This window comes from Chryseobacterium sp. HMWF035 (assembly GCF_003094695.1).
Taxonomy (GTDB): domain Bacteria; phylum Bacteroidota; class Bacteroidia; order Flavobacteriales; family Weeksellaceae; genus Chryseobacterium; species Chryseobacterium gambrini.
The window spans coordinates 1-41,336 of sequence record NZ_QEHP01000122.1; the positions used below are offsets into that span (position 1 = coordinate 1).

Annotated in this window: 34 protein-coding genes, 1 tRNA gene, 1 other RNA gene and 1 pseudogene; 32 read left to right on the top strand and 5 right to left on the bottom strand. The window is 35.0% G+C overall.

Features of this window, described 5'->3' with window-relative positions; all coding sequences use genetic code 11:
* Positions 1-279: 279 nt before the first annotated feature.
* The 28 genes and pseudogenes from DD829_RS24220 to DD829_RS18310 form a co-directional block, all read left to right on the top strand.
* A pseudogene (locus DD829_RS24220) lies at positions 280-626 on the top strand (transposase); the annotation flags it as partial.
* Between the two features lie 343 nt (positions 627-969).
* Complete coding sequence (locus tag DD829_RS18180; protein ID WP_108408600.1) at positions 970-1,764, top strand: hypothetical protein; 795 nt, start codon at positions 970-972, stop codon at positions 1,762-1,764.
* 64 nt (positions 1,765-1,828) lie between these two features.
* Positions 1,829-2,185 (top strand): hypothetical protein, encoded by a 357-nt coding sequence (locus tag DD829_RS18185; protein ID WP_108408599.1) that lies wholly within the window; start codon positions 1,829-1,831, stop codon positions 2,183-2,185.
* Positions 2,175-3,647, top strand: a complete 1,473-nt coding sequence (locus DD829_RS18190) for a relaxase/mobilization nuclease domain-containing protein (RefSeq protein ID WP_108408598.1) — start codon at positions 2,175-2,177, stop codon at positions 3,645-3,647. Before DD829_RS18185 ends, DD829_RS18190 begins: the two co-directional genes overlap by 11 nt.
* 65 nt (positions 3,648-3,712) lie before the next feature.
* Positions 3,713-4,420, top strand: coding sequence for a ParA family protein (locus DD829_RS18195; protein WP_108408597.1), 708 nt, complete (start codon positions 3,713-3,715; stop codon positions 4,418-4,420).
* A gap of 22 nt (positions 4,421-4,442) precedes the next feature.
* Positions 4,443-5,036 (top strand): hypothetical protein, encoded by a 594-nt coding sequence (locus tag DD829_RS18200; protein ID WP_108408596.1) that lies wholly within the window; start codon positions 4,443-4,445, stop codon positions 5,034-5,036.
* Between the two features lie 135 nt (positions 5,037-5,171).
* A complete protein-coding gene (locus tag DD829_RS18205) occupies positions 5,172-5,492 on the top strand; it encodes a DUF4134 domain-containing protein (protein WP_410493824.1) in 321 nt (106 codons plus the stop codon).
* Position 5,493: 1 nt separating this feature from the next.
* A complete protein-coding gene (locus DD829_RS18210; RefSeq protein WP_108408594.1) occupies positions 5,494-5,808 on the top strand; it encodes a DUF4133 domain-containing protein in 315 nt (104 codons plus the stop codon).
* Complete coding sequence (locus DD829_RS18215; protein ID WP_108408593.1) at positions 5,780-8,854, top strand: TraG family conjugative transposon ATPase; 3,075 nt, start codon at positions 5,780-5,782, stop codon at positions 8,852-8,854. Before DD829_RS18210 ends, DD829_RS18215 begins: the two co-directional genes overlap by 29 nt.
* A complete protein-coding gene (locus tag DD829_RS18220; protein WP_108408603.1) occupies positions 8,841-9,494 on the top strand; it encodes a hypothetical protein in 654 nt (217 codons plus the stop codon). The genes DD829_RS18215 and DD829_RS18220 overlap by 14 nt, the downstream gene beginning before the upstream one ends.
* Before the next feature lie 9 nt (positions 9,495-9,503).
* Positions 9,504-10,190 (top strand): hypothetical protein, encoded by a 687-nt coding sequence (locus DD829_RS18225; RefSeq protein WP_108408592.1) that lies wholly within the window; start codon positions 9,504-9,506, stop codon positions 10,188-10,190.
* 2 nt (positions 10,191-10,192) lie between these two features.
* On the top strand, positions 10,193-10,858 hold the full coding sequence (locus DD829_RS18230) for a hypothetical protein (RefSeq protein ID WP_108408591.1): 666 nt from the start codon (positions 10,193-10,195) through the stop codon (positions 10,856-10,858).
* Positions 10,859-10,864: 6 nt separating this feature from the next.
* Positions 10,865-11,695: a hypothetical protein gene (locus DD829_RS18235; RefSeq protein WP_108408590.1), complete on the top strand. Its 831-nt coding sequence runs from the start codon at positions 10,865-10,867 to the stop codon at positions 11,693-11,695.
* 1 nt (position 11,696) lies between these two features.
* Complete coding sequence (locus DD829_RS18240) at positions 11,697-12,944, top strand: hypothetical protein (RefSeq protein ID WP_108408589.1); 1,248 nt, start codon at positions 11,697-11,699, stop codon at positions 12,942-12,944.
* Positions 12,945-12,967: 23 nt separating this feature from the next.
* Positions 12,968-13,582 carry a conjugative transposon protein TraK gene (gene traK, locus DD829_RS18245; protein WP_108408588.1) on the top strand — a complete coding sequence of 205 codons (615 nt, stop codon included), beginning with the start codon at positions 12,968-12,970 and terminating at the stop codon, positions 13,580-13,582.
* Positions 13,583-13,584: 2 nt separating this feature from the next.
* The gene (locus tag DD829_RS18250; RefSeq protein WP_108408587.1) at positions 13,585-13,938 is read left to right on the top strand and encodes a hypothetical protein; all 354 of its coding nucleotides are present in this window, start codon (positions 13,585-13,587) and stop codon (positions 13,936-13,938) included.
* A 33-nt stretch (positions 13,939-13,971) separates the two neighbouring features.
* Positions 13,972-15,180: a conjugative transposon protein TraM gene (gene traM, locus DD829_RS18255; protein ID WP_108408586.1), complete on the top strand. Its 1,209-nt coding sequence runs from the start codon at positions 13,972-13,974 to the stop codon at positions 15,178-15,180.
* Between the two features lie 6 nt (positions 15,181-15,186).
* Positions 15,187-16,056, top strand: a complete 870-nt coding sequence (locus DD829_RS18260; RefSeq protein ID WP_108408585.1) for a DUF4138 domain-containing protein — start codon at positions 15,187-15,189, stop codon at positions 16,054-16,056.
* An 11-nt stretch (positions 16,057-16,067) separates the two neighbouring features.
* Positions 16,068-16,424 (top strand): hypothetical protein, encoded by a 357-nt coding sequence (locus tag DD829_RS18265; protein WP_123906922.1) that lies wholly within the window; start codon positions 16,068-16,070, stop codon positions 16,422-16,424.
* The gene (locus DD829_RS18270) at positions 16,424-18,415 is read left to right on the top strand and encodes a type IV secretion system DNA-binding domain-containing protein (protein WP_108408583.1); all 1,992 of its coding nucleotides are present in this window, start codon (positions 16,424-16,426) and stop codon (positions 18,413-18,415) included. The genes DD829_RS18265 and DD829_RS18270 overlap by 1 nt, the downstream gene beginning before the upstream one ends.
* 1 nt (position 18,416) lies before the next feature.
* Positions 18,417-19,298 (top strand): M23 family metallopeptidase, encoded by an 882-nt coding sequence (locus tag DD829_RS18275; protein ID WP_108408602.1) that lies wholly within the window; start codon positions 18,417-18,419, stop codon positions 19,296-19,298.
* Positions 19,288-20,001 (top strand): hypothetical protein, encoded by a 714-nt coding sequence (locus tag DD829_RS18280; protein ID WP_108408582.1) that lies wholly within the window; start codon positions 19,288-19,290, stop codon positions 19,999-20,001. Before DD829_RS18275 ends, DD829_RS18280 begins: the two co-directional genes overlap by 11 nt.
* A 16-nt stretch (positions 20,002-20,017) precedes the next feature.
* A complete protein-coding gene (locus tag DD829_RS24225) occupies positions 20,018-22,405 on the top strand; it encodes a hypothetical protein (RefSeq protein WP_228408241.1) in 2,388 nt (795 codons plus the stop codon).
* Between the two features lie 79 nt (positions 22,406-22,484).
* The gene (locus DD829_RS18290) at positions 22,485-23,165 is read left to right on the top strand and encodes a hypothetical protein (RefSeq protein ID WP_108408581.1); all 681 of its coding nucleotides are present in this window, start codon (positions 22,485-22,487) and stop codon (positions 23,163-23,165) included.
* On the top strand, positions 23,162-28,339 hold the full coding sequence (locus DD829_RS18295) for an Eco57I restriction-modification methylase domain-containing protein (RefSeq protein ID WP_108408580.1): 5,178 nt from the start codon (positions 23,162-23,164) through the stop codon (positions 28,337-28,339). Before DD829_RS18290 ends, DD829_RS18295 begins: the two co-directional genes overlap by 4 nt.
* 219 nt (positions 28,340-28,558) lie before the next feature.
* Complete coding sequence (locus DD829_RS18300; protein WP_108408579.1) at positions 28,559-30,946, top strand: cysteine peptidase family C39 domain-containing protein; 2,388 nt, start codon at positions 28,559-28,561, stop codon at positions 30,944-30,946.
* Positions 30,947-30,953: 7 nt separating this feature from the next.
* Positions 30,954-31,208 (top strand): hypothetical protein, encoded by a 255-nt coding sequence (locus DD829_RS18305; RefSeq protein WP_108408578.1) that lies wholly within the window; start codon positions 30,954-30,956, stop codon positions 31,206-31,208.
* A gap of 2 nt (positions 31,209-31,210) precedes the next feature.
* Positions 31,211-31,459, top strand: coding sequence for a hypothetical protein (locus DD829_RS18310; protein WP_108408577.1), 249 nt, complete (start codon positions 31,211-31,213; stop codon positions 31,457-31,459).
* 253 nt (positions 31,460-31,712) lie between these two features.
* On the opposite strand, the gene DD829_RS18315 is transcribed toward DD829_RS18310, so the two are convergent.
* The 5 genes from DD829_RS18315 to DD829_RS18335 all read right to left on the bottom strand — a co-directional run bounded on the left by DD829_RS18315 (position 31,713) and on the right by DD829_RS18335 (position 39,328).
* On the bottom strand, positions 31,713-32,222 hold the full coding sequence (locus tag DD829_RS18315) for a hypothetical protein (RefSeq protein WP_116548015.1): 510 nt from the start codon (positions 32,220-32,222) through the stop codon (positions 31,713-31,715).
* A gap of 2 nt (positions 32,223-32,224) precedes the next feature.
* Positions 32,225-32,896 (bottom strand): DUF3800 domain-containing protein, encoded by a 672-nt coding sequence (locus tag DD829_RS18320; RefSeq protein WP_116548016.1) that lies wholly within the window; start codon positions 32,894-32,896, stop codon positions 32,225-32,227.
* Between the two features lie 348 nt (positions 32,897-33,244).
* The gene (locus tag DD829_RS18325) at positions 33,245-34,480 is read right to left on the bottom strand and encodes a site-specific integrase (protein ID WP_108411451.1); all 1,236 of its coding nucleotides are present in this window, start codon (positions 34,478-34,480) and stop codon (positions 33,245-33,247) included.
* Positions 34,481-34,727: 247 nt separating this feature from the next.
* Positions 34,728-35,129, bottom strand: a transfer-messenger RNA (tmRNA) gene (ssrA, locus tag DD829_RS18330).
* 371 nt (positions 35,130-35,500) lie between these two features.
* Positions 35,501-39,328, bottom strand: a complete 3,828-nt coding sequence (locus DD829_RS18335; protein ID WP_116548017.1) for a T9SS type B sorting domain-containing protein — start codon at positions 39,326-39,328, stop codon at positions 35,501-35,503.
* A gap of 351 nt (positions 39,329-39,679) precedes the next feature.
* On the opposite strand from DD829_RS18335, the gene rpsU reads away from it, so the two are divergent.
* From rpsU to DD829_RS18355, 4 genes are all read left to right on the top strand, one after another.
* On the top strand, positions 39,680-39,877 hold the full coding sequence (gene rpsU, locus DD829_RS18340; RefSeq protein WP_062697349.1) for a 30S ribosomal protein S21: 198 nt from the start codon (positions 39,680-39,682) through the stop codon (positions 39,875-39,877).
* Between the two features lie 80 nt (positions 39,878-39,957).
* The gene (locus DD829_RS18345; RefSeq protein WP_108410734.1) at positions 39,958-40,845 is read left to right on the top strand and encodes a tyrosine-type recombinase/integrase; all 888 of its coding nucleotides are present in this window, start codon (positions 39,958-39,960) and stop codon (positions 40,843-40,845) included.
* Positions 40,842-41,132, top strand: a complete 291-nt coding sequence (locus tag DD829_RS18350; RefSeq protein ID WP_076390695.1) for an HPF/RaiA family ribosome-associated protein — start codon at positions 40,842-40,844, stop codon at positions 41,130-41,132. The genes DD829_RS18345 and DD829_RS18350 overlap by 4 nt, the downstream gene beginning before the upstream one ends.
* 109 nt (positions 41,133-41,241) lie before the next feature.
* Positions 41,242-41,315, top strand: a tRNA-Thr gene (locus DD829_RS18355).
* Positions 41,316-41,336: the final 21 nt, after the last annotated feature.

Below are 41,336 nucleotides of genomic sequence, written 5' to 3' on the forward strand. Positions count from 1 at the left end.
GGGATGGGATATTTTTTTGGTTTAGCAACTCTAATTTCCTAATCCCTTTTTTTATTTCAAATAAAAAATATAATTTTTGCAAAAGTCAAGATGACTTCATTTTTTAAAATCGGAAGCTACAAGGAATAATTGTAATATTGAAGATTTGGAGCTTAGTGATAATAATGATATGTACGAAATTCAATGGTAGTTATAGTTTTGGATTATTCTTTGGAGGATCAGTGGACGGTTACCATTACCCCTTTCGATTAAAAAGTAAAGTTTACGTTTATGTGGGTTATAAAGCATCAAATGAATAACTGTACTTTAATCGGTGACAGAGGTTATTTATCAACTCAAGTACAAACTGACTTATTCAATTATGCGAATATAAAATTGGATACACCTATGAAATGCAACCAAACTATCAAAAACAAAAATATATTTTTAGAAAATCAAGAAAGCGGATAGAGACTTTATTTTCTCAACTTTGGGATCAATTTAAAATCAGAAATAACTACGCAAAATCATTTATTGCCTTTAAAACAAGGATATTGAGTAAAATAACTGCTCTAACTTTCATCCAGTTTGTAAATGTTTTTGTTTTCAATAAAAAAATGAATAATATTAAAATAGCATTAGTTTAATATTGCACTATGGGTTGTTACAATTATTGAAAAGTGAGATGCCCTTTTTTCGCAGTAACTTTTTGTAATTTAAACCATTCACTTAAAAGCTAATACTAACAATGATTCAGGTGCCGCCTCCTAAATTTTAGATAATAATAGTTTTCAATAAGGATTCTTTTTGCTAAAAACTGCTGCTTGTATTGAAAGTGATATTCCAGATTAGCCCAATTCATTCTTTTTTAATCTTTCAAAAATCCAGACTAATCCAGATTGTTCTTATTTAGCCCAAACCCTTTGAACACTATTGTTTTAGAAGGTTTTAACGCTCAATTTTGTCTCAGAAATTTTAATCAAAATACATATGAGCAAATTGACTTATTTCTTGTTACTCTTAATAACTATTTCAATCGAGGGACAAGTCGGTATCAATACCCAAACTCCGGAGACTACGTTGGAAGTTATAGGAAAACCTAATGATCTCACTCATTATGACGGAATCATTCCTCCCCGCATTACAGGAAACCAGCTTGCAGCAAAAACATATTCTTCAGCGAAGAAGGGAGCAGTAGTCTTTATAACATCTACGCCAACCAATTTATTAGGACAGGTCATTCAGGTTACAGAACCGGGATTATATTGTTTTGACGGTAATCTATGGCAAGGACTTTCAAAAGTAAAACAGCCTGTTGAATACAGAATTTTATTGACGTTTGAGCACAACAGTACTGCGGGTCTTGCTGCAATTTCCACCTGGTCTGCTCCGGTTAATTATTCCGGAAATACCAATGCCTATTTAACAGCTTCTAAATATTATACCATTGGAAGTAAAAATTTTGGTGGATTGAAAGGATTCATATCATTTAGAAAAATTCACGGGATTGTCAATATAAAATTTCAGATCTATAGATCTAATGATTCAGCACCTATTTCTGGTGATGCCTTTATCAATATTCATGATATATACGGTGACATGGGATATATTCCCAATCAAATTTTTTTCCTGCATCCTGAGAATTCAACACTACTTATTCCGGCATTGTTGGAGAATTATGCCATACAAATTCCTCAAGCATCTTTAGGGGCATTGTCCACATTATCCTACACGTACGGAGAGGTTCAAGGCTACTCAAATTGGATTAAACCCTATTTACCGTAGTAATACTTGTCAAAATAAAAGCAAAAAATTAGTGAGCTTATCCTAAAAAATCAAATAAAAAAAGATGGGAAAAGAAAGGCTGATTATCATAAGAATTGGAAAAGATCAAAAAGAGAATTGGAAAAAAATATGTTCCAAAAAACAAATTTCTCTGACAAGTTTAATCATCGACTCTGTTGAGAACAGAATTTTAAATGATGAAAGGAGAAAAATATTAGCGTTCATTGAAAAGCAAGATAACATCTTCGGAAAAATTGAAAACAACATCAATCAGGTTGCAAAAATTGTAAATGGTCAAAAGTTTATCAGCGAAAAAGAACTCAATAATTTTTCAATTCAGCTTAATGAAATAGCAGATTTGAAAAAACAACAAAATGAAGTTTTTATAAAAATCTATTCATTAATCGCCAATGATCATTAAGATTTTAGGTTCTTCAAGTTCAGATTTTCACGGGGTAAAATACAACGATAAAAAAGTAGAGAAAGGAACCGGGGAATTAATGCTGATGAAAAATTTCCCCTCCTTCATCAATGAAACTAGCAACCAGGAACAAGTCAGGGATTATTTAAAATCTGTTTCTAAAAATGAAAAAGTAAAAAAACCTCAATTCCACGCTGTAATTTCTACGAAGTTTCAGGAGCATAGTAAAGAAGAACTGACAAAGGTTGCGGAGAATTTTATGGATGAAATGGGTTATGGCGGACAACCTTTCATTGTGATTTTCCATAAGGATACAGACAATAATCACGTCCATCTGGTTTCTACTCGGGTTGATAAAAAGACAGGGAAAAAGATCAATGACAGTTATGAAAGGCTTAAAGCCCAAAAAGCATTAAGCAATACTTTAGAAAAATTATATGGAATCAAATCGGAAGAGGAATTAAATAAATTATTGAGTTATAAAACAAGTTCTCTTCATCAGCTGGAAACTTTACTCGAAAGAAGCGGCTTTAAGCTGATAAAAAATAAACAAGATGAAAATGCTTTGGATGTTCTGAAAAACGGAGTCATACAGCAAACAATTTCAGGAAATCAGATTGTTTTTGATAATCATAAAAATGACAGCAGGTCGAGACAAATTAAGGCTATTTTGAATAAATACAAGGAAATGTATTCCAACAAGGTTTTCAAAGTGGAAGACAACCGGAAGCAGATTTCAATGTTGCCACAAGATAAATTGCCAGATAAAGAGATTCATTCAAAATTAAAAATTGATTTTGAAAGTGAACTTCAAAAAAAGCTGAAAGATGTTTTCGGGATAGATATCGTGTTTCATCACAAAGAAGGCAATAAACCTTTTGGTTACACTGCGATAGACCATAAAACACAAAAGGTATATAAAGGAAGTGACCTGCTGAAAATGAACGAAGTATTTGACTTCACTTCTGACACACTGGATAAGAAGACTTTTGAAATCCTGAAAGATTATAACATTCCGAATGAGGAATCAAAAAAAATATTACTGAATTTTTTAAATAAAAAATATCCGGAATTAGAGATTAAGGATTTTATGCTGTTCGAAAACCGGGGCAAAAAAGATTTGGAAACCTACCGAAAAGTTCAGATTGAAGTCAAGGATTTCATCAGAAATGCAAACCGAAATAATGATAAAAATATTTCAATAACCAAAGGTGAAGACGGAAAGCTATATGCTGTTCATATGCGATTCCATTACATCGGAGAGCTTCAATCATTAATTGGAGAAAAAGAATTTCAAAAATTTCTGAATCCGATTCAATCAAATGAAACCCGAACTGAAAATACAGAAAAATCTGAATTAAATAAAGCGGTAAACGAAATGTTGTTTGAATGGATGAAAAGTTCGGGAACTGCAAAAGATCCTGCTGAAAAAGAACTCAAAAAACGAAGAAAAAGCCGGTAGCACCGGCAGGCAATCAATTTAACATATAAACAACAACCATCAACCGACAACTAAAAACCAATCGTATGATCATCACTTTTGCCACACAAAAAGGAGGAACCGGAAAAACGACATTAGCCATTGCTTTTGCCAATTACATTTCCGCCATATCAGAAAGGAAACTCAGTGTTTTCGATTTTGATTATCAGAAATCATTCTACTACAAATGGAAAGAAGATGAAGTACTGGATGTTCCAAAATTGTATGATGTAGAAATTATCGACGAAGATAATGAACAGCCTTTTTCAGACTTTGAGACCCTCATTAATCTGAAAGAAAGCGAGGAGATCAATCTCTTTGATCTGGCAGGAACACTTGATGCAAAATATAGTGATTTGCTGATATACAGTGATTTTATCGTAACACCTTTTGAGTATTCCGATGTTTCTGTAAAATCGACCTTGGTCTTCATCAATATGTTGGGACTACTGGAAAGTGAGGCCGAAAGAATATTTATCCGTTCCAAATATGATAAAGGGTACAAGTATCTGAATCAGGAAGCAATGGACATTGAGCTTGCAAAATATGGAATGTTGCTGCCAAGTCCTGTTTTTAAAAGAAACTGTCTACAAACTATTAATACCAGAAGCCTGATAGGCAAGCAAAAATATGCAGTAGAACATACATTCGATGAACTTATAAAATATATCAATGAAACCTCAAAAATCAAAATACAAATGATTAAAAAGAAGGAAAAAATCAAAGATTCAATACCAACAAACGACAACGATTGACTGACAACTAAATCAATAAAAAATGATAAAAATCTCACTTGCCATATTGGCTGTTTATCTGATGTATTATGCAGGTAATATCTTATACGATCTGTTCCTCAAAAAAGAAAAAGAAACCTATAAAGCAGAGACGGAGGAATTTTCTTTATCCGAAATCTCCGAACAGTACGAAGATCTTACTAAAAATGTCGGGATTGAAGATGTAGAAAATCTCAACACCCCAAAATCGTTTAGTAAAAATCAAATCCATTCCGAATTCGCTGAAGGAAAAGAAGAAAGACAGGATTTGGAGTATTTGAGAGAACAATTTGAATCTGAACAAGATTTGGATGAGTTGGACAATCCATCAATCAAGGATTTTACAGAAATTGAAAACCAACCTTATCCTGAAAAAGCTGAATCAAGCGAAGAGTATCTTAACCAGAGCGAAAAAATACCAAACGAAAAGGAAAGCCAGAAACCTGACGAAGTGATTCAGCAAAACCCAATTACAGTCAACACGGATCAGGAAACTGCCAGAATAAAAGAATGGAAGACAATGCTTAATCTTTCCGAAACCCTGGTTCAATTGGTTGCAAACTACAATGGATATAAAGTTTATCAATCCATTATGTAGTTAGCCAACTTAAACAAAATCTAACGTACTGATTATTAGACTTAACAGCGGATTTCCATCCGTTGTCCGGGACTTCTATGCCCAAAATTTAACATCTACTTTATTATTAACCCTTTATAAAATTTTTGAATTATGATGAAAAATTTCTTCACAAAAAACGTGACAACAAAAAAAGTTCTAACCCTGGCCTTGGTGATTATGGCGATAACCCCCTCATTTGCTCAAGGAGGAGCAACCGCAATCTCGAATGCAGCAAGTGATATCAGAGATTATTGGGATCCCGTTAAGCTTATTCTAAAAGCAGTTGGAGGATTGGTCGGTTTCATTGGAGGTCTTAGGGTTTACAATAAATGGACGAATGGCGATCAGGATGTCAACAAAGAAATCCTTGGTTATGGAGGAGCGATGATTTTCTTAATTGTAGTTCCGGAATTCGTAACAGCATTCTTTGCCTAATATGGGATTCTATCTCTACAAGGGGCTGAAAAAGCCTCTTGTATTCTTCGGACTCAAGGGGAAATACATCTTTTACGCGGTCGGTGTTATCGGAGGAGGAGTAATTTCAGCATTGGTATTATCCAAATTCGGGTTACTGGGTTCATTACTTGGTCTTGCAGTCACTGCGGGAGGTGTTTATTTCATCTTCAAAAGACAGGACAAATATGGTTTGTATGACAAAACCAAAAATTTCAATCAGATTTTAATCTTCCCTAAAAGGTTGAACAACAAAAGATTTTTGCAAAATGGCACAGACAAAAAAACAAGCATTTAGCATTCCATTTATCGGATATGATTATGCAAAAGATTCGGGTTGGGATTTCGATGTTCTTTTCGGACAATACGGAAACCCTATCATCGGAATCAAGATAAAAAATATTGTAGAACAATATTCCGCAGATCCGGATACTTATCTCAATTTTCACACGGTCTTAAATCAGGTAGTATCGATTATTGGAGAAGGAAGAATTGTTCAAAAATTAGATATTTTTTCTAAGAAAAGATATACCGCAGAACAATCCAACCAATTTCTACAACAGAAATATTCAGAACATTTTGATGGAAGGCTTTTTAAAACTATTGAAACGGTGCTTTTCTTCACGGATATTATTGATGACAAGCTGAAAAAGAAAAACAAACACTATCAATTTTCAGAAAAAAGCTATAAAGAACTTAGAGACAAATGCCAAAAAGTATTGATGCTTTTGAAGCAAAGTGATTGTGAACCTCAGTTTTTATTCGAAAAAGATTTAGAGTATTACATTTCCGGCGTTTTGTCGATGCAGTTTTCCGAATCTCCAACTTTTGATAATATAAAAAGCACCTACGAATTTTTACAAATAGGAAATCGGTTTGTGAAAAACATTTCTTATGTAGATGTAGAAAACATTGATTTACCCTCAGAAATTGAACCTTACTCTATTCTTGGAGGAAACGGTGCCGCAGCTGAAACGGCGGTGGATAATTTTAGTTTCATCAATGAACTGGAAGACTACGAAACGATTGTTTATAATCAGATTATTACCATTCCGCCACAAGCACAACAACAAAGGGAGCTCGATAAGAAAAAGAAAAAACACGAAGGAGCAGCCAACAATTCTCCATCGAATGCGATTATCGCAGAAGAAATTCAGACTTTGCTTCATAATATAGCCATTGATGGGCAACTCGTTGTTAATGCCCATTTTTCCATTCTTTTTTCAGCACATACATTGGAAAAAATGGAAAATATTCAATCGATGATAGAAAACAAGCTATTTACGAAAGGAATCATTGTTTCTAAAAATGCCTACAACCAGTTGGAACTCTTTCGGTCAGCGATTCCCGGCAACGGAACCGAACTCAGGGAATACGATCTATTTATGACGACAAGCGAAGCGGCCTTGTGTTTTTTTTTTAAAGAAAGTTACCCCGTCAATGAAGAATCCAATTTTTACCTAAGATTTACCGACAGACAAGGCGTTCCGCTAAAAGTTGACCCTTCGGATCTGCCGATGAAAACAGGAAGAATAAACAACAGGAATAAATTTGTTTTAGGACCCAGCGGGTCGGGCAAGAGTTTTTTAATGAATAATATCATCGAACAGTATCTCACGTATAATTATGATGTAGTTATTGTTGATACGGGAGATTCTTATTCGGGGACCTGCAAATATAAAGGAGGAAGATACATTCAATACACCGAGGAAAAGCCGATTACAATGAATCCTTTTTTGATGGATAAAAAGGAATTTAATATCGAGAAAATTGAATTTTTAACCAATTTGATTTTCCTGATTTGGCAAGGTCCAGATGCTGCAATGTCATCCGCACAAAAATCTATTTTAGATAATGTATTGATGTCCTATTATCACGGGTATTTCAACTCGGGAAAACCGTGGTATGAACATAAAACTTCTGAAGAACTCATTTTATATCTGAGTAAGTACAACATTCACGAAGATGATCTATTCACAGAATATGAAAATGAAGCCAAAGGGCAGCATACTTATTATGATATTTTAGGAATTACTTTCGATGCCAGTTCTGATGAAATAAAAGAAGCCGGAAGAAAATTGTTGAAATTTTATCACCCCGATAAGAACATCAATAATCCGGAATATGAAAGTGAAAATTTCTATAAAGTGTATGAAGCTTATGACACACTAAACGACGAAGAAAGAAGGAAAATATACAATGAGACCCAGCTAATTTTAATCAAGTCGAATGACATTATCAAGCAACCCGGATCATCTGAAGAATGGAATGAATCTTTTAGAAAAGCCATTATCAGAAAAATTAAAGAATTAGAAGAAAAGCTAATTATAACAGAGCTTTCATTCAATGGCTTCTATGATTATTGTGACAAATTTCTTCCTATTTACTTAAATAATAAGAAGCACCATATCATAGAAAAGGAGTTTAATCTGCGCACATTCTTATTTGTACTGAGAGATTTCTACAAAGGCGGAAGGTACGGAACTACCTTAAATGAAAGTGCTGACAATACACTTTTTGATGAACCATTCATCGTTTTTGAAATTGACAATGTAAAAGATAACCCGAAGCTGTTTCCGATTGTAACGCTCATTATTATGGACACATTCATTCAGAAAATGAGGTTAAGAAAAGACCGTAGAAAAGCCCTAATAATTGAGGAAGCCTGGAAGGCAATTGCGAGTAAATTGATGGGAGGATATATTTTATATCTCTATAAAACGGTAAGGAAATTTTGGGGAGAAGCCGTTGTGGTAACGCAGGAATTGGATGATATTATTGGAAATGCGGTGGTAAAAGATTCCATCATCAATAATTCGGATACGTTCATTTTGCTTGACCAGACGAAATTCAAAGACAATTTTGACCGCATAGCGGCTTTATTATCCCTAAATAAGGTTGAACAGAACAAGATTTTCACCATCAATAATCTGAATAACAAATTCGGGAGAAGTCGTTTTAAAGAATTTTACCTGAAACGAGGCTCAAAAGGAGAAGTCTACGGAAATGAAGTGGCCTTGGAGCAATATCTCACCTATACCACAGAAAAACCGGAGAAGTCTGCTGTCGAATATTATGTTCAGAAATACGGAAACTATGATGAAGCTCTGATAAAAATTGTAAACGATTTAAAAATCTTCGGAGACAGTCTTGAAAACCTGGTATCACTCGTGAATTTATACCAAAATCCTTTAGATGATAAAATAAATTCTTTTTACAGAATGATGAAAAAAAAGTACAAAGGGAAAAATATTTTTAAAATGATTTCACAGGAATTGGAAGACCGTCAAACCAGTTTTTCAGAATTAGTTAACAACAAACAATATGAATATGAAAAAGTTTAGCATTCTGTTTTTAGGATTTGGAAGTTTGCTGTATGCTCAAAACACCTACATAGACCCAACGGTAACGGCAGCGATGATTCTCTATTCTGAAAATCTAAAAGCCAAGCAAAATGAAGTCATTGAAGAAACTTCAAAATTAAAAGATGCGCAAACCTGGGTCGGAACACAGATGGTTGCAGCTAATGACATTCAGAATAAAATTTTAAAAGGTTTGAAAGAAGTTTCCGGTACCCTACAGAATGGAATTCAGGCACAGGAAATCTACTCTGAACTCAATAAATGTTATAATTATTCATCCCAAATTGTGCAATTAGCATCAGAACATCCGGAGTATGCCATTTTTGGGGTAAAAGCTTCACAAAAAACATATGAACAAAGTTTAAAGATCGTGACCGATGTTTCTGATATTCTCGCATCCGGAGAACTTAATCTTGCTACCGCAGGAGACCGATACAAAATCCTGCATAATATTTCCGGTAATGTCAAAAATCTGAAACTATGGCTTTTGGCGATTAAATTAAGACTGGAAAAAGCCAACAGATTAGGGTTTTGGAATTCCATTAATCCATTTGCAGGATACATTAATACCGATAAAGGTATTGTTGAAAACATAATGAACAAATACAAACGGAATTTTTAAGACCAAAAGATGAAAAAGAAAATTGTTGTCAGTTTGCTTATTCCTGTAGTTTATTTTGTGTTGACATCTTCCGGTGGCGGTTCTACACCGGCTTGGCAACAGGAAAATGTATCATTTCCGATGATGGATATAGAAATTAATGCCACAATGAAAGAACACGACAGGCAAAAAGAAATGCGGCAAAAACAGATCGCTAATGCTACCGTAGAAACCGCCAATAGAACCCAGTGGAACAGTTTCAAAGACAAAATTACAAAGATACAGGACAGGCTTCGGATTGTTTCATTTTCCATTCAAGCCATACCGACAGGAATTGCAATGAGCAGGGAAATAACAAAAATAACAAACAATCAAACCGCTATTATCAATGAAATAAGTGATGCTCCTTATTCAATTATAGCCGTTTTGCCTTCTCAGGTTCAGTTTGTTGATGACTTACAAATGGTAACACGGTTAGTAATGGGGATCGTAATTTCTTACGGAGCCATCAACCAAATGGAAAAGTCGGAACGTAAAATTTTATTGGATTATGCTTTGGGCGAAGTAAAGGCAATAAGCAGAAATTCTACGCATATGCTTCTGAAGATAAGAGATATTAAAGCCAGAGTAAACCGTAACAAAAGAGCCTTTCAATATTATGTCAACAGAGACAAGCAAGTGGTGGAAAACATCATGGATAACATCAAATCCTTTTAGAAATGAAGAAAATAGTAACCATTGGAATGTTGGTGTTTTCAGGAATCACTTTTAATAGCCAGCAAATAGTTATCAACGACAAACTTCTGTCACAGATCACCGTAAATCACGGCGTTCGATTAGGAAGTGAGCAAACTTTTCTGGATTCCTATGAAAAGCAAAAGGAATTGTATGATGATATCAACAATAAAATCACGCAGATCATAGCGATTCAGGAATACATCTATCAACAACTGAAAAATGTCAATTCAGCCCTCACCCAGAGTAAGAAGCTCATGTACCTCTATCAATATTTGGGTAAAATCGTGGCGAACTCCAACAAAATGCTGGATTTATCCGCACAACATCCTGAATATGCCGTCTTGGTTTCAAAGTATTATGTTGAAATAGGCAAGCAGACGATGAAGCTTCAGCAGGAAGTTACCCAGGATATTCTCAATGAAGACAAAGATTTTCTGATGGATGCAATGGATAGAGAAATGCTGATTGAAAAGATCTTTACCCGTGTCAGAAATATCAATGGGAACATTCTGTACATCAATCTACGGTTAGAGAATGCCAAGAAAATCCCTTATCTGTATCAGGTTCCTGTGCTAAGAAATTACATCAATATAGACAGAGCCATTGTTGGCGATATCATTCAAAAATACAAATACATCTTTAATTAAAAAACTATGGAAAATTTATTTAAAAAAGGAAAATTTTTCCTCTTGTTATTTATTATAACAAATGTTTTCGGACAGATTAGTGTAAAGAGATTAAACGACCCTTCCATCGTTGCCCAGCATAAAAGAATGACCTTCGAAAGTTGGGGGGATTGGAGACCTTATCCAAAATATTTTTTAGGCATTCAAACCAATTTTGCCTACGCTACGGTTTGGGGAATTTGGGCTCCAAAAATTAACAGGGATTATAAAGATGGCGAAGACATTCGACCATTAAAACCGACAGGAGTTCAAAATCAAAGATTCGCTCAGTTAAAATTTCAGGAGGAAGAAGCAAAAAAGATAAAAGCAGCTTCAGATACCATTCATAAAAGAAGTGTTCAGGATTTTGCCCATTGGACTTCTGCTACCGTTGATGCAGACCCACTTTGGTTGCTTTACTACAAAAGAATGCTAAAACCCATTACCGAATTCCCCGATACGCCTCAAAATTTTTTAGAATGGCGACTGAAAGACCATCAAACTTTTGAAACATTGAGTAGAACAGGAACCATCAGAAGACTTCAGGAAGAGTTGGATCTCATCAAAGAAAAGTACGCAATGTCCAGAAGTATGGATATGCCAAGAGGAAAACGATTCATTATGTACCACGAAACCCTTATCAAATGGAGAAAATTTGTTCAGGAATTAAGGAAGCACAATAATAAGACGACACTTCTTTTGGACTACAAGAATATTCTGAAAAACCATTCAAATTATGCATTACCAACTGCGTGGACACCCACATCAGACCAGCAAATTGTTCAAAATATGATGCAACACTATAAACACAGATATTAAAATGAATAAAATACTGACTTTATCTTTTTGCTTATTAGCAATTCTTTTACCTGTAATGGGTTTCGCCCAAACAGACAGCGATTATAGCAATTTACTCCAATTTTTAAAGGGAGATGGCGCCTTTGAGAAGTGGTTTATGGAGGTTTTTACAAAACTGGACAACAGTGTACAAGATAGTGCCGCCGGTTCCGCTTTGGTAGGAAAAGCAATTGGAGGTTTAGGCGCTTTAATGTACCTTGGATATATGGGTTGGCAAATGGCAGCTGGAGACCGGGAATGGGAAATTACCCCGATGCTGAAACCAATTCTTATAGGATTTACCCTTGTTTACTGGAGCGGATTTGTCAGTATGATTCAGGCACCATTTGAGGCTATTGCCGAACCTGGAATCTCAATTTTCAGTGAGATCGAATCGGAAGTCAATGATTTACGGGTCGAGAGATTTAAAAAGCAGCAACAATTGCTGGATGCCGTCATCAAATTAAAAGCGGAAGAAGATGCCAAACAGGAAGTCATTGAGAATACCACTGAAGATGCCGATGACTCGTGGTTTGACATCAGCGAGGGATTGGATAAACTCATTCAGCCCATTAAGGAATGGCAGCTCAGAATGCAATTCCAGATGCAAAAATTAGCCGCAGAACTCATAGAATTTGTCTGCCTTTCCATTCTTCGGATTTGTGTTTATCTTATTTTCTTCATTCAAAAAATATGGTCTTACATACTAATAATATTAGGGCCGATAGCCGTAGGAATGGCTCTTATTCCCGGATTTGAAAATTCATTGTATAGTTGGGTATCCAAATTCATCAATATCAATCTATACACTTTTGTTGCCTATACCATTATCAACATCGGCCAGCAACTCATCGCTTCCGGTTACGAGATGGAAATAGAAAGATACGACACCTTATTATCAAACGGAACGATCACCAACTTAGACGCTTTGATGGTCTATGTGAGTAATTCCGGCATGATCTACAACCAGCTTTTTACCTGTGTTGCTTATGTTGTGACAGGAATCGGAGTTCTAATGACCCCAACCATTGCAGACAGTATAGTTTCAGCCGGAGGAGCAGGAGCGATGACCAAAATGAAAAATGCGGCAGGAAAAATGGCGAGTAGTGCAAAAACAGCAATCTTGGCTGCCAAAACTGGAGGTGCTTCTGTAGCAGCAGCTACAGCAAAAAGTGCAGCAGCAGGTTCAGCATCGGGAAGAGTTCAAGGAGCGATGAAAAACGGAAAATAATCTCAAAAAAATACCACAACAAAATGCTTATTAAAAACATAGAACAAAGAATCAAGATCAATAAAACGATTTCACTGGCAACCATTGCTTTTGCAGTTTTCATCGTCATTGCCGGATTTTTCTTTGCTTACAGAATGATCGAAGATTCCAGAAAATCAATTTACATTTTGGACAATGGCGTTCCGGTTCTTGCCAAGCAAACGGATGTACTGCTGAACCGACCTGTTGAATACAAAGCACAAATAGAACTTTTCCACCGGTTATTTTTCACACTTGCTCCGGATGACACTTATATCAAAGATAATATCCAAAAATCATTGTATCTCATTGATGACAGCGGAAAAAAAGAATATACCAACTTAAAGGAAAAAGGTTTTTACAATCAAATAATAGCCTCCAGTTCAATGGTAAGTATTCATACTGATTCAATCACGCTTAGTATGGAACAAAAGAAATTCTCTTTTTTCGGGAAACAGATGATTACAAGAAAATCATCCGTCATTACCAGAAAGCTCATCACCGAAGGTTTCTTTGAAGATATCATTAGAAGCCCCAACAATCCTCACGGCGTAATTCTTAAAAACTGGCGAATCATCAATAACGAAGAGCTGTCAAATCAAAACAAAAACTCTTACTAGAAATGAATACTACATTAAAACAAAAGGGACAAAAATGGCTACAATGGGCAGTTCATAATCCGAAGAAATTCTTCATGTATTCAATGATTCTACTGTCTGTTTCATTTATAGGATCACTCATTCAAGACATATTTTTTCCTTCCGAAACGGCATTTAAAATAAGACCACCGGTTCTCTATTCTAAAAGCAAGAACGCTCAAAACCAAACGGTGAACAACGATAAGGAAATGGAAAAAATAGTGGGAGAACTGAAAACTTTAAAAATAAAAAGAGATGAAAATTCTCTGAAAAAAGAGGACAGCCTACGAATTGACTACTTGTTTAACCAATACCAAAAATTAAAAAATGGCCGGTAGCACCGGAGGCAATTTATATAAAAATCAAAGTAAATGAAAAAAATAAATTTTAAAGAAAAAAAATATGTTTTGCCTCTTTTGGCTCTGCCATTTCTTTTTCTTTTCGGCTACATAGGAGCGCAGTTTGTCAAAGAAGACACTTCTGAAAAAGATCAACCAAAAGAATTGTCCCTGTCACTAGGCGAAACCAAAGATTCCATTATGACGAAAAATGATGCTTACGATGAATTCTTTAAAAAGGATGACAACAGAACAATGCTGGATGGTTTGGACAAGGAAGAAGACAGTTTATTAAACTATGATGACCAATTGTCACTAGACCAAAAAAGAAAAATTGACTCACTAAAAGCAGTCAATGGCAGACAAGCTCAATTCCAGGCAAAAGGAAATCAATCATCGTATTACAAGCCAAATCAAACACAAAAAGATGACAAAGATTACAACAGGTCTTCGGAAATCATCAAAATGTTGAATGACAAATCTTACGGAAACCAAGAAGATAAATACGTTGATACACCTAAAGAAAAGACACAAAGTGTCCAACCAGACCCTGTAAAATACCTGAAAGAACAAATGCTGGTGATGGATTCTTTAGAAAAATCACGTGACCCTGAGTATCAAAGTAAACTCGCCGCAGAACAGAAACTCAAATCAAATAAAGAAAAAATGGAAGATTTTCTTAATTCAACTTTCAATGTCAGCAAATCCGGTATTAACAGTGGGTTCAATGCTTTCTATAAGGAGAAAGAAAATAGCTTTATCAAAGCGGTCATTGACGAAAATAACAAAGGATTTTTGGGAAGCAGGATCAGATTCCGTCTATTGGAAGACATCTTTGTTGGAAACAAAAAAATAAGCAAAGGTTCCATTTTATATGGTCAAATCTCAGGATTTTCCATGCAACGGGTCAATCTCAATATTGTATCGGTCTTTACGAAAGGAGAAATCTATCCTGTGAATCTCTCCATTTATGATGTGGATGGGATGAAAGGATTATACGTTCCGCAAAGCGTTTTCAGAGATATGATTCGGGAAATGGGAAGTAACTCCGTACAGGGTACGCAGATGGATATGGGCGGAAAAGGATTTTTCTCAAGTATCGGAACCAGCCTGTTTACTTCTACCTCTAAATCCATTGCCAATCTCATCAAAGAGAACAAGGCAAAACTAAAATACAATTCATATGTGTTTTTAATCGACGAAAAACAACTGAAAAATTCACAAAACCAACAAAAAAAATAAAAAAAAATGAAAGTTACTTTATATATCCTTTTACTATTGGCTGCAAACTTATTTACTGCACAAACAGCAACCAAAGAACAGATCATTTCCGACTTACCGGAGATTGAAATTACAGAAGGCATCAACCTTCATATTATTTCGCCGGAACCCATTCAATACGTCGATTTATCTACGGAAAAACTTACGGGAGATTTACCCACTACCAATATTGCCAGGATAAAAATCACCGATAATCATGATTCTGACGAGAAGGGAAAAATTAAAATGCCTACTGCATTTTCCAATGGAACTCAAATTGGAATTATTACGGTTGTTGCTCAGTCTTTCATCGCACAGTACAAAGTAGTTTACAGAAATCAAGACAATCTAAATACGATTACCAATATTCACATACAACCCGAAGCGATGCAGCCCATAGAATTTGATAAAATGGTTTTTTCTAATCTTGAACTGAGAAAATTTGCGATGGATATTATTCAGAAAAAATCTGAGAAGAATCCGATTAGGGAAGAGGAAAACCTAAAACTAAGCTTTCAACTCAATAATGTCTATGTGATAAGTGATTATATTTTTTTAGATATGACCATCAAAAATAATTCTAATCTGAGCTACGATATTGAGGATTTGAAATTTTCCTTAGAAGACAAAAAAATTCACAAAGCAACCAACAACCAAAGTGTAGATCTGACTCCCATTTTGCAACTGAATCCTCAAAAACATTTCAGGAAAAATTTCAGAAACATTTATGTTTTCAAAAAATTTACTTACCCAAACAGTAAGGTAATGATGATTCGCCTCATTGAAGAGCAACCCTCTGGAAGAACCATAGAAATGAAGGTCAATTATTCTGAAATTCTCAAAGCTGATACATTTTAATTATTAATACAATGGAAAATTTTTCAATGATACTGTGCTTCGTACTCATGCTAGTCATATTTACCTACCAATGTGTTTTGATGATCATTTTTGATAAAAAGCGAAAAGGGCTCAAAAATGACTATGAAAAGCTATTAAACCTTAAAGATTGGTATGAGAAAATATCTGAAGAGGCAAGCCGCTCATCCATGATGGAGAGGGTCGATATAAAAGGACAAGAATTAATTAATCAATTGGATCTGCTGAATGCCAAGCTTATTAAAATACAGGAAAAGCATAACAATTTGCAGGAAAATCAACAGAAGCTACACGATAGTTTACTAGAAGAACACAAATTACTGAATCAATATTTCGAAAACTATTCATAATGCAAGAACAACAACATCAAATAAAGATCTATGGCTTTCTGCAAAAAGCAGTGTATGCGGTCGTTGCATTAGATTGTGCTTCGCTTTTTTATCTGAATGCCGATGTTCCGGTTCTCTCCAACTTATTGAGAAATTTTTCAAAGCTGAGTTTTATTTATCCTCCTGTCAATGCCAAATTCGCAACATTGATTTTGATAGGATTAGTGGCTATCGGAACAAAGGCAAAGAAAAAGAAAGATCTCAATATTAGTACAGAAATTATCGTCCCTATGATTTTAGGATTGCTGATGATTTTCTCTTCGTTGGTGTGGCAAAATGAGGCAGGAAATGCAAAACTTCCAAAAGTATTTCCAGGCTTCAATCTCTATCAGGTAATTTATGCTGTTCTTTCTTTTTTAGGAGCCGTTATTCTTCAAATGGGTGCAGACAGTATTTCAAAGCTGATGCAGCAGAAAATGGGAAAAGACCGCTGGAATGTTGAAGAAGAATCTTTCGATCAAAATCAGGAATTAGTGAACACTGATACTTCGATTAACATTCCTTATATCTTCAGATATAACAATAAGACATATGAAGGGTATATTAATATTGATCCTTTTAGAGGAACGATGGTCATCGGAACACCAGGTTCCGGGAAGTCGTTTGGTGTCATTAATCCTGCCATCAGACAGATGATAGCCAAAGGTTTCTGTCTCTGCATCTACGATTTTAAATTTCCCGATCTAGCACAAATTGCATACTACCATTATTTGTTGAAAAAAAGTAAGGAATCAGATTATCATTACAATTTCCACGTCATTAATCTAAACGAGGTTGAAAAATCAAAACGGGTAAATCCGTTTCATAAAAAATACATCCAAACTTTAGCAGAAGCTCAGGAAATGGCAGAATCAATGGTGTCATCTTTACAAAAAGGAGGTTCGAGTTCCGGAGGGGGTTCTGAGGCTTTCTTTACCCAATCTGCGATAAATTTCCTTTCGTCCTGCATCTATTTCTTTGCAACATTCGAAAATGGAAAGTATTCTGATCTGCCTCATATTCTTTCTTTTATGAATAGAAGCTATAAAGAAATTTTCGATACTCTTTTTACCAATGAAGAAATTTTCTCTTTGCTTTCACCCTTCAAAACGGCTTATGACAACAAGGCTTTTGACCAATTGGAAGGACAAGTTGGAACACTCAAGATTTTCCTTTCAAGATTGGCGACCAAAGAGAGCTTTTGGGTGTTTTCCGGTGATGAAGTGGAATTGAAGATAACCGACAGAGATAATCCGTCAATTATTATTCTGGCATCAGACCCGGGGACACAAGACATTAATTCGGCGCTTTATTCTTCAGTATTAAACAGGACTTTAAGATTAATCAACTCCAAACACAATTTACCCGGAGGAATTATCGCAGACGAATTTCCAACGATTTACATTCATAAAATTGATAACATCGTAGCAACTGCAAGAAGCAATAAAGTTGCTGTAATGCTTGGATTACAAGAAATTCCGCAACTCAGACAGTTCTACAAAAAAGAAGTTGCTGATACGATTTCTGCCATTGTTGGAAATATTCTTTCCGGATCTGCCAGGGACAAAAATACACTCGACTGGTTAGAAAAACTATTTGGGAAAATTAAACAGAAGTCATACTCACAATCCATTTCCCAGCAAGGGACGACCACCAGTATTAATGAAAAAATGGACAATATGATTCCGGCAGGAAAGATAGCAGCTCTGAAAACCGGAGAAATGGTAGGAATGATCGCACGGGGAGAAGAAAGCGCTGCTGAGGAATATAAAACGTCTGCAATTAGGGGTAAAATTAATTTGGATATGAAAGCCATTCAAGAGGAAGAAAGCAACTACGTGAAAATGCCTTCTTATTACTCTTTTGTTGATAAAAAAGGGGTTAACCGCAAAGAAGAAGTGTTGATGACCAACTTTAGAAAGATCAATAAAGAAGTGGAACTCATTGTGAATGAAAATATTAAAGCTGCATAAAATGAAAAAACTAAAACTAAAATACACATTGACCTTGATGATACTATTTTTCAGTTACTTATCATTTGCGCAATTCAACACTATTACACCAACAGTACCGAAAAAATCTGAAAATCCAAAAGCATCTGAGAAATCGAATATCGAAGAGTCTTTAAAACAAAAAAAGGATAAGAAATTTTGGAAACAAGTTTTAAATATCACCACAAAATCGGATTTAAAAAATGAAACCGAAGGTTCGACGAAGTGGTTAACGAGTCAAATAGATTCCTTGAAAACTTTAATTAAAGAATATAGCAGTGTAAAAAAGGTAAGAAAAAATGAGTTTGAAAAATTGAAAGATTCTTTGCTCCTGCTAACGCAGCGTAAACTGGAAGAGAAAAAGCAATCATCAACAAAACTAAACTCATTGGCTACTTATGATTTTGTAAAAGAACCAACAGCATCTTTTTCAAAAATTGTAATGCCCCTTAAAAACAAAATTACAGTTACATCTTCTTATGGAACAAGAACACATCCTATTTTCAGAACAAAAAAAATGCACAATGGCATCGACCTAAAAGCCGGTTATGAAAATGTGTATTCTGTAATGGATGGAGTCATTACTTCGGCCGGATGGGATTCTAAAGGCGGTGGAAATTTTATAAAAGTAAAACATTTTGACCGTTTCGAAACCTCGTACCTACATCTCTCAGAAATATATTATCGAGCCGGAGAACAAGTAAAAGCCGGCTTTATCATTGGGAAAAGTGGGAATACCGGAAACTCTACGGGACCACATTTGCATTTTTCGGTAAAAGAATTCGGACAAAGCATCAATCCTTCTCATTTTTTAAACGACCTCATAAAAGTAAACAATTTAATAGCAAACCATTATGAATACTAACACTTTACCCACAGACGAATTAAAGAAATACGGAATTATTAATGAAGATAATTCTTTCTCTAAAAAGCTAAATACAGAGGATATTCAGAAATTTTTACAAGGATATACCATCGTTGCAGATCACGACAAAAACAGGGCGACTTTTCAGCTTACTGATAATAATACTAATCTGAAAGTCATCTTTTTAGAAAGAGACAAAAGTATTTCTGAAATCCTCGAAAACAGTAAAAACAACATTCAATACACCGATGTATGGAACCCTTCAAATAAATTGCCACCGGAGCTTCCGGCGCTTGAGAAAAAAGCCTTTGTTTTTGATAAAGAAACGGGTAAAGTAGTTGAATTTGATTTCATTAAAAATGCAAGAGAACTCACCGCAATTATCGCTGATACAAAAAATGCAGAGGAGCTCAATCGTTACAAAACGGAACTTCTAAAACTAAAATCTTTCCTGCAAGATAAAATTGACCAATTCCCCGAAATGGCAAAAGAAATTACCAATGATTTGAACATCGTTTCTAAAGAAATAGGTACGGTTGATAGAATTTTCGAAAAGCAAAATCATTCTCAAAAACAGGAGAAATCAGATATTCAATTGAATGTGAACGACCCTGATGTCTATCAGGATGCTAATCGCATTAAAGAGGAGGAAAGCCAAGAGCAGGACGAGGAGATACAAAAGTCAAGAGGATTTAGAAGGTAATTAAGAACCTGAAAAAATGGAAAATGAACTAACCTGGATGGATAGGAATATTACTCCAAGAACCGGAGCCTATAAAAATTTTGTAAAAGAAATGGAAAGTATGTCACCTGAACATTTTTTTAGGGACGGAGAGCGGAAGTTTACCGATAGAGAGAAAAAGTTTATGGCAATTTATCAATCTAAGGGAAAAGAATTTATTCAAGGTTCAAATTTTACATTGAAAACATTTTTTAATTCAAATCAGGATTTTCCTATTGAGGATAAATTTAATAATCCCTCTGAATTAGTCAGATTCATTGAAAAGCAGCAGCTAAACAATAAAGTGTTGATTCTACATAATGCAATGAAATTTACTGAAACAATTATTGACAGCGAAGCAACGAAGCATAAAGTACTTTCTGATTTCTGGGCTCAGGAACTGGAAACAAAAACTGATTTAAGCTCCGGATTAACCAGTACACAAATTGACGAACGTCAGGCTTTTCATTACCGCAATTATGAGCGTGAAGCTAAAATGTTAGGGATAGATGTTACTCCTTTTGAGGAAATAGGAATTAAAGCATTGGCTGATAAATTACAAAATCATTACGAAATAAATGAAGAACCGACTTGGAATTTTTCTAATCCTGATGGGTTAGAAGTTTTAAAAGCGGCAATAGAAGTCTCTAATATGAGAGAAGAAGTGAAAAATGCAATATTTAACTACTTACAAACTTTTCCCCCAATGCTTCCAGAAAGACAAGATTATTACGACGGTAGTTACGATCAAGGTGAGAGTGATTATGAAAGAGCTCTGGAAAATTATAAAACTAAGAAAGAGCCTGAGTATATTGATAAAATTGCGTCACTAGAAAAAGTTCTCGCTGAAAATAATATTGCGATCGATAAATTACCTGTATTGGAAGAACTTGAAGCTCATGAATTTAAATATTTGGTATACGAGTTAGAAAAATATTTTCTTAAAGAAATCCAAAATATTATACCCGAAAAACGTGGTGTTTCTACTACGGAAAGAAATCTAGTTAATACAGAGAAAAGTAAAGCATATATAGAATCTCCACGTGAAGAATTTCATCTCAATATCAGTGAAATTAAGAATAAACCAAGAGATCAGCAAAAATTAATGATTCCTGACTTCCTAAATGGAAGTTTCTTATCAGATAATCAAATGGAAAACTTAATTTCAGGGAAGGAGGTTACTTTTTTAGATAAGTACGATGACTTAGATCAAATGTTGCAACTCAAAGACGATGGGAGAATTTCATACTTCTATCCAAGTGGGGAAACTGGCTATTTATTGAATAAAGATGTAGAATTCAGTAATGCAAGAATTGATGGACTTGCAAAAGAAGCTTTACAAAATCCTCTTTATCTGCAAAACTTTGATTACACTACTCAGGACATAGTCAATAAGTATATCTACGAAAATACCAGATACTTTCCAATTTTCGAAAAAGATATTGCCATAGCATATGAACCTAAAATAAGGCAAGATATTGATATATCTACACAATATGTCAATGATGCTAAAACTAATTTAGAGAAAAAAAATGGGGATCTATCTATTAACCAAATAAAAAACCTCGCTAATTCCCTAGCCGCAAACATTACATTTTTTAAAAATAATATTAACAATCAAAATCCAAACATTATGGAAACACAAAAAGAATTCGATCAGGTTCAATACCTAAAAGACCAGTTAAAATACCTCGGCTTCGGAGAGGGAGAAAAGCTTCACAAAGATCTGGAGAAAGGAATTAAATCTGTCAAACAACAATTTGAAATTCAAACGACTTCCGACAAAGCACTGCTAGAAAACAAGGTAGATTTTATATTAAAATTCAACAAAACCGAAAGCGGAGGCGTTTTTCTCAATTCGTACAACGCAAAATTAACCAATGAAAAGGGCGAAGAAATTTCTCATAATTTTCCGGTAAACAGGGAAAATACATTTACCGCTAAAGAGGCAGTCAATCTTTTGGAAGGCCGTGCCGTGAAAATAGAATTTCAAAATCCCAAAACCGAACAGATGGAGCCTGCATTTGTCAAATTCAATTTCAGTGAGCCAAAAACTGAAAAAGGAAATTATAATTTCCAGAATTTTTACAAAAATTACGGTGTGGATACTGGTAATATCGTAGAAAAATCCAACCTGATCTTCGATAAGCCGGAATACAAAGAAAATACCATCAAATCTCTTGAAAAAGGAAATATTGTCAAAGTCAAATTTGAATTGGAGGATAAAGTGATAGAAGGCAAAGCGGTGCTGAATCCTCAATACAAAAATTTGAATCTCTACGATTCTGATATGAACAGGATCAATACCAATAAGCCTTTAGAAGGTTTGGAACAAGATAACAAGCACGAAAAAAACAATGTAAAAGAGCAGAGTATTAAGCGATAGATAAGACATATAATCATTCATTTATTTCCTAGCGGTAACCCAAATTATTTAGGCTACCGCTTTTTTAAACTCTATTTTTATGAAAAAACTTTTAATACTACCCAGTCTTTTTTTTCTTTTTGTAAGCAATTCCTGCCACAAAGAAATCAAATCCAAAAAAGGCGGAATCGATGTGGTTTCCAATGTATATTTCGATGCTTCCAAAAATCTGAACAACATCCAAAGTTTTCATTTGTCAAGCCTTAATTATTCAGGAGATTCCATTATAGAGCGTATTCCGGATGTTGATGCTCCCGAAATAACCCAACAAATTTATTTCATTAAAGATTCATTATGCTATACTATTGAAAATGAAAATCCGGGCAAAATCATTCTTTCCGATCTCATAAAAAACCAAAAGCCGATTTTAGTTGAAAACAAAAAAGGAGGAACACTATTTTCTCAGGAAAAAATCCCCAATTATCAAAATCGAAAAAATCTGAGTGATACCGTTTTGTTTAAGAAAAAATACAAACGATTTGAAATCAATTCACCCTGGATGTACACTCGATTTTATATTTACCCAACGGATACTATTTTTCCATATTCTATTTATAAGCACGCCGAAAATGACTATCACGGAAGACTCGAAAGAATTGATTCTTACAATAAAAAGACGGATATATTCGTAACGCTTCAATTAATATCAAGAAAAAACTGGGACAATGAAGCCAAAGAAATTTTTGAATTTAACCACTTCATAAAAAACAGAAAAAAGTGAACGATCAAGAATTTTTCAATGAGATAATTGATGACATTTCTGTAGTTGAAGGAAATAAAAAGGAACTTATTGTTTTCGCAGACAGTAAGGATACGTCTTCATTCTTGGAGCTTCTTCAATTGAATAAGCAAATCAATAATAGAACACTTATTACCCTTAATTCCGGTTCAAATGCCAAAAAGTTCCTCAATAGATACCAGAATTATGATGGCAAAATATTTCTTTGTCTTACCGGAGATAGAACGGGAAATATGGTAACGCTTAAAATTCTTACAGAATTTAATGGTAAAAACATCAAAGACGTTCGTCCTTTATATGAAATTTCTGAAAACAGGAATCAAAACCTAAGCGAATATTTAAAAAACAAACTAGGTCTTCAAAATAAAAATACTATTTTAGTCGAACCAAAAAATTCAGAAGATGCAAACCTTACTATTAAACGAAACGGAATTCCCAACACTCAGCACGTGGGATCCGAACTTTCTGAACGAAATTCTGGAAAGCCTCTCCAAAGCAGCCAATCCGAGCAAAACGGAAATCACCTGGGAGGACAAGCAGTGGGCGGCATCAATGCTGGAAATGGACTTGCAGGCACAAAGCGGAGCAATTTGGGAAACCGAGACCGAGGAGGAAGACCCAATGACGGCACACAACAGAATGATGATGAAAAAAATGAAGGAAGAGAACATTCCTTGGGCGGAATCGTATCCGGGAGAATTGTATCCGATAGAAGAGAATCTGGAGGACGAGTTTCCGAGGTAAATGAAAATTCTACTCAAAATGATGAGTTAGAAACGCTTATCGAAAAATATAAAGGTCAAAAACTGACCAATGAACAGGTTGCAGAAGTTATTTCTGTAACTTGTTTTGTATCTGGCGATAACAAAATTGTTCTAAAAGATAACCTTACCATCACTGATGATTTAAAAGAGATTTGCAACCAATTCCGAAGCGGCGGAACCGCAAAAGAAGGACGAGGAATTTTAGATGAATATTACACCGATTCAAAAATTGTTGATACAGTCTGCAATTTAATCAAAGACCATTTCAAAAATCAAAAAGAAATATCCGTTTTAGAACCCAGCGTCGGAACCGGAAATTTTCTGTACATCACTCACGAATTATCGGTAAATTCTAAAATTACAGGTTTTGAAATCAATGAAACCACTGCGAAAATTGCCAAAATTCTGCATCCCGAAGCAGATATTAATCTTCGCTCTTTTGAAACCGAATTTATTGATGAAAAAGGAAATAAAAAAGAATTTTCTCAACAATACGATTTGATCATCGGAAATCCGCCTTACGGCGAGCATCGGGGACTTTACAAAGGATTAGGAGAAGAACCAAAAATTTCAAAATATGAAGATTATTTCGTAAAGCGATCTTTAGATTCTTTAAAACCCAACGGAGTTTTGGCAATGGTACTTCCATCAGGTTGGTTGAACCGACAAAAGAATTTGCAAAATGCAAATCTTTTGGAAGCATTCCGTTTACCAAACGGTGCATTTGCCGGAACGCAAATCGGAACAGATATTATCATTCTAAGAAAAAAGGAGCAAAACATCTCTGTTGATATTTCCAGTTATTTTGAAACTCATCCTTCGAAAGTTCTTGGAGAAAACCGTGAAAAAATCAATCGTTTCGGACGTTTGGAAAATTATGTCCACGGAAATTTAGATGAAGCTCTCTTCAAGATTGAACAAATTAAAAATAAGAAAGAGACCGAGAGAATTGGAAATCTTTTTGAAGATCTGTTTTTAGAAAATACTGAGCCGAACCCTATTACAAAGGCTTCACCAGAAAAAGAAATTATTGCAGAGGAAAAAAACGAGCTGAATTTAACAGAAACTCAAGAAAAAATTGAATTGGTACTTTCTAAACTCAATAACATCAAGTTTAAATCTCCCACAATTACTAATGAAATTAGCAAGTATGAAAAACTTCGCGAAGATTTAATCACAAAGCCAGCATCATTTTCAGAGGAAAAATTAAAAGAACTTATTGAAAAAAGTGACCGTATTATTTCCATCCATAATACTAAGTTGGACAACGAATACAAAATCCAAACAAAACCGGAAATAAAGAAAAGTATTTTAAAATATCAATTCTTAAAACAAGATGTAATTGTAAACACATCTTTGCAAAACAGTTCGGAGATTACCAAAGAACAAATTGAAGCATTTAGGGATACTTCTTATGATGGAACTTTAAACAATCGTGGTAAACACTACCAGTTTGCCAATTATATCGATGGAAATTGGGTCCACGACTTTTACTACAAGGAAGGCAATATCTACGCAAAATTAGAGCAATTGGAGCGGGATTTTATTGATAAAAATGCAATTGGGGGAACGGTAGATCAGTATGAAAAGCAAAAAGCATTATTAGAAAATGTTTTGCCAAAAGCAAAATCTCTTGATGAAATATTCATTAGTCCTAACCACGAATTTGTACATAAATTTGGTTTGGGTACCGTTGAGAAACTTCGTTACAATTCAGCGACAAGAAGTTCTGAACCCGTGATAGAAAATTACAATCTTGCAGAAAAATTTAAAGATTTTGTGTCCGATTTGCCTAGCGAAGCCTTTGCAGGATCGTCGTCGTGGGAAGTCAAAACTTTTGTGGATAATGAAACAGTCACGGGAAGCGATAAAGAAAGAAATGCTTTAGTCCGTGAAAGACGAAAAGCTGCTGCCAATGATCTCTTTCACAAATTTGTTCGTGAAGAATTATCCGATGAATTAAGAAATCGATTTGTAAAAGATTTTAACCGTAATTATAATAATATCCACGTTCCCGACTATTCCAAATTTCCGTTGTTTTCCAGAATTTATCAAAATTTCAAAGGCAAACCCTTAAAGTTGTCCGAGGTTCAGAAGGCAGGAATTGGGAGACAGACCACAAAAGGAGTAGGGCTATTAGCGCACGAAGTGGGTTTTGGGAAAACTTTATCAGGAATCCTTTCTATGCACGAAGCAATGGAGAGGGGAAATGCAACAAGACCACTCATCGTAGTTCCCAACGACAGTATTTTGAAACAGTGGGTAGAAACAATATTTGAAACAATTCCCAATGCAAAAGTCAATGTTTTGGGGAATCTCGGCAAAGATTATGATCTCTCAAAATTTGATAACAAGGACGAAGAAATTACCATTGTTACCTACGAAGGTTTTAACAATATTGGGTTTGCGCCAGGAATAACCCAGGAACTTGCATCTAAGTTCAATTATATCTCTGAAAGTGAGTTGAAAAGTGTGACCAACACAGAGAGAGACCTCCAAATCGAACTTCAGAAAGAAAAAGAAATCGAAGGCAAAATGAAGCGTGGTAAAATCTATGATTGGGAAGATTTTGGCTTTGACCATTTGACTTACGACGAAGTTCATAACGCTAATCATATTGTTGGAAAAGTGAAAATAGAAGATCGGAGATTTGCTTCCGATTTTAGAGGCCAGAATCAGCAGACTTCCAAATTAGGAATCAATACCTGGATGGCTTGCCAATATATCCAAGATAAATGTGATGGGAGGAATGTGACTTTACTTTCAGCAACGCCTTTTACCAACAAACCTTTGGAGTATTATTCGATTTTATCTTTGATAGCAAATAAACGTTTGGAGGAATCAGGCTATTTCAATGTCAATACTTTCTTTGAAACCTTTATGGAGGCGGATAATGATATGGAGATTGATGCCAAAGGTGACGTGAAATTTAAAGCCAATGTACGAAGGTTCAAGAATAATTCTCTTTTTCAGCAGCTTCTCTCAGAATTTATTGACATAAAAGGAGAAGAGGATAATCCGGAGCTTATTCGTCCTAATAAAATTAATAAAGAATATAAAATTGAGCAGAATATTCTCACCAAAGCGCAATATGACCTACTCAATGAAAATTTTGATGAAGTTCAAAAAGGAGCCATTTTAACGCATATTCTTAATGCAAGATTAATTGCGATTTCTCCCTACCTGTCGCCATATTACACAGGACTGGAACCTTCTTATAAATTTTTTGTTGAAGATTCTCCGAAACTGAAACAGACAATGGATTTAATTCGTCAGAATAAAAAAGACATTCCGGATTCCGGACAGATTATTTATTCTGAGTTGGCTGTGAAGGAATTTCCCAAACTAAAAGAATACCTCATTAATGAAGTGGGCTATAAACCCGAAGAAGTAGGAATCATTACAGGAGCTACAAGCAAAAATCAAAGAATTTCCATTCAAAATGACTTTAATTCCGGAAAGATTAAGATCATCATTGGCAGCGAAGCCATTCAGGAAGGAATGAACCTTCAGGAAAATACAACCGATCTATATATACTCTCTTTACCCTATAATTTCACTTCTTTGCGACAGGTGGAAGGACGAATATGGAGACAGGGGAACAGGAATGAAAATGTCCGTGTCAATTTTATGCTGACCAATGACAGCATCGATGTTTTTATGCTTCAAAAATTGCAGGCTAAACAAGCAAGATATTTAGAAGCCATGAAAAAAGGAGCTGATGTTTTGGATATTTCTGACATCAGTACCCAAGAATTAAAAACAGCCATTATCACCAACCCGGAAACAAGGGCTAATATTGAAATTGAACTGATGAAAAAACGGATTGAAAGTGAGAAAAATAAACATCTTGCGGATAGTGCCTTTGTATTAAGGAAGTACGAGGATTTTATCAAAGTTCAGGAGGGCGTGACCAAAGCAGAGTATAGTTATAACAGGATTTTAGGGTATTCAAAAGAAGAAGGAGAGGACTCAGAATATTGGGAAAATCAGCTTCCATCTTATGAGAAAACGATTGATCTTGCAAAAGAGGAAGTTCAAAAAGCAATACAGAATTTAGCTGAAAAAGGGGTGAATGTTACAGAAATTGAACAGCAAACTAAAATCACTGAAGATAAAATTGCAGAACTGGATAAAAAGCTAGAAGAGCTTCCTGAAATAAAAGCAAATTTAATATCTCAATATGCAGAGGAAAAAGCAAAGCAGCTCAAAATGAATGAGCTTATAAATTATGTAAAAGAAAGGGCAGATGAAAATTGGACTTTATATAAGATTTCAGGGAAATTGGATTCTATAGATAATCTGGAGTTCAAAAATTCTGTTGATGTAATACCATTACCAGGAGAAAACATGAATTTGGAAAATGTATCGACTGTAGTAAGAAAAAGATAATGGAAAATATTTAGAGATTCCTTCTCTCATCTTTTCCGAGAAATTAAGTTTTTAGACGGATTGAGCTTAGCAGAAAGTAAGACATAGTTATTTTTATCTCAATTTTATTTTGGATGAATTTTTATAAAGAAAATATAACACGTCAAGTTCTGGCGTGGGTGAGGATTAGCTTTGCTTTAGAAACATTAAAACAAAATATTAATTGCTAAAACACAGCTTATGAAGAAACTATTTGATGATGAGTGGAGTGATGATCTCTCTGAGTTTAAGGTCATTTCCATAGAAGATTTAAACAAGGGATTTGTAGGAGATAAGAGTGCTTTGGGAGATACTATTATCAACAAAGATAATTCTCCTGATTACAGAAGCCCGTTCCATGATTACAGAAATACACCTTTAGGTTATTCTTATCTGACAGATAATCCTGTATCTGTATTTGCTTCAACAGGGGTAAATGAGAAAGGAGAAAAGGGATATGAATATTATTCAGAAGTATTACCTTGCGAAACGGGTTCACAGGTATATGGAAGCTATCAGACCAATGCAAGAAAGAAACAGGCTTTATTTCTGTTCTATGAGAAGCCTAATCCTAAGAAATCAAACTTCTCTGGTGACTTCTATATTGCCAAAATGGGAGATTATTTTGTGCAATTGTTCAAAAAATTTCCAGAGCCAATACCTTCCAATATAAATGGTCAGTTCTTCAGGAATATCACTTCTATGGAAGATGAAGCTGCTTATTTAGCCCAACTGGCTTATACTTTTGAGAAAGATAAGATTGATGCAACTCTTGTTCATCAGGCTTTAATGAGGGAGTATCAGTTTTATACAGGTGACAGAAGATTTGAAGAGATTATAGGAAATATCTCATCTATTCCTGCTGATGCCATTGGATGGTGTGCTGAAAAGTTAGAAGCTTTTAAGCCTACAGAGAAAAATTACAATCCTGAAGCTAAAGATTATTCTCCACTAATTCCTATTATAGGAGGTGTTGCGGTCCCTGTTAATATGAATAAAGCTGCACAGTTCTTTGAAAACTTAGGTGACAATCCTTTTGTTCAGGGAGCTGAAGTTGCTTTTTCAAAGGTGTGGTCAATGGTAAAACAGGCAGCTAGTAAGGTTAAAGATGCTTCTGTAGACCATCTTCCTGATGCATTTAAAAAGCTGATCAATAAAATTACCGGGGTTATTAATGATATTAAATCTTTTCTCACCAATGTAACAGATGATCTTAGTGAAATGGCTAAACAGGGGGTAGAGGTTCTTAAATTAGCTAATGCCTTCTATTGCGGTGTTAACAGTGGGCTTATCAGTCTTATCCAATGCTTACTTTACATTTTAGAATTCCTTTTACAGCCTACAACTACTTTTTCTTATCAGCAGTATCTTGAAAGAAGAGATTTAATGGAAAAAGCAGAGGATATAATAGACTGGGTAACAGAGAATGTCCCTAAGTTCCTGCAAGGAGTTAAAGACCTATTCAAAGCCAGTGGAAGTATTTCAAAGTCTGATATGGAAGGAATACTGGATAAGATGAAGGAGTATTTTAGTGATATTTCTCGCTATACTGTGGCTTTTTATGTCGGTGTTTTTGCCTTTGAGCTACTAATTAATATTCTGCTTTTAATCTTTACAGAAGGTGCAGGGAATGTTGTAAAAGGAGCTACTTATGTCCAGAAAGCTGCAAGTTTACTAAAGGTTCTGGCAAGGGAAACTGTTTCTGTAGCAACACTGGGAATTACAGATTTACTAGCTTTTCTTTCAAGATTTATTATTAGATTTGGGAAAGCTTGTGCTAAAGGATTTAAAGGCTTCATTAGGTTTGTTGAGGAATTACTACAAGGTGCAAAGAATGGTGCTAAGGCAGAGGATTTAGTAATGACAGCAGAGGAAATTGAAGAAATTGTATTAAAGGGGAAGAAAGCTCAAAGCATCTACTATATTCTTGCTAATGCCAGAATAGGTTTTAAGAAATTAGGTATTGAGATTCTGGCTAAAGCAGATGGTTATCTACTGAAATGGAAGGAAAAACCTATATTCAAAGGAGATTTTAAAGAGGTTAATGCTTTCTGGAATAAAATTCTGAAACCTAGAATAGGAACTGGAACAGGTGGAATTTTAAAGTATCTTGAAGTCCTTTCCAGAAACATGGTTGCTCAGGAGCATAATATGTCTTGTGCAGCAGCTTGTATAAGACAGTTGGCTAAAGATAATGGTATTGAAATGACTGAATCTGCAATACGAAAACTAGCAGGTACTACGGAAGAATTAGGAACAACTGATTTAGGAATGGTTTTGGCTTTAGAGGATGTTTTCAAAGGTAAGAATATTGAAGCTCTCTCTTATTTTAGAAATACAGATGAAGCAATGCCAGATATTTTAAAAGACATTTCCAAAGAAGGAAGCTGGCTAGCATCTATTCATCCATTAAATGGTCAAAAGCACGCTGTTATTGTAGATAAAATTATTGAGAATAAAGTTTACATTAGAGATCCATGGCCTATTGAAGGAATAGGTAAAGGAAATGGTGTAGAGGCTATTGTAAATCTAGATGATTTTGTCTATTCTTGGGTAAAAGCAGGGGCAAATAAATATAAAGTAAAATAAATTAATTATGGACTATAAAGAGATTTCAGAAAAACTAGAAGAATTAGGTTATGCTACTCAGTTTCATAATCTTATTAATTCATTAACAGTTGGCATTCCAGAAAATGGAAATTTCAAGCTAGATTCAATATTTAGAATAGAGAAAAATGGTGATAAAATGAATGTAAACTATTTCACTGGACAAGTTCCTGTTGAAAAAGAATTTAAAACCATTGAAGAAGTGCTCAAGTTTGTAAGACAGGTTTTTCCAATAGAAGACTAATTATGAGTATTAATCAATTACTCGAAGATTTAGAAGCTTTAGGTTATAATTCCAATGTAAGAATTATTGATAACAAAGAATGTCTTTACTCCTATATAGAAGGCAATTTAAATTCTGTTTTCTTTATTAAAGATGTTGATGAAAAATTAAAAATAGAATATTTCACTGGACAGATTCCTGTAGAAAAAGAGTTTACAACTATTGAAGATCTCTTAAAATTTGTAAGACAAGTTTTCCCAATTGAAGAATAACTAACTTAATTTTTCAATATATCTTTTAATACGACGAGTTTTGTCGCTTCAAACGAATACATTTGCTATAGAAAAAATCAATAACAACATTCAGTACTGTATTTGTGAGGAATTTCTCAAAATGATTTTTCAAATTAGTATTTCATATTGCAACGAATTCATTTATTTGATTATCTTTGCAGTATAAGTTCATCTTTCATTCGAAAGAAGGAAATCGAAAAACGCAAAGCCAAGATGCTATGCGTTTTTTGCTTTATACTATTTGATCTAATCTTCTTTTATTATACTTTGACAGAATTTTATTCCTTTCAGCATCCTTCCCTGATAGTTTATAAGCCGTTAGTAAATAATATTCAATACCATTTCTTAAAGGCTCTAATATGACAACATATTTTTCCTCTACATCATAAATATAGGTTCTAACACCCTCTGGTTCTTGGACAGAAAAGGTAAGAACATTATTTTGTTTTTTTAATAGAAGGTGGAATTTAATCCAATGTAATCTTACAGCTCTGTGATTATCAAAAACTCTATTTCGCAATTTTTTATCTTCCATTACCGTAGTTAAATGAGAGAAAAGAGTTTCCATTGTAATTACTCCATTCACAGGTGTAGGAGTAACTTTTTTATTATTAAAAATTATAGGATCACAATCAACAAAATCTCTATCAAAAATTCTTTTTAATGATTCAGTTCTTTGTCGCACATTGAATGCACCTAACTCTAACAGATTATTATATTCTTTTAGTAGATTTATAGGCATAACTATTTTTTTAAGTCTATAAAAAATAAATTAAACTTATCTGAATAATTTGTCTTTATTAAGTTATCTCCCGAATGACTTATTATCTTTTCAATAATCTTTATTTTCGAGATATTCTTTTTTTCGTTATCATTATTATGATAAGAAATTGCTCCCATAATAAAATCGGTCATCTGCATTAGTAAACTTTCATGCGAACGAATATTTTGTACATTCCTAAAAACTCCATATTTAGTATTTAAAATTTTTTTTAGCTTATTAACTTTAAAAGCACTTAATGTATCTTTAATATCTAAATAAACATTGTAGGAATACAAGCTATTAATATTATGATTTAGTAAATAATAATACATTTTATAATAAAAATCGTCATATGACTGATGAAATACATCATTATTTATTTGGGATTTTTCAACTCCTACACACCTAAACCTTAAGTCTGTGTTAAAAAAATAATCTACAAGATCCATATAAAAATGGAATTGTGACTTTGAGACATTCGACCATTTTATCTCTCCATAAAAATAATGCCTTGCTTTTATTTCTTTAATGTTCTCATTATGGAACTTTATTTGGTTATAAGCAGTACTTATGGAACCTAAAAACATATATCTTTTGTGATCATTTTCTAGATGGCAGCTTTCGTCACAGTATAAATTAAATGTTTTACTCATAGTTGAAGAATAATTCAGACAAATTTAATTTATATAGAATTAATTTCAAAAGTTTTTTATTTCTATAAATGATGCTAAAAACAATAGAGAATGTCTCCTAACCGACTGCTGGATTCGCAGTAAGTATTGTTTTTAGCATAAGTCATAGATTTTAGCATTTTCTATTGTAATTGACAGCCATCTATCAAAAGCCTGTGGAGTTGTCCTGAAACCATTTATGTTTATTTTGAAAAAGGATCAGATTATAATATCCAATCCCTAATTTTTTAACATACACTCTTCGTGCAGTAGTTGCCTTCCTATTTAAAAGCAATTTTTATAACAACTGGAGGAAGAGGGGGAGATGGTTTACATCTCTAACACACTTCTTTTTTTACCTTTTATTAATATTTTTTTTAATACAGACATATCCTCTCCAATTTTTTTGTCTTGTATTTTAGCATAATGCTGTGTCATTCTAATGTTAGCATGTCCAAGCATTTTACTTACGGTCTCTAAAGGTACACCATTATTGAGAGTAACCGTAGTTGCAAATGTATGTCTTGCCGTGTGAAAAGTAATATCAAAATCAATTTCACATAAGTCTCCAATCTCTTTTAAATATCCATTCATCTTTTGATTGCTTAGTACCGGTAAAACAGTATTTTCATTTACACTTTTTGGATGATTTTCATATCTGCTTAAAATTTTCTGTGCTTCTGGTAACAGGGGTATACTGGCTTCGATCTTTGTTTTGACCCTTTTAGTTTTTATCCATAATCCTCCATCAATTCCCTTTGTTATTTTATCTCTCGTAAGATTCTTGACATCAATGTAGGCTAGACCTGTATAACAGCAGAATACGAAAATATCGCGGACAATTCTTAATCTGTCAGAATTGAAATTCTTCTCACGGATTTTCTGTAGCTGCACATCAGTTAAAAATCTGACATCTATGCTTTCTATTTTAGATTTATAACCTATAAAGGGATTTTTGCTCATCCATTCATTGTTGAGACAGATATTGATTATTTTTTGAAAATTTCTAATATACTTTACAGCAGAATTATTGGAACAGTTTCTAACAGTACGCAGGTAAAATTCATAATCTGCAACAAATCCGGGATTAATATGACGGACATCGATATCACTGATAATATATTTCCATTTCAAAAATGCTTGGGTATGTCGTAATGATGTTTCATACCTTTTCCATGTTCCCTTAGAAAATTCTCTACCTATAAGTTCCTTTATCTTTGAGTTATGATCTTTAAAAGCTTCAATAAGAGTAACTTTTCTTTCTTCAATTCCAAGATATTTATTCCGTAGATTTTCGCAGGTGATTTCTTTACCTTCATTAAACAAATTATTGTAGCATTCAAATAATTTTGTTCTGAAGCGTTCCAATAATGAGTTTAATTGTTTAGCATTGGGACTATTACCAGAAACCTTTCCTGATTTTATACTCCATTGTGAGGTTTTTACCGTTTGTCCTGTTGATATCTCCGTTCGACTTCCGGCAACAGTGATTCTCATGTAAATTGTAGATAATTCAGGGTTGTTCTTTGCCTTTTTGGCATAAAACAGTAAGCTGTAGGTTTGCATAATATTTTAATTTTAAAGGTTAATAATATTGCTGAACCTTAAAACCTACAAGATGTTCAATCAATGAACAGGCTGATAAATAAGCTGTTTAATGAGAATTCGGTGAGTCAAAATGCTACCTAAAGACGACTCACCGAATGACTCACGTTCGATTTGTATTTCTTTGGTATATTTTGATAACTCAAAAAACAAAAAAGCCCTTAAACACTACGATTTAAAGGCTTTTGGATTTCTTTGGTTTCCCACCTGGTGGAGTTGGAGGGATTCGAACCCTCGTCCAAACAAGCAATACATAAGCTTTCTACATGCTTGTTCTGCTATTGGTTTTCGACGGGAAGCAGAGAGCAGACACCCAACTTCCAGCTTATCTTCTGAGGTTTTCGAGCTTTAGCCGAAGCGTCTAAAGCCTTATTTCCGCATTCCTATATCCCAGAATCAAACGCCGCAGAACAGAGCATTTGTGGAATATCTTGCTCCCTTACTAAAATCTTCGGGGAAACGCTTGATCTACTATACTTCGATATTAAGCTGCAAGAGCGAACTCTTCGTTGCCAGTTAAAATTTTGTAGCAAGGGATTATAGAGATCGCGCTACGGTTCTCTGCATGCTTACTTACCCATTGACCTTGCTGTCGAAACCAGTCAACCCCATGAATAAAGTGAATGCAAAGATAACACTTTTATTCAAATTCAGTTCATATTCTTTCAGTCATTTTAATAATGGGTTTTATGTATTTTATTTGAAGCTTTATCCTGCTTTCCGTTGCAATTCCTCATTGCGCGGCTCCGCTTCGCTCCGCCGCTCCATTCCGGGATTTTCTCTACAATCAGGGCTAAGGTGGAAGCCGGCAGTATAAATGATAGACGAAAAAAAACTTTTAAGCAAAGAACAAAAGCCTGGACAGCAAAAAAATAACCCTCGAAAAACAAAAAGTGCCGGAAAAAACCCGACACTTCTATAATTCATTTCCTCAATCTCAATCTCAATCTCAGCCTCAATTTAGATCTTAAATTAACCTCATCAATCCCTGTTCTTCAGTAAAATCCATCCCGAAAGCTGAACAGGCTTTTTAATGATTTTATCTTCCCACTGTAATTTATACCAGTACGTTCCCGTAGGAAGAGGTCTTCCGATGTATTTTCCGTCCCAGATCGGCGTTTTGGTGGTCGGTCGGAAAACTTCTTTTCCGTATCGGTCGAAAATGCCCCCTTCAAAATTTCCGTATTTGCTGATCTCGCTGAAATCAATCACATCATTGCTTCCGTCACTGTTCGGAGTAATTACGTTTGCCATAAAGAACGTATAATATTCTGCCGTGGTATCGCAGGTTGCTCCTCTGTTTCTTACCCTTATCGAATATTTTGTGTTTTTTAGTACCTGGAAAGTGTTGGAAGCCTGCCACGTTACGCCTCCGTCTATGGAGTACTCTATAGGTACATTTCCGTTATTTTGTACAATAATCGTTAAGAATGGATCTTTGTAAGTGATTTCTTTAATTTGAGGAGTTACAATATATCCTACCGTTGCAGTAAAGGTTTTAGAACAGACTCCGTTACTGATGGTTACCGAATAGGTTCCCGATGTGTCTACATTGATGGTTTGAGAAGTTGCTCCGGTATTCCAAGAATAAGAGTAATTCGGACCGCTTCCTGCATCCAGAATACCTTTGTCACCCTTACAGATCTCAATATTTTTTAGTGTAGAAACAATTTCCGGAACAACCGTGATGGTAATTGTAGCAGGAGTCGTCGCAGAACATCCGTTTGTTCCGATTCCTGTTACCGTGTACGTTGTGGTGGTTGTCGGGGAAACAATCTGTGTGTTGCCGTTTCCTGTTAATCCCGTCCATGTGTATGTTGCAGCGCCCATTGCTGTAAGAGCAATAGATTCACCTTTACAGATTGATATTTTTGGTGCCGAAACACTGATGATCGGCGGTGTGATATTTTTAATAACCGTTACAGAACCTTGTTTTACACATCCGTTGGAAGTCGGGCTTGCAATCGTTAAAGTATAAGTTCCTGAATTATTAACAACCGGTGTTAATGTATTGGCTCCGGAAACAATATTTCCCCCACCTGTAGCGGTCCATAAGAAAGTAGATCCGGGTTGATAAACAGAAGTCGTTGCGTTTAAAGTAACCTGAGCATTTGTACAGTTAATTTCTGCCGGAGGATTAATATTAATGACGATGGCCGGATCCATTGTCACGGTTGCAGATCTTGTATATTGACAGCCGTCCGGCGTAGTTACCGTTACTGTATAAATTCCGGAAGCATTTACTGTGGTTGTGGCAGTTGTGGCTCCGTTTGACCATGAAAAAGTATTTCCCGTTCCGTTTGCACTAGCTGTTAAAACGGTTGAAGCGCCTTCGCAGAAATTTAAATTTCCGGAAATCTGAACATTCGGATCTGTTCCCTGAGTGATTATAACGGAAACAGGATCGCTTGTACAGGTTCCGTTATTATAGGTTAAAGTATAAGTTCCCGGAGCAGATACGCTGATCGACTGTGTCGTTGCACCATTTGACCATGTGTTTCCTGTTGCTGAACCCGAAGTAAGGGTAACAGGATTGTTGTTGCAGATTACATTCGATGAAGCAGTAATTGTCGGAATTGGTTTTACATTAACAATTAATTGTAATTCTGCTATTTTCGAACACGAGCCTGATTTTACCAAAACATAAATCGTAGCATTTCCTGAAATATAAGCCGAAGGATTTGCAATCGTATTGCTGTTTCCGGCCAATGCATCTGCCTGATTCAGATAATAGCTGAATGTTACTCCTGTCGTTGTACTGATATTAGGTTGCGCTGATGTTAAATTAAATGTTCCGGTATTGTTATTTGAACAGACACTTAAAGATGAATTTTGTACAACAGGCACTGCTCCCTGAACTACTGTCACAGATTTTGTGTACTGGCAGTTGGCAGGAGTATTTACAGTCACCGTATAAGTTCCCGGCGTTGAAACTGAAATTGAATTTCCTATGGCACCTGTAGACCATGAATATGTATTTCCTGTTCCGTTAGACGTTGCTGTTAAGGTTGTCGGAGACCCGCAGACGATTAAATTTCCCGTAATCTGAGGATTCGGATCGCTTTCTGCGGTTAATATTACTGAAACCGGCGCACTTGTACATATTCCGTTGGTGTTGGTTAAAGAATAAGTTCCTCCGGATGTAACCGTGATGGATTGTGTTGTTGCTCCGGTAGACCATGTATTTCCGGTTGGAACACTTGAAGTAAGCGTTACATTTCCGCCAAAACAGATCGTCAAAGATGAACTTGTAATCGTTGGAGAGGCAAGCTGGGTTACATTGAGCTGAAGCGAAACTACCTTTGAGCATGTTGCCGTTTTTACTCTTACGTAAATGGTTGTGTTTCCCGATGTATAAGCGGTCGGCGTTGCAATAGTATTTGTATTCCCGGCAATGGCATCTGCCTGATTCACGTAATAATCAAAAGTAACTCCTGAAGTCGTGCTTATGTTGGGTTGTACTGTTGTTAAATTAAAAATTGCTGTACTTGTACTGGAACAATTGTTTAAAGTCGCATTTTGAGCAACAGGAACCGCACCCTGTACAACCGTTACGGATTTTGTGTATTGACAGTTCGCCGGAGTTTTTACGGTTACTATATACGTTCCGGGAGCAGTTACGGTAATTGAAGGAGTTGTAGCTCCGGTAGACCATGAATAGGTGTTTCCTGTTCCTGTCGAAGTTGCAGTAAGGATCGTGGAAGTATTTTCACACAATGTCAGATTTCCGCTGATCTGCGCATTTGGATCTGTGTCTTGGGTGATGGTAACGGAAGCTTGTGGACTTGTACAGATTCCGTTGCTGCTCGTTAAAGTATAAGTTCCGGGAGTCGTTACAGTGATAGACTGGGTTGTCGCTCCTGTAGACCATGTGTTGCCTGTTGCATTGTTTGATGTTAAAGTAACGTTTCCGTTAGGACATAACTTTGTGGAGGATGCAGTTATAGATGCCGTTACACTTTTATCTTTAAAAACAATAGCATTCGTTTGTTTACAGGAATTAATAGAATTATTCGGATTATTCGGATCCTGATAACTTATATTATAATAATAGGTATTGCCTGTATTGACAGTAATAGGTGCTGTAATCGGGTTCGTTCCAGTAGCTGCGTTGTTTGCGGTACTGTAATAGGAAACATAAAAATTAGGATTTCCATTCAATATTCCCGTAGATAATGAGCTGAAGTTGAAAGTTGCAGAACTTCCGCAAATATTTATTTCTCTCGGAGAACTTGCCGTTGGTCCCGGATTTCCCGGCGGCACAAAAGGATTGGGAGCAATTGTGGAATTGGTGAAAGGAGATACAAAAGTTGCCGTTCCTCCCCATGTTAAATTAAAGGTGTAAACTGTTGTAGACCAGTTGTCGATGTATAAATAGTATGTCTGACCCGCCACGACATCCATATATTTACAGTAAGGATCTGTATTTCCTGCGCCGGATGAGGTATTGGTATTCGTCATGTTCATCCCTGTATTGGTATAATATCCGGAAGCGTTACATCTTACCGGAGTTCCTCTGTTGGAGCAGGTTACATTCGGTCCGTAAATCGCCCAGTCATAATCTACCGGTCCGGTAGGAGCGAGGTCAAAAGTAAGTGTTCCGCTGGTGGCAATCGTAAATTTATACCAAACCGAGTGGTTCTCGTAAGAAAGGCATCCTCCCAGAGTTTCATTGGTGTTGCCGATTCCTACAGGAGTATAATTAATGCCCGAATTTCCGCAGACGGTAATGGCGGAAACGCAATCTTCCTGTGAAAACACAAAAACAGAAAAGAGCATTACGATAGAAAAGAGTAATTTTTTAAGCATGTTGAAGGGAATATGGTTTTACTCGAAATAAATCAAAACTTAGATTCTGTAGGCTGTGAAAGCAGAAAAATCCTTATAAAAAAGGAGTAATGGGATAGGATCATAGCTGTTTGGTTTTAAGCAGTTTAATATAATTTGCAAATCTAAATAAATAAAGAATGCAAAACCATATAATTTGTTGAATAATTTTTTATAAATACACTTAAATTATTACGAATAAAATGTTAAATGCTTTTCTTAATAAATTATTTTTAAAATTTAAGTTACATGATTTTAAAGATTTTTATTGAATAAAGTTTTGCGGTTTCATAAATAATGTTTACTTTTGCAATCCAAAATGAGATGTAATATATGTTAATAATTCCAGTAAAAGACGGAGAGTCTATCGACAGAGCATTAAAAAAATATAAAAGAAAATTTGATAAAACGGGTACAGTTCGTCAGTTAAGAGCTAGACAACAGTTTATCAAGCCTTCTGTAACTTTAAGACAAGCTAGATTAAAGGCTGCTCACAAGCAAAGAAATCTTAGCAAAGAAGAACAGGCTTAAGAATTTTCTTACACACATACTAAATTCACTCTTTAAATGTTTATATTTGAAGAGTGAATTTTTGTTTTATATACTAAATGATGCTGGACAAATTCCTGGAATATTTACAGTTCGAGAAGAGATATTCTCCTCACACCATTACAAGCTACAGAAAAGACCTTGAAGATTTTTCCCATTTCTGCCTGAAGACAGAAGCTTCGGAAGATATTTCCAAAGCGGACAAAAAAATTATCAGAAATTTTATCGTAGAGCTGAGCGAAAATGATATTTCCAAGCGGAGTATCAACCGGAAACTGTCTTCGCTTCGCAGCTTTTACCTTTTTCTTTTAAAAATCGGTGAAATAAAAATTTCTCCCACAGAAAGTATTTCTTCATTAAAATTTTATCCCGAAAAGCAGATTCCGATATCAAAAGAGGAAATGCAAACACTTAATGATCAGGTTTTTGAAGAAATTAACTATATTCTTGATAAATGTATCGTTGAGGTGCTTTATCAGACGGGAATCAGGAAAGCAGAGCTTTGTGGTATGACTTTTGAAAATGTAAACCTTAGCGGAAACGAACTGAAAATAATAGGAAAGGGAAACAAAGAAAGATACATCCCCATCTCCGGAGAACTTTCGGATCTGCTTAAAAGTTATTTGAAAATAAGGAAACCACTGTCTGAATACGATTTGTATTTTTTTGTCAATAAGAAAGGCAAAAAACTCACTGAAAAATTTGTTTATGTGGTCGTTAATAAGTACCTTAGTCTTATAACAACAAAAGAAAAAAGAAGTCCTCACATCCTTCGCCATAGCTTTGCTACGCACGTTTTGGATAATGGGGCAGAGATCTCTAAAGTAAAAAAAATATTAGGACATTCCAGCCTTGCAAGTACTCAAGTCTATACGAATGCCAATATTGAACAATTGAAAAAAGTGTTTAATCGGGCTCATCCAAGAGCCTCAAAAAATGACGAATTATGAAGATCACAGTACAATCAATTGGTTTAACTCCACACGAACCACTAGAATCACACATTGAAAAAAAAGTAAGCAAACTGGATACTTTTTATGACAAAATTCAGGAGTGTAAAATATTTTTAAAAGTAGAAAACAACTCGGATAAAGCAAACAAAACTGCCGAGATTATTCTGGCGGTTCCGGGAGACGATATTGTAGTAAAGAAGACCTCTGCAAGTTTTGAGGAAAGTTTAGACCTATGCGTTGATACTGCTAAAAAGCTATTAATCAAGAAAAAAGAAATGGCTTAGAAAAAAAAGTTAAAAAAAGTTATTAAAAAATTTGAGAATTCAAAAAATCCGTTCTATATTTGCACTCGCAAAAAGGGAACAGCGATCTTTTGAATTCTTTTTTAATAATGCTTCCATAGCTCAGTTGGCCAGAGCACGTGATTTGTAATCTCGGGGTCGTGGGTTCGAATCCCTCTGGAAGCTCAATTTAATATAAAATATCTG

What these genes read in the sequence shown, in the direction of transcription:
- traK (WP_108408588.1), top strand. Translation starts at nt 12,968, where the DNA reads ATGCTTATTAAAAACATAGAACAAAGAATCAAGATCAATAAAACGATT.
- DD829_RS18235 (WP_108408590.1), top strand. Translation starts at nt 10,865, where the DNA reads ATGGAAAATTTATTTAAAAAAGGAAAATTTTTCCTCTTGTTATTTATT.
- DD829_RS18320 (WP_116548016.1), bottom strand. Translation starts at nt 32,896, where the DNA reads ATGAGTAAAACATTTAATTTATACTGTGACGAAAGCTGCCATCTAGAA.
- DD829_RS18315 (WP_116548015.1), bottom strand. Translation starts at nt 32,222, where the DNA reads ATGCCTATAAATCTACTAAAAGAATATAATAATCTGTTAGAGTTAGGT.
- DD829_RS18190 (WP_108408598.1), top strand. Translation starts at nt 2,175, where the DNA reads ATGATCATTAAGATTTTAGGTTCTTCAAGTTCAGATTTTCACGGGGTA.
- DD829_RS18325 (WP_108411451.1), bottom strand. Translation starts at nt 34,480, where the DNA reads ATGCAAACCTACAGCTTACTGTTTTATGCCAAAAAGGCAAAGAACAAC.
- DD829_RS18310 (WP_108408577.1), top strand. Translation starts at nt 31,211, where the DNA reads ATGAGTATTAATCAATTACTCGAAGATTTAGAAGCTTTAGGTTATAAT.
- DD829_RS18220 (WP_108408603.1), top strand. Translation starts at nt 8,841, where the DNA reads ATGAAAAAGTTTAGCATTCTGTTTTTAGGATTTGGAAGTTTGCTGTAT.
- DD829_RS18280 (WP_108408582.1), top strand. Translation starts at nt 19,288, where the DNA reads ATGAATACTAACACTTTACCCACAGACGAATTAAAGAAATACGGAATT.
- DD829_RS18215 (WP_108408593.1), top strand. Translation starts at nt 5,780, where the DNA reads ATGGCACAGACAAAAAAACAAGCATTTAGCATTCCATTTATCGGATAT.
- DD829_RS18275 (WP_108408602.1), top strand. Translation starts at nt 18,417, where the DNA reads ATGAAAAAACTAAAACTAAAATACACATTGACCTTGATGATACTATTT.
- DD829_RS18270 (WP_108408583.1), top strand. Translation starts at nt 16,424, where the DNA reads ATGCAAGAACAACAACATCAAATAAAGATCTATGGCTTTCTGCAAAAA.
- DD829_RS18200 (WP_108408596.1), top strand. Translation starts at nt 4,443, where the DNA reads ATGATAAAAATCTCACTTGCCATATTGGCTGTTTATCTGATGTATTAT.
- DD829_RS18260 (WP_108408585.1), top strand. Translation starts at nt 15,187, where the DNA reads ATGAAAGTTACTTTATATATCCTTTTACTATTGGCTGCAAACTTATTT.
- DD829_RS24225 (WP_228408241.1), top strand. Translation starts at nt 20,018, where the DNA reads ATGGAAAATGAACTAACCTGGATGGATAGGAATATTACTCCAAGAACC.
- DD829_RS18265 (WP_123906922.1), top strand. Translation starts at nt 16,068, where the DNA reads ATGGAAAATTTTTCAATGATACTGTGCTTCGTACTCATGCTAGTCATA.
- DD829_RS18230 (WP_108408591.1), top strand. Translation starts at nt 10,193, where the DNA reads ATGAAGAAAATAGTAACCATTGGAATGTTGGTGTTTTCAGGAATCACT.
- DD829_RS18305 (WP_108408578.1), top strand. Translation starts at nt 30,954, where the DNA reads ATGGACTATAAAGAGATTTCAGAAAAACTAGAAGAATTAGGTTATGCT.
- DD829_RS18350 (WP_076390695.1), top strand. Translation starts at nt 40,842, where the DNA reads ATGAAGATCACAGTACAATCAATTGGTTTAACTCCACACGAACCACTA.
- DD829_RS18290 (WP_108408581.1), top strand. Translation starts at nt 22,485, where the DNA reads ATGAAAAAACTTTTAATACTACCCAGTCTTTTTTTTCTTTTTGTAAGC.
- DD829_RS18250 (WP_108408587.1), top strand. Translation starts at nt 13,585, where the DNA reads ATGAATACTACATTAAAACAAAAGGGACAAAAATGGCTACAATGGGCA.
- rpsU (WP_062697349.1), top strand. Translation starts at nt 39,680, where the DNA reads ATGTTAATAATTCCAGTAAAAGACGGAGAGTCTATCGACAGAGCATTA.
- DD829_RS18225 (WP_108408592.1), top strand. Translation starts at nt 9,504, where the DNA reads ATGAAAAAGAAAATTGTTGTCAGTTTGCTTATTCCTGTAGTTTATTTT.
- DD829_RS18180 (WP_108408600.1), top strand. Translation starts at nt 970, where the DNA reads ATGAGCAAATTGACTTATTTCTTGTTACTCTTAATAACTATTTCAATC.
- DD829_RS18300 (WP_108408579.1), top strand. Translation starts at nt 28,559, where the DNA reads ATGAAGAAACTATTTGATGATGAGTGGAGTGATGATCTCTCTGAGTTT.
- DD829_RS18345 (WP_108410734.1), top strand. Translation starts at nt 39,958, where the DNA reads ATGCTGGACAAATTCCTGGAATATTTACAGTTCGAGAAGAGATATTCT.
- DD829_RS18205 (WP_410493824.1), top strand. Translation starts at nt 5,172, where the DNA reads ATGAAAAATTTCTTCACAAAAAACGTGACAACAAAAAAAGTTCTAACC.
- DD829_RS18335 (WP_116548017.1), bottom strand. Translation starts at nt 39,328, where the DNA reads ATGCTTAAAAAATTACTCTTTTCTATCGTAATGCTCTTTTCTGTTTTT.
- DD829_RS18195 (WP_108408597.1), top strand. Translation starts at nt 3,713, where the DNA reads ATGATCATCACTTTTGCCACACAAAAAGGAGGAACCGGAAAAACGACA.
- DD829_RS18185 (WP_108408599.1), top strand. Translation starts at nt 1,829, where the DNA reads ATGGGAAAAGAAAGGCTGATTATCATAAGAATTGGAAAAGATCAAAAA.
- traM (WP_108408586.1), top strand. Translation starts at nt 13,972, where the DNA reads ATGAAAAAAATAAATTTTAAAGAAAAAAAATATGTTTTGCCTCTTTTG.
- DD829_RS18210 (WP_108408594.1), top strand. Translation starts at nt 5,494, where the DNA reads ATGGGATTCTATCTCTACAAGGGGCTGAAAAAGCCTCTTGTATTCTTC.
- DD829_RS18240 (WP_108408589.1), top strand. Translation starts at nt 11,697, where the DNA reads ATGAATAAAATACTGACTTTATCTTTTTGCTTATTAGCAATTCTTTTA.